At 43.9% G+C, this 57,671-nt stretch carries 54 protein-coding genes (2 of these 54 running past the window's edge); 14 read left to right on the top strand and 40 right to left on the bottom strand.

Annotated features, from left to right (window positions below; translation table 11 throughout):
• From ACEN82_RS24325 to ACEN82_RS24310, 4 genes are all read left to right on the top strand, one after another.
• Window positions 1-532: the 3' end of an RtcB family protein gene (locus tag ACEN82_RS24325; RefSeq protein ID WP_413321542.1), read on the top strand. Its footprint begins 869 nt before the window's first position; only the last 532 of its 1,401 coding nucleotides appear in the window; the start codon falls outside the window, past its left edge; its stop codon occupies window positions 530-532.
• A gap of 2 nt (window positions 533-534) precedes the next feature.
• A complete protein-coding gene (gene prfH / locus ACEN82_RS24320; protein WP_413321543.1) occupies window positions 535-1,149 on the top strand; it encodes a peptide chain release factor H in 615 nt (204 codons plus the stop codon).
• 292 nt (window positions 1,150-1,441) lie between these two features.
• Window positions 1,442-2,377 (top strand): DUF6268 family outer membrane beta-barrel protein, encoded by a 936-nt coding sequence (locus ACEN82_RS24315; protein ID WP_188833666.1) that lies wholly within the window; start codon window positions 1,442-1,444, stop codon window positions 2,375-2,377.
• 55 nt (window positions 2,378-2,432) lie between these two features.
• The gene (locus tag ACEN82_RS24310; protein WP_229701671.1) at window positions 2,433-2,663 is read left to right on the top strand and encodes a hypothetical protein; all 231 of its coding nucleotides are present in this window, start codon (window positions 2,433-2,435) and stop codon (window positions 2,661-2,663) included.
• Window positions 2,664-3,108: 445 nt separating this feature from the next.
• Here ACEN82_RS24310 and ACEN82_RS24305 read toward each other — a convergent pair whose 3' ends face one another.
• From ACEN82_RS24305 to ACEN82_RS24290, 4 genes are all read right to left on the bottom strand, one after another.
• A complete protein-coding gene (locus ACEN82_RS24305) occupies window positions 3,109-4,617 on the bottom strand; it encodes a carboxylesterase/lipase family protein (protein ID WP_188833665.1) in 1,509 nt (502 codons plus the stop codon).
• A 13-nt stretch (window positions 4,618-4,630) separates the two neighbouring features.
• Window positions 4,631-6,229 carry a S8 family peptidase gene (locus ACEN82_RS24300; RefSeq protein ID WP_188833664.1) on the bottom strand — a complete coding sequence of 533 codons (1,599 nt, stop codon included), beginning with the start codon at window positions 6,227-6,229 and terminating at the stop codon, window positions 4,631-4,633.
• Between the two features lie 116 nt (window positions 6,230-6,345).
• Window positions 6,346-8,019 (bottom strand): tetratricopeptide repeat protein, encoded by a 1,674-nt coding sequence (locus tag ACEN82_RS24295; RefSeq protein ID WP_188833663.1) that lies wholly within the window; start codon window positions 8,017-8,019, stop codon window positions 6,346-6,348.
• Between the two features lie 60 nt (window positions 8,020-8,079).
• Window positions 8,080-9,831: a PQQ-dependent sugar dehydrogenase gene (locus ACEN82_RS24290; RefSeq protein WP_413321544.1), complete on the bottom strand. Its 1,752-nt coding sequence runs from the start codon at window positions 9,829-9,831 to the stop codon at window positions 8,080-8,082.
• A gap of 194 nt (window positions 9,832-10,025) precedes the next feature.
• Between ACEN82_RS24290 and ACEN82_RS24285 the strand changes: the two genes are divergently transcribed.
• Complete coding sequence (locus ACEN82_RS24285; RefSeq protein WP_090532403.1) at window positions 10,026-11,342, top strand: amino acid permease; 1,317 nt, start codon at window positions 10,026-10,028, stop codon at window positions 11,340-11,342.
• Between the two features lie 13 nt (window positions 11,343-11,355).
• On the opposite strand, the gene acs is transcribed toward ACEN82_RS24285, so the two are convergent.
• On the bottom strand, window positions 11,356-13,257 hold the full coding sequence (gene acs, locus ACEN82_RS24280; protein ID WP_090532845.1) for an acetate--CoA ligase: 1,902 nt from the start codon (window positions 13,255-13,257) through the stop codon (window positions 11,356-11,358).
• Window positions 13,258-13,754: 497 nt separating this feature from the next.
• Between acs and ACEN82_RS24275 the strand changes: the two genes are divergently transcribed.
• Window positions 13,755-15,413, top strand: coding sequence for a glutamine--tRNA ligase/YqeY domain fusion protein (locus tag ACEN82_RS24275; protein ID WP_413321545.1), 1,659 nt, complete (start codon window positions 13,755-13,757; stop codon window positions 15,411-15,413).
• A gap of 320 nt (window positions 15,414-15,733) precedes the next feature.
• On the opposite strand, the gene ACEN82_RS24270 is transcribed toward ACEN82_RS24275, so the two are convergent.
• From ACEN82_RS24270 to ACEN82_RS24255, 4 genes are all read right to left on the bottom strand, one after another.
• Window positions 15,734-16,516 carry an enoyl-CoA hydratase/isomerase family protein gene (locus tag ACEN82_RS24270; RefSeq protein ID WP_413321546.1) on the bottom strand — a complete coding sequence of 261 codons (783 nt, stop codon included), beginning with the start codon at window positions 16,514-16,516 and terminating at the stop codon, window positions 15,734-15,736.
• 5 nt (window positions 16,517-16,521) lie between these two features.
• Window positions 16,522-16,941, bottom strand: coding sequence for a cobalamin B12-binding domain-containing protein (locus ACEN82_RS24265; RefSeq protein ID WP_091166978.1), 420 nt, complete (start codon window positions 16,939-16,941; stop codon window positions 16,522-16,524).
• A gap of 486 nt (window positions 16,942-17,427) precedes the next feature.
• Window positions 17,428-17,730 (bottom strand): winged helix-turn-helix domain-containing protein, encoded by a 303-nt coding sequence (locus ACEN82_RS24260; RefSeq protein WP_091166986.1) that lies wholly within the window; start codon window positions 17,728-17,730, stop codon window positions 17,428-17,430.
• Entirely contained in the window at window positions 17,727-18,344 is a 618-nt protein-coding gene (locus ACEN82_RS24255; RefSeq protein WP_413321547.1) for a hypothetical protein, read from the bottom strand. Before ACEN82_RS24255 ends, ACEN82_RS24260 begins: the two co-directional genes overlap by 4 nt.
• Before the next feature lie 308 nt (window positions 18,345-18,652).
• On the opposite strand from ACEN82_RS24255, the gene ACEN82_RS24250 reads away from it, so the two are divergent.
• Window positions 18,653-19,471: a DCC1-like thiol-disulfide oxidoreductase family protein gene (locus tag ACEN82_RS24250; RefSeq protein ID WP_413321548.1), complete on the top strand. Its 819-nt coding sequence runs from the start codon at window positions 18,653-18,655 to the stop codon at window positions 19,469-19,471.
• A 2-nt stretch (window positions 19,472-19,473) separates the two neighbouring features.
• Window positions 19,474-20,403 (top strand): TIGR01777 family oxidoreductase, encoded by a 930-nt coding sequence (locus ACEN82_RS24245; RefSeq protein ID WP_413321549.1) that lies wholly within the window; start codon window positions 19,474-19,476, stop codon window positions 20,401-20,403.
• A gap of 237 nt (window positions 20,404-20,640) precedes the next feature.
• Here the strand turns inward: ACEN82_RS24245 and feoB are convergent, their stop codons facing one another.
• The 6 genes from feoB to ACEN82_RS24215 all read right to left on the bottom strand — a co-directional run bounded on the left by feoB (window position 20,641) and on the right by ACEN82_RS24215 (window position 25,436).
• Window positions 20,641-22,755: a ferrous iron transport protein B gene (gene feoB, locus ACEN82_RS24240; protein ID WP_413321550.1), complete on the bottom strand. Its 2,115-nt coding sequence runs from the start codon at window positions 22,753-22,755 to the stop codon at window positions 20,641-20,643.
• A gap of 10 nt (window positions 22,756-22,765) precedes the next feature.
• Entirely contained in the window at window positions 22,766-22,981 is a 216-nt protein-coding gene (locus tag ACEN82_RS24235; protein WP_090532383.1) for a FeoA family protein, read from the bottom strand.
• 433 nt (window positions 22,982-23,414) lie between these two features.
• Window positions 23,415-23,567, bottom strand: coding sequence for a hypothetical protein (locus tag ACEN82_RS24230; RefSeq protein WP_413321551.1), 153 nt, complete (start codon window positions 23,565-23,567; stop codon window positions 23,415-23,417).
• Complete coding sequence (locus ACEN82_RS24225; RefSeq protein ID WP_413321552.1) at window positions 23,564-23,953, bottom strand: VanZ family protein; 390 nt, start codon at window positions 23,951-23,953, stop codon at window positions 23,564-23,566. The genes ACEN82_RS24230 and ACEN82_RS24225 overlap by 4 nt, the downstream gene beginning before the upstream one ends.
• A gap of 1 nt (window position 23,954) precedes the next feature.
• Window positions 23,955-24,335 (bottom strand): glycine cleavage system protein GcvH, encoded by a 381-nt coding sequence (gene gcvH / locus ACEN82_RS24220; RefSeq protein ID WP_090532379.1) that lies wholly within the window; start codon window positions 24,333-24,335, stop codon window positions 23,955-23,957.
• Window positions 24,336-24,458: 123 nt separating this feature from the next.
• Complete coding sequence (locus tag ACEN82_RS24215) at window positions 24,459-25,436, bottom strand: tetratricopeptide repeat protein (protein WP_413321553.1); 978 nt, start codon at window positions 25,434-25,436, stop codon at window positions 24,459-24,461.
• A gap of 109 nt (window positions 25,437-25,545) precedes the next feature.
• On the opposite strand from ACEN82_RS24215, the gene ACEN82_RS24210 reads away from it, so the two are divergent.
• The 3 genes from ACEN82_RS24210 to ACEN82_RS24200 all read left to right on the top strand — a co-directional run bounded on the left by ACEN82_RS24210 (window position 25,546) and on the right by ACEN82_RS24200 (window position 28,168).
• A complete protein-coding gene (locus ACEN82_RS24210; RefSeq protein ID WP_129568956.1) occupies window positions 25,546-26,757 on the top strand; it encodes a serine hydrolase domain-containing protein in 1,212 nt (403 codons plus the stop codon).
• 125 nt (window positions 26,758-26,882) lie between these two features.
• Window positions 26,883-27,197, top strand: a complete 315-nt coding sequence (locus ACEN82_RS24205) for a YbaB/EbfC family nucleoid-associated protein (protein ID WP_413321554.1) — start codon at window positions 26,883-26,885, stop codon at window positions 27,195-27,197.
• A gap of 293 nt (window positions 27,198-27,490) precedes the next feature.
• Window positions 27,491-28,168 carry a metal-dependent hydrolase gene (locus ACEN82_RS24200; protein ID WP_413321555.1) on the top strand — a complete coding sequence of 226 codons (678 nt, stop codon included), beginning with the start codon at window positions 27,491-27,493 and terminating at the stop codon, window positions 28,166-28,168.
• A 264-nt stretch (window positions 28,169-28,432) separates the two neighbouring features.
• On the opposite strand, the gene ACEN82_RS24195 is transcribed toward ACEN82_RS24200, so the two are convergent.
• From ACEN82_RS24195 to ACEN82_RS24165, 7 genes are all read right to left on the bottom strand, one after another.
• The gene (locus tag ACEN82_RS24195; protein WP_413323213.1) at window positions 28,433-29,653 is read right to left on the bottom strand and encodes an IS4 family transposase; all 1,221 of its coding nucleotides are present in this window, start codon (window positions 29,651-29,653) and stop codon (window positions 28,433-28,435) included.
• Between the two features lie 270 nt (window positions 29,654-29,923).
• Entirely contained in the window at window positions 29,924-30,109 is a 186-nt protein-coding gene (locus ACEN82_RS24190) for a hypothetical protein (protein ID WP_090532369.1), read from the bottom strand.
• Window positions 30,110-30,182: 73 nt separating this feature from the next.
• Window positions 30,183-31,445 carry a glucose-1-phosphate adenylyltransferase gene (locus ACEN82_RS24185; protein ID WP_413322088.1) on the bottom strand — a complete coding sequence of 421 codons (1,263 nt, stop codon included), beginning with the start codon at window positions 31,443-31,445 and terminating at the stop codon, window positions 30,183-30,185.
• Window positions 31,442-32,866, bottom strand: coding sequence for a glycogen synthase (locus ACEN82_RS24180; protein WP_413322089.1), 1,425 nt, complete (start codon window positions 32,864-32,866; stop codon window positions 31,442-31,444). The genes ACEN82_RS24185 and ACEN82_RS24180 overlap by 4 nt, the downstream gene beginning before the upstream one ends.
• A gap of 571 nt (window positions 32,867-33,437) precedes the next feature.
• Entirely contained in the window at window positions 33,438-36,245 is a 2,808-nt protein-coding gene (gene polA / locus ACEN82_RS24175) for a DNA polymerase I (RefSeq protein WP_413322090.1), read from the bottom strand.
• Window positions 36,246-36,531: 286 nt separating this feature from the next.
• Window positions 36,532-37,101, bottom strand: coding sequence for a DNA-3-methyladenine glycosylase I (locus ACEN82_RS24170; protein WP_413322091.1), 570 nt, complete (start codon window positions 37,099-37,101; stop codon window positions 36,532-36,534).
• A gap of 126 nt (window positions 37,102-37,227) precedes the next feature.
• Window positions 37,228-37,572: a carboxymuconolactone decarboxylase family protein gene (locus ACEN82_RS24165; RefSeq protein WP_091167037.1), complete on the bottom strand. Its 345-nt coding sequence runs from the start codon at window positions 37,570-37,572 to the stop codon at window positions 37,228-37,230.
• Between the two features lie 112 nt (window positions 37,573-37,684).
• Between ACEN82_RS24165 and ACEN82_RS24160 the strand changes: the two genes are divergently transcribed.
• Entirely contained in the window at window positions 37,685-38,062 is a 378-nt protein-coding gene (locus ACEN82_RS24160) for a VOC family protein (protein ID WP_413322092.1), read from the top strand.
• Between the two features lie 68 nt (window positions 38,063-38,130).
• On the top strand, window positions 38,131-38,490 hold the full coding sequence (locus ACEN82_RS24155) for a VOC family protein (RefSeq protein ID WP_413322093.1): 360 nt from the start codon (window positions 38,131-38,133) through the stop codon (window positions 38,488-38,490).
• Window positions 38,491-38,713: 223 nt separating this feature from the next.
• Here ACEN82_RS24155 and ACEN82_RS24150 read toward each other — a convergent pair whose 3' ends face one another.
• The 18 genes from ACEN82_RS24150 to ACEN82_RS24065 all read right to left on the bottom strand — a co-directional run bounded on the left by ACEN82_RS24150 (window position 38,714) and on the right by ACEN82_RS24065 (window position 57,233).
• Window positions 38,714-39,046, bottom strand: a complete 333-nt coding sequence (locus ACEN82_RS24150) for an MGMT family protein (protein WP_373615466.1) — start codon at window positions 39,044-39,046, stop codon at window positions 38,714-38,716.
• Window positions 39,046-39,705, bottom strand: coding sequence for a tRNA (guanosine(46)-N7)-methyltransferase TrmB (gene trmB / locus ACEN82_RS24145; protein ID WP_413322094.1), 660 nt, complete (start codon window positions 39,703-39,705; stop codon window positions 39,046-39,048). Before trmB ends, ACEN82_RS24150 begins: the two co-directional genes overlap by 1 nt.
• Before the next feature lie 278 nt (window positions 39,706-39,983).
• Entirely contained in the window at window positions 39,984-40,430 is a 447-nt protein-coding gene (locus ACEN82_RS24140) for a hypothetical protein (RefSeq protein WP_413322095.1), read from the bottom strand.
• 3 nt (window positions 40,431-40,433) lie between these two features.
• Window positions 40,434-40,784, bottom strand: a complete 351-nt coding sequence (locus ACEN82_RS24135) for a phage holin family protein (RefSeq protein ID WP_167516304.1) — start codon at window positions 40,782-40,784, stop codon at window positions 40,434-40,436.
• A 58-nt stretch (window positions 40,785-40,842) separates the two neighbouring features.
• Window positions 40,843-41,109 (bottom strand): YtxH domain-containing protein, encoded by a 267-nt coding sequence (locus ACEN82_RS24130; RefSeq protein ID WP_090532345.1) that lies wholly within the window; start codon window positions 41,107-41,109, stop codon window positions 40,843-40,845.
• 163 nt (window positions 41,110-41,272) lie between these two features.
• Entirely contained in the window at window positions 41,273-42,307 is a 1,035-nt protein-coding gene (locus ACEN82_RS24125) for an AI-2E family transporter (protein ID WP_112653388.1), read from the bottom strand.
• Between the two features lie 78 nt (window positions 42,308-42,385).
• Entirely contained in the window at window positions 42,386-42,589 is a 204-nt protein-coding gene (locus tag ACEN82_RS24120) for a hypothetical protein (RefSeq protein ID WP_090532342.1), read from the bottom strand.
• Window position 42,590: 1 nt separating this feature from the next.
• Window positions 42,591-44,039: a sigma-54-dependent transcriptional regulator gene (locus tag ACEN82_RS24115; RefSeq protein WP_413322096.1), complete on the bottom strand. Its 1,449-nt coding sequence runs from the start codon at window positions 44,037-44,039 to the stop codon at window positions 42,591-42,593.
• Between the two features lie 172 nt (window positions 44,040-44,211).
• Window positions 44,212-44,817 (bottom strand): outer membrane beta-barrel protein, encoded by a 606-nt coding sequence (locus ACEN82_RS24110; RefSeq protein WP_188833642.1) that lies wholly within the window; start codon window positions 44,815-44,817, stop codon window positions 44,212-44,214.
• A gap of 391 nt (window positions 44,818-45,208) precedes the next feature.
• Window positions 45,209-45,940: a 6-phosphogluconolactonase gene (gene pgl, locus ACEN82_RS24105; protein WP_413322097.1), complete on the bottom strand. Its 732-nt coding sequence runs from the start codon at window positions 45,938-45,940 to the stop codon at window positions 45,209-45,211.
• Between the two features lie 7 nt (window positions 45,941-45,947).
• Window positions 45,948-47,462 (bottom strand): glucose-6-phosphate dehydrogenase, encoded by a 1,515-nt coding sequence (zwf, locus tag ACEN82_RS24100; protein ID WP_090532336.1) that lies wholly within the window; start codon window positions 47,460-47,462, stop codon window positions 45,948-45,950.
• Window positions 47,463-47,488: 26 nt separating this feature from the next.
• Window positions 47,489-48,913, bottom strand: coding sequence for an NADP-dependent phosphogluconate dehydrogenase (gene gnd, locus ACEN82_RS24095; RefSeq protein WP_188833641.1), 1,425 nt, complete (start codon window positions 48,911-48,913; stop codon window positions 47,489-47,491).
• On the bottom strand, window positions 48,910-49,536 hold the full coding sequence (locus ACEN82_RS24090; protein ID WP_274986012.1) for an HAD family hydrolase: 627 nt from the start codon (window positions 49,534-49,536) through the stop codon (window positions 48,910-48,912). The genes gnd and ACEN82_RS24090 overlap by 4 nt, the downstream gene beginning before the upstream one ends.
• 105 nt (window positions 49,537-49,641) lie before the next feature.
• Window positions 49,642-50,730 (bottom strand): transaldolase, encoded by a 1,089-nt coding sequence (tal, locus tag ACEN82_RS24085; protein ID WP_354484763.1) that lies wholly within the window; start codon window positions 50,728-50,730, stop codon window positions 49,642-49,644.
• A 269-nt stretch (window positions 50,731-50,999) separates the two neighbouring features.
• Window positions 51,000-51,707, bottom strand: a complete 708-nt coding sequence (gene rpiA, locus ACEN82_RS24080; protein WP_091167076.1) for a ribose 5-phosphate isomerase A — start codon at window positions 51,705-51,707, stop codon at window positions 51,000-51,002.
• Between the two features lie 101 nt (window positions 51,708-51,808).
• Window positions 51,809-53,812 (bottom strand): transketolase, encoded by a 2,004-nt coding sequence (gene tkt / locus ACEN82_RS24075; protein WP_413322098.1) that lies wholly within the window; start codon window positions 53,810-53,812, stop codon window positions 51,809-51,811.
• A 38-nt stretch (window positions 53,813-53,850) separates the two neighbouring features.
• Window positions 53,851-54,606: an ROK family protein gene (locus ACEN82_RS24070; protein WP_112653382.1), complete on the bottom strand. Its 756-nt coding sequence runs from the start codon at window positions 54,604-54,606 to the stop codon at window positions 53,851-53,853.
• Between the two features lie 242 nt (window positions 54,607-54,848).
• Window positions 54,849-57,233 (bottom strand): alpha-L-rhamnosidase-related protein, encoded by a 2,385-nt coding sequence (locus ACEN82_RS24065; RefSeq protein ID WP_413322099.1) that lies wholly within the window; start codon window positions 57,231-57,233, stop codon window positions 54,849-54,851.
• 349 nt (window positions 57,234-57,582) lie between these two features.
• Between ACEN82_RS24065 and ACEN82_RS24060 the strand changes: the two genes are divergently transcribed.
• Window positions 57,583-57,671: the 5' end (the start) of a DUF2339 domain-containing protein gene (locus tag ACEN82_RS24060; protein ID WP_413322100.1), read on the top strand. Its footprint extends 2,314 nt past the window's final position; 89 of the gene's 2,403 nt are visible here — the first part of the coding sequence; it begins with the start codon at window positions 57,583-57,585; its stop codon lies off the right edge, out of view.

The raw sequence follows: 57,671 nt of genomic DNA, 5'->3' as shown, positions 1-57,671 counted from the left end.
GAACAGTGAGGCGGGCCAGGAATACTGGTTAACCATGACCCTGGCCGGAGATTATGCCAAAGCTTGTCACGAGCGCATACACGCCAACCTGTTAAAGGCTTTAGGCTTGAAAGCTTTACATGTAGTAGAGAACCACCACAACTTTGCCTGGAAAGATCAATTGGCCTACGGCCGGGATGTTATTATTCATCGCAAAGGAGCGACACCAGCGCATCAAGGTGAGCTGGGTATTATCCCCGGCAGCATGACCACGCCGGCTTACCTGGTATCGGGCAAAGGTGCAAATGATGCTTTATATTCTGCATCGCACGGTGCCGGCCGGGCCATGAGCAGGCAAAAGGCTAAGGACAGCATGACGGTTTCGGCCATGAAAAAGTTGCTGACCAATGCAGGTGTAACCTTAATTGGCGGTACCGTTGAAGAGAACCCCTTAGCTTATAAGGATATCGAGGCCGTAATGGCGAGGCAAAGCGACCTGGTTGATATCCAGGGCAAGTTTTATCCACGTATCGTTCGGATGAATAAGGAGTAGTGATGAAAAAGATGATGATACAAATCACTTCAGGCAAAGGCCCGGCAGAATGCTGCCGGGTTGTAGCCCGCGTACAAAACCTGATGTTGAAGCAAGCCAAACAGCAAGGCATTCAGCTTGAAGTACTGGAAAACAAAGCCGGCGGGTTAAACGGCACTTTACTATCCGCTATGATGATGGCTACAGGTAATAACCTGGATGCCTTTGTAAAAGAATGGACCGGCACTGTACAATGGATAGCGCAAAGTCCGTATCGAAAATACCATAAACGTAAAAACTGGTTTGTGGGCGTATCTGTTTTTGACGTAAAAGAACTGATGCAATGGAACCCTAAAGATGTAAAGCTAGAAACCTGTCGTTCGTCGGGGCCAGGCGGTCAAAATGTAAACAAAGTGGAAACCGCGGTTCGGGGAACCCATTTACCATCTGGGCTGCAAGTTATGGCAATGGATACCCGGTCGCAGCTCGAAAACAAAAAGCTTTGTTTAGCCCGGCTGGAAGCCAAAATACTGATCTGGCAAACAGAACAATTGATAGAGCAACAGCAAAGCCAATGGCAGGAGCATAACGCCCTGGAGCGTGGTAATCCGGTTAAAACCATCAGGGCAGTAATTTAAAACAGGCGACAAAAGTAACCGGGTTTTTTCGTAAAAGCCTCAAAACGGCGTTTGGCTGTTGTTTTAGAGGTTTTGAATATCCTGATATTCTCCATCTGATAAAAAAGCGGTCTTCAACCTGAAGGCCGCTTTTTTACTTTAGCCTCGATTTTGAATCAATTTTATTTTTACATAACCCACCCCACCCATCCAAATCCACTTTAAAAAAATATCATCAACAGCAATGAGGGTAAAACGCTTCAGGCGTGTTTAAGAGACAAATTTTAATAATCGTCTTAACAACACAAATGCTATGAAAGCAACATCTCTGATCTATCTTGTTATCTTTTTGATTTCGTTTAAATTTACTGCAGGTGCCCAGCAAAAAACGGCAACCAATGCCGATTCTGTATTTAAGCCCAAAATCGGATCATTTGATGCCGGTTACTCCTACTCGCCGTTTACCGTTAAAAATAAAAACATGAACATCAGGCAAGTGAATGCTTCGCTCAACGTACCGCTGATAAATAATTTCAGGGACGGAAAGCTTGATTTTTTACTTGCCGGCGTTAGTTACAGCGGGCTTTCCTTATCCGGAACAGGAAAATCATTCGGCGGTACTGATTTTTATTCTATTTCGGTGCCCATCACTTTTCAAAAATCGTTTTCTGCAAAGTACGCGCTGCTGGTATCAGCAATCCCTACCTTATCATCCGACCTGAAAGATGTTTCGGGCGAAGACATGCTATATTCAGGCTTTGCCATGCTCAAGATCCGTAAGTCTAAAACCTTTTCCTACGCCGTAGGTGTGGGTTATTCAAGGCAGTTTTTTGGTACGATACTGCTACCGGTTATCGGGATAGAATGGCAGATCAGCGAAAAACTGAGCCTTAGCGGCACCCTGCCCGTTTCCGAAAAATTAAAGTACCAGCTCAACGATAAAAGTATCATTGGTTTCAGCAGCGACTTTGGCATTGGCGGGGGCTCGTATCGCCTATCAAAAAAAACCGGGTCAAATTATTTACAGGTACAGCAGTATAAAAACACGCTTTTTTATAATTACCAGCTGGCTAAAAACTTTTCGGTACAAATAAGCGGTGGTTACAATTTTGTGCAGCAGCTTGACTTGTACAACAAAGATCAAAAAGTTAACTGGGCTCCATTTAACGACCTGAACAAACGTGTTCCCCTGGCCGAATTAAAAAAGACCGGCTTCACCGTCGAATCGGGGATCAGCTACCGGTTTTAACCCGAAGCAGGCGCAAGTATTCCTTATCAACGTATAACATCAATCAACCGCAGCAATGGAAACAACTATTAATTTAATGGTCGAGGTTTTTAAAACAAATGTTGAGGATCCGGCGCAGGCAGCAAAATTGGTAGGCCTGCTCCAAAACCGCATTACCAATAGCAGTGTAAATTTTGACCTGGAAGATTGTGATAAAGTATTGAGGATAGAGGGCCCGGATGTTTCACCGCAATCGGTCGTGGGCATCCTTAAAGATTATGGCTACAAATGCCAGCCGCTCGAATAAACATACCCGGATTATAATGCTTGTATTCCTGTTCGCTTGTCAAATAAACCCGAAGAGCTGTTAAAAAACAGATGAAACGCGTCATTGAGAAAGCATCAAGGTAACCTGAAAAAAGCCGTTATGGCATGTAAAATATATTTTAGGGATATTATGTGTGGGGCCGCGTTAAGGATTGCAGTGTAAAGCCCACAGCGTGGATTGGGATTGCGGGCGGGAAAAGCGAGGACTTGTAACGTAAAGCCCGGGCCGCAGGCAACGCCCAAATCTATAAAATCAATCGAAAAATATACTTAATAATCAATAGCTTACAATCATGCCATTATAAGAAACGAAGCAATCCCGAACTATACGGAGCAACTCTGCTAACCGGGGATTGCTTCGTTACAGCAATGACGGCTTTTTCAATAAGATTTTATCAAACCATTTTAAACTGCATCCAGGGCAATTATTTCAGCACAAAGCAGGAAGAAGGATGGGTCCTGTCGTTGTAAATATCGTTAAGCTGCGTTGGTCCCGAAACGGTATCAAAAACCATGATATTATTTTCGCCTGCTACAAAATGAGGCCATTGCTTATCATTAACCTGGCCCGGAGCTTTGCCTTTTATAAAGTTTACCCAGGTTTGGTGTATTTGGTTAGCCAGTTTTAGTTCTGTATCGTTAAAATTGTTTTGTTTGGGTAAAAACCAAACATAGCCTAATTCATCGGCATGGGTTGCACCGGTACCATCGCGCTTGTAATCAAAACGGTACATCCAAACGTGGCTGCCTGCCTGTGCTAATGTGTTAGCCAGCCGGTAGCTGTGCATCTGGTACATGTATTGGGTGAGTACTTTTATGGCAGCGCTATCTGCATTGCCATTTTTAGCCTCACTTTCAAAGGTTGATAAAATATAACGGTAATTATCACCAAACCAACCATATAGCACGGTGCTATCGGGGTGGTTGAGGCGTTTATCAAAATTCATAAACATTTTACTTTCAAACTTATTGGTACCGATCAGGAAGCGTACTTTATCATTCCTGTTTTTGAGGATATATTGATATGGATCCTGCGAAATCACCGCGCCATCTATCACCGGGCCAAAATAGTTGGTACCCTGTGCCCCATTTCTGATGTTTGCCTGTGCTGCTATAAGTTTTTCGGCGGAGATTTTGAGGAGATCGGCAGGTTTGCTAACACCCAGCTCGGTCATTAGCCGCTGCCTGATGCCCTTAGCCGTAACAGAATCCCGGATGCATTGCACGGCGCCACTTTCTAAAATCTGCTGGTTGAAATAGCCTTTGGATTGCGGTGTTGCCAACAGGGCACTGGTGAGTTTAGCCCCCGCCGATTCGCCCATGACGGTAACCTTCGAAGCATCGCCGCCCATAGCTGCAATATTTTGCCTGATCCATTTCAGCGCCATGATCAGATCGAGCAATCCATTATTGCCGGATGATTGGTAGGATTTGTTTACATCGCCCAAATACATAAAGCCGAAAACGCCAAGGCGATAATTAATGGTAACGGTAACAACGCTGTCATCGTCGGCAAAGGCGTGCCCGTTCATCCCCATACCCGAGCCGCCTGTAAGCGAGCCGCCATGTACCCATACCAGCACCGGAAGCCTGGCATCCCTTGCTGTTGTTGGTGTATAAACGTTCAATGTCAGGCAATCTTCGCTGCCTTTTAGTCCGCCTGTGCCGCCACCCTGCGATGCCGGGCTTCCAAATTTTTCGCATGAAAGCGTGTCCTTCCATGCCGTCATGGGCTGAGGGGGCATAAAACGCAAAGGGCCAACCGGTGGTTTAGCATACGGGATGCCTTTAAACACCAGGGTTGACCCTTCTTCGATGCCTTTTATCCATCCACCTGATACTTTTGTTACAACTGTTTGGGCAGAGGTGGTAAAACCTAAAAATATGCCCAGTAAAAACGTGTATACCGGAATCAAGCGGATGATATTTTTCATAAAATGGTTGATCTTAATAAGTGGCAGCCAGCTGTAGCGCGTTATAAGCATTAACAACGCCGCCGGTTACACAAAGATCGGTAAACGGAACTTCTTTTTTAGTCTCTCCATCTTTAATCTCCACATTATGTGATATTTTCACTACCGATTTCATGATGATCTCCTTAACCTGTACAGCCGTTAATTTTGGATAATATGAACGGATGAGCGCCGCCAGCCCGGTTACAACCGGTGCCGCCATACTGGTACCATCATGCTCGGCATAGGCTGATTTTGGTGTGGTTGAATTGATGGCTACTCCCGGTGCAAACACATCAACACTGGTTTTGCCATAATTGGAGAAGGACGCTTTCAGCGTTTCATCGTCTTTAGGGCCCGATGCGCCAACTTCTATCCAGGCACCGGCTACGCCGCTTTTGTCCTCATAAATACGGTTAGGGACGTTCAGTTCAACTTCGGTGTTATTGTTGTCATTACCTGCGGCATGTACAAGCAACACATCCTTGCTTAACGCAAATTTTACTGCATCATCAACTGCTTTTTTATTGTACGAGTAACTTTTGCCGAAGCTCATGTTGATGACCTTAGCGCCGTTAGCCGCAGCATAACGAATGGCGTTTGCTACATCCTTATCGCGTTCATCGCCGGTAGGCACTGTACGTACCGACATGATAGCTACATCGTTGGCCACACCCATAACACCAAGATTGTTATCCCGTATCGCGCCAATGATCCCGGCAACGTGGGTGCCATGATCAGCATCCGGGCCGGTTACGTCATTATTGCCATAAAAACGCTCATTAGCATTGTTATAGTTATCGCCCACGGTATCTCTTGAATTGAAATTAAGGTTGAGGTGATAATCCAACTGCTCTTTAAAGTGAGTTAAGCCGCCGTTTACCTCTTTCTCCCTGAACTCGGCTACATTTTTAAACGAAGGCAGGGCGCTTACCAATACACGTTTAACATAGGCCTCGCCATTATCTTTAGGCTCAAATTTGGTGATATCATCAAGGCTTGGGTTTTGATTGCCCAGCTTCGTCAATACCCCATCAAGCAGGGTGTTGAATTTATTGATCACCGTATAGGTTTGCTGTGCTTTGGCAACCTGCTTATCCATATCAGCTTTCATAGCGCTGTATGCTTTAAAATCGGCAAGGTCTTTACCAGTAAGTTTCGTACTGTCGGCATTGGCAAAGCGGGCGTTGTTGATCCGTACAAGGCGGGTTAGCTCCAGGTTATCATAATGTACATCTCCCTTGGCCGAGCCAATAAAATCCCAGCCGTGCATGTCATCAGCATAACCGTTTTTATCATCATCCTTTTTATTCGCGGCGGTTTCTTGCGGGTTGTTCCAGATCACCTTTTTAAGGTCCTCATGGTCCACATCAATGCCCCCATCAATTACGGCTACCAGCACGGTAACGTGTTTTTTGCCTTTTAACAGTTCGTTGTATGCTTTTTCGGTACTGATCCCAAATACAGAATCGGTTTTAAGATCAAGGTTTTGCCAGTTAGGTTTTGTTTTTGGAGCTTCCTGTGCATAAGTGAATACAGGTAAGCAAAGCCCGGCTACCAGCACAAGCTTTTTAAGCGGAAAATTGTTTATCATTAATACTTTCAGTAATAGTTTATAAGTACAAAAACTCTAAAGTAGGTTTTTAATTGTTTAAAAAATGTGCGGGTTTGGTGATTTTAACACGTTTTCAGGAAAAAATATCTTTCTGATCACTCTACTTTTTGCTCAAAAATATGTTCAATTATAAATTTTGATTCTTCTACGTAAACCTTTTTCCTGATCAGTTCCCGTAAATCGTCGGTGGCACCATCCCTTATCTCATAGTTCTTTTCTTTACAGATTTTTATAAAACCTGTATACAATTGTTTCGCTTTGCCTGTTTCGCCTTTTGCAAGTGTGGCAAGCGCTATATTAAACATGGCGTAAGTGGCGTCATCCTGATATTTCAGCGCCTTGTAAGAATATTTTATACAGTCATCAAATTTACCAGCACAATAACATGACCACCCCAGGTTACCCAAGGCATTGGCATAAGTGCTGTCAATAGCTATTGCTTTTTTGGCGGCATCAATAGCTGCCAGGTAGTTACCCGATTGCGTATAACTTAAATTGAGCCCTACGTAGGCGTATTTATAGGTTGGGTCGGCCTTTACTGCTTTCTGATGATAAGTTATGGCTGTTTCATATTGCTTTTTCTGATAGTAGCAATCACCTATCCTGTCGTATGGAAAAGGATATGATTTATCAATGCTGATAGCTTTTTGGAGATCTTTTATGGCATCATCCAATTTATCTGCGTAATAATAAGCGTCGCCGCGATCAACATAAAAAGTCCGTCGGTCGGGTTCCAGGTTGATGGCCTGTGTGTAAAGACTGATAGCTGTTTCGTATTCGTTTCTGTCGCAGTAAATATCACCTTTCAGGTTATAACCATCACCGTCGTCGGCATTTTGGTTAATATGCTGATTGATAAAATAAAGGGCGCTATCCGGCATATCCATATTTTTGTAGCACCTGGTAAGGTTGTAGTAAGTCCAACTATAATTGGGCTTTAACCGTAATGTCAATCGCAGATCAGTTGCTGCTTCCTTATATTTTTCAAGGTCGATCAGGCAGTCGGCCCGGTCATAATAAAGTACAAAATAGCCCGGGAAAAACTTAATGGCCTGGTCGTAATCAGCTACCGCCTTGTCAAGCTCATCAAGATTATAATAGCACTTAGCCCGCATCTGGTATGCATGGGCATACTGTGGCCATACCGCCAATATTTGATCACAATACGTTATACATTCCCGGTATTTATGTTCATCAAACAACATTTCTGCTTTCATTGTGTTGGCCGAAATCAATCCCGGGCTGTCCTTTAGCAGCCGGTTCAATTCAGTACCTGCAGCCGATTTTCCTTTAAATGACGCGGTAAGTAATTTTAATCGTTTAGCAAAAACGGTGTTAGGGGCATTTTTAAAAAAGCCGTCTAAAATTTTATCGGCATTTTTATCGCCGGGCTGTGATGTGAATACCAGTTTAAAAAAATCTTTCCCCAGTTGTTTTTCCGCAGGCGAAAGATTGCTATTGTCGGCAATATCCTTAACAAGGCTAAAAACTTCATAGCCCTGATAGGGCATGATCCGCGTTACATCTTTTTGTAAGGTGATGTTTTTAATGCTTTTGGATAGTAACATCATTCCTTTATCAATGCTGTCTTGCCTGAAACAGGTGATAGCCTCTTTTAAATAGGATGCATAGTCGCTGATCTGGTAACCAGGTGCAGTTATTGGTACGGAATTTTTTTTACTGGAAGTATCCGCCGGTACTAAAGCCCAGGTGGTTAAGGGGGCTAAAATTAACAGCCAAAAAGCTATTGGTTTGAATGATAAGGTCATGCTATAAAAATAGCATATCCGGTTAATATTAAAAAATGGAAATGGGTTCCCGGCTTAATCCTATTTGCCCAGCTCGGCCCTAACCTTTTTTACCTCAGCCGCGGTAACCAGGCTGCTGTTATTACCAAAATTATTGCGGATATAGGTAAGTACCGCAGCGATATCAGCATCGCTTAAAAAATTATGCTTGGGCATGGCGCTGTTGTAAGGCCTGTTTTTCACTTTGATAGGGCCATCCAGGCCGTTAAGCAGTACCCTTATAGCGAGGTCTTTTTCCATAAACTTACCACCGGTTACCCATTCCGATCCGCTAAGCGGCGGGATCATATTACCATCGCCCCGGCCGTTTTTTTGGTGACAGTTGGCACAATAGGTATTGTAAATTTTAGCGCCACCTTTGAGCATGCCGGTTTGCAAATCGCTCTTTAAAACATCGGGCAACCTGAAACCCGGAAGTTTTTTACGGAGCTCCATTTTGGCAAGTTCGGCCTTGCCAAACCCGGCTTTGTTACCCGTGTAGGAAATTTTCCAGATCTTTCCTTCCTCTGTTTCGCTGATGTATAAGGAGCCATCCGGCCCCATGGCCAGCCCCATTGGCCGGTAAGCCGCGTCACTTACGCTTACTACCGTGTTTTTTCCGGTAAAGCCATCGGCAAAAATTTCCCATTGCCCAAAAGGTTTGCCGTTTTTAAAGGGTACAAAGCATACAAAAAAGCCAGCCTGTGGGTAAGGCGATCTGTTGGTTGAACCATGAAAAGCAATAAAAGCCCCGTTTTTATATCTTGCCGGGAACTGATCACCGGTATAAAAAAACAGGTCGTTGGGGGCCCAGTGCGCGGGGAAAGCCATGATAGGCTGGGTGTATTTAGCGCCGTTGCCGGCTTTTATGCCATCGCCGCCATATTCGGGGTTCAGAAGTTTTTTCTTTTTAATGGGATCATAATAGTAGTAGGGCCAGCCTACATCAGTGCCCTTTTTTACTTTTATAAACTCTTCAGCAGGCAGCACCGCGCTTTGCCAGGCGCTGAATATTTTAGGAAACTGCAGACGCAGGTCGTCGCGGCCATGGGCCACCACGTACAGGCAATTGTCGGCAGTATTCCAGTCCATAGCAACAACGCTGCGCATACCTGTGGCATAGCGGATCCCATCAGCCTGTACTTGATTAGGTTTAGCCTCATCAAATTGCCAGATGCCCCCATATTGCTGCAGCAAGGGGCAACTCTTGATCCCTTTTGAACCGGGCACCCTGTTTTGCTCCTGGCAGGCGTTTGAGGGTGCGCCAAATGCCACGTACATGTGCCCGGCATTATCAAAGGCCAATGGCTTAGCGTCATGCTCATGCGGGGCGGTAGCATCATGTAAAATCAATTCGAGCGGGGCATCGGGTACCAATGTTTGCGGATTTAATTTGGTTCGATAAACATTTACCTCCGAGCTGAAGTACAGGTATCCTTTATGTACGCGCATGCCTGTACCATAGGGGCCTTTATCTTCGTAATTGGCAAACTTTTTAATGATGTCTGCCCGGCCATCGCCGTTAGTATCACGCAGGGCAACGTTGCCGCCGATAGAATCGGGGAAGCGGAGTTTTACATAAACATCGCCATTGGTGTTCACCGCGATATGACGTGCGCGGCCTTCCAAACTATCTACCACCACAACCGCTTTAAATTTGCCGGGCAGGAATAAGCCGCCATTGGTGGTGTCAGCAGCAGGCGGTACAGTGTTATGGCCTATATTTTTAAAACTGATAATCAACAGTGCACACAGCACCAGCATCACGCCGGTCAGAGTTTTTTTGCTTTTCATTTGAGACGAACAGGTTATCTAAATGCAGGATTGGTATTAAACGGCAATGTCCTGCTATAAAAGCGATTTTGCAGGTAAATGTTTAGGAAGATTCATTTTTATTGCCTGAGAGACTAAATATTATAACATGGGCCGGATGTAAGGATATCATATTATCCCAAAAAGTCCTATCTTTTCAACAAAACAAAAGATCCATGCCCGAAACACATCCCGAAAAAAACAAATTAGGCCTGTGGACCAGTACTTCGCTGGTGATTGGCAATATGATTGGCGCAGGTATTTTCCTGATGCCGGCGGCTATGGCTTCGTTCGGGAGTATTGGTTTGCTGGGCTGGGTGTTCTCGGCAATAGGCTCGTTCTTTTTAGCCCGGGTTTTCAGTAACCTGAGCAAGCTGTTGCCCCATGCTACCGGCGGGCCGTATGCCTACACCCGTGACGGGCTGGGCGATTTTATTGGATTTTTAGTGGCCTGGGGATATTACCTTGCTGTGGCCTGCGCCAACGCGGCCATTACTATTTCGTTTGTGAGCGCCTTAAGTACCTTTTTTCCAATATTGGGAAGCAGCAGTGTTATTGCTGTGATTACCGGTTTATGTTCTATCTGGTTATTAGCTTATATCAATACATTGGGCGTCGTTACCGGCGGCAAGCTGCAATTGGTTACCACCATTTTAAAGGTGTTACCACTGTTGCTGGTAGCTATCGGCGGTTTGTTTTTCATTAAGGCGGCCAACTTTAAACCTTTTAACGCCAGCGGGACAGGCATAGTCAGCGCCCTGCAGGCAACCGCTACCATGACTATGTTTGCGTTTATTGGTATTGAAAGCGCCACCGTACCGTCGGGCAGCGTGGCCAATCCCGAAAAAACAGTGGCCAGGGCAACCATGCTGGGGCTGCTCATCACCACCTTTATCTATATACTGGGGAGTGTAAGCGTTATCGGTATTATCCCGGCGGCGCAGCTGCAAAAATCACTTACGCCCTATGCCGATACCGCGGTGATCATCTACGGCAGCAGCGCCCGCTACTGGGTAAGCGCAGGTATTGCCATCGCCGCTTTCGGCTCGCTGAACGGCTGGACGTTATTGCAGGGGCAAGTGCCTTATGCCATTTCAAAAGATCAACTTTTCCCGCCGATATTCAGCCGCACTAATAAAAAGGGTGTACCTTATATGGGTATTATCATCAGCAGTATCATGGTATCACTGTTCATGACCATGAATTATACCAAAGGCCTGGTAACACAATTTAAATTCCTGCTGCTGCTTTCGCTGTTGAGCGTTTTGATCCCCTATTTGTTATCGGCAGCGGCTTACCTGGTTATCCGGGTACGAAAAAGCCCAAAGGCAGGGGGCTGGGCCGGAGCTATAGCACTGGCTATGCTGGCTTTTGCCTATGCGCTTTGGGCTATTGCGGGAGCCGGGCAGGAAGCTGTATATTACGGCTTTTTACTGCTGATGGCCGGGATCCCGTTTTATGTTTGGGCCGCATTCACAAAAAATGCGAATTAGTTTTTCTTAAATATTATAAGGCCCCTGCCTTGATCTCGTCAACTACTGCCGGATCAAGCAAGGTACTGGTATCGCCCAGGTTTGAGGTATCACCTTCGGCTATCTTGCGCAAAATGCGGCGCATGATCTTGCCCGAACGGGTTTTTGGCAAGCCGGTTACAAACTGGATCTTATCCGGTTTGGCTATCGGGCCAATGATACGTGATACCGTCATGATGATATCCTTGCGGGTAATGTCCTCATCGCCATGCTTATCGGGGCTCACCACATAGGCATAAACACCCTGGCCTTTAATATCGTGCGGATAGCCAACCACCGCCGATTCAACTACGCTACTATGCATGTTGATGGCATTCTCCACTTCTGCAGTGCCTATACGGTGACCGGATACGTTCAGTACGTCATCCACGCGACCGGTAATGCGGTAATAGCCATCCTCATCGCGCAGACAGCCATCGCCGGTGAAATACATGTTTTCGTAAGTGGCGAAGTAAGTGGTGCGGCAGCGCTCATGATCGCCATACGTAGTGCGCAGCATGCCCGGCCACGGAAATTTGATACACAGGTTGCCGCTTACACCGTTGCCTTCAATCACTTTGCCGTTTTCGTCAACCAACACGGGTTGCACACCTGGTAACGGTAAGGTAGCATACCCCGGTTTGGTTGGGGTAATGCCGGCGATAGGAGAAATCATGATACCGCCATTTTCGGTTTGCCACCAGGTGTCAACAATCGGGCAGCGGTTTTTGCCGATATTGTCATCAAACCAATGCCATGCTTCTTCATTGATAGGCTCACCTACGGAGCCCAATTTTTTAAGCGAGCTCAGGTCTTTATTATTTACGTTATCCAGCCCGAAACTCATCAGTGAGCGGATAGCTGTTGGCGCGGTATATAATATGTTTACTTTGAATTTATCCACAATCTCCCAGAAACGACCGCAATCAGGATAAGTTGGGATCCCTTCGAACATCAGCGTGGTAGCCCCCTGCGAAAGCGGGCCATATACGATATAAGAGTGACCGGTGATCCAGCCGATATCGGCAGTACAGAAATATACCTCGCCCTGGTTGTACTGGAATACGTTGGCAAAAGTATAACCTGTATAAACCATATAGCCGCCGCAGGTATGTACCACCCCTTTGGGTTTACCCGTTGAGCCAGATGTGTACAGGATGAAGAGCATATCTTCAGCATCCATTACTTCGGCAGGGCAGCTTGGGTTACCTTGTGTTTCCACTTTTTTGATCTCGTCTTCCCACCAAACATCGCGGCCTTTGATCATGGATACCGGCGTGCGGCTGCGGGTAAGCACAATAACTTTTTTAACCGAGCGGCATTGTACCAAAGCATCATCAATCACAGTTTTGAGCGGCACTTCCTTGTTGCCGCGTTTACCGCCATCGCAGGTGATCACGATGTTGCATTCGGCATCATTGATCCTATCGGCAATGGACTGTGCAGAAAAACCACCAAACACTACTGAGTGGATAGCACCGATACGCGCACAAGCCAAAACAGCAATAGCCAGCTCGGGGATCATGGGCATATAAATACAAACACGATCACCTTTTTTTGCACCGTTGTTTTTAAGTACGTTGGCAAACTGGCAAACCTTATCATGCAACTGGCGGTATGTTAAAATGCGGTGATCCTCTTCCGGGTCGTTAGGTTCCCAGATGATGGCCGGTTTATCGCCAAGAGTTTCGAGGTGACGGTCGAGGCAGTTTTCGGTTATATTGAGTTTTGCACCCTGGAACCATTTGATCTTAGGCTCCTTAAAGTTCCAGTCCAGTACGGTGTCCCACTTTTTTTGCCATAAAAAATTATCGGCAATGCCGGCCCAAAACTGCTCGGGCTGCTCAACACTTTGCTGGTAAACTTTTTTGTACTCTTCAAATGATGTAATTTTCATCGGTTGGTTGTTTGGTTGATGAAGCTGTTCCGGGTTTAAATTGTTTGTTTTTTTGTTGCCCCGCACCAGTTTCATGCTGGTTTAAATGGTGGGCGTAATTTAATAATTTATGTGTGATGTATATATTAAAATTCTTACTTTTTAAAATATTTTAAAAAGTAAGAATTGGACGATTGCAGGCTTTAGATTTTGGTATTGTTATTGGTTTGTGCAGGAGGCGCGTTAGGGATAGAAGTGGAAAGCCCGCAGCGAACGAGGGGGAGCGTAGGGGCCAAGCGAGGACTTGCAACGGATAGCCCGGGCCGCAGGCAACGCCCATGTTATAAACCCGATTGGGAGGCCATCTCCTTGCATTGGATACCCGAGGTGTGGGGCGCCGATATATCCGGCATGGCTTCCTGTTTTGATTGGCTAATAATACACAACCGAATATGCTATGATAATGCGCGCAGCCGCCTAAAATTTTGTTACTTTTGCTCATATTGCTATACTAATTTATGAGCGAAGAAAGATCACTGAACTTTATAGAGGAAATTGTTGAAGAAGATTTGGCTGCCGGTAAAAACGACAACCGTGTACTTACCCGTTTCCCGCCCGAACCTAATGGTTACCTGCATATTGGTCATGCCAAATCAATTTGTCTTAACTTTGGTTTGGCAAAAAAATATAATGGCCTTACCAACCTCCGTTTTGACGATACCAACCCCGTTAAGGAGGATATTGAATATGTTGACAGCATTAAGGAAGATGTAAAATGGCTTGGCTTTGATTGGGCTAATGAGCTTTATGCTTCTGATTATTTCGATCAGCTGTATGCCTTTGCCGTTGAACTGATCAAAAATAACCTGGCCTATGTTGATGACAGCACAGCCGAAGAAATAGCCGCCCAGAAAGGTACACCTACCGAACCAGGCACGCCAAACCAATACCGCAGTCGCTCAGTAGAAGAAAACCTGCAGCTGTTTGCCGATATGAAAGATGGCAAATACCCCGACGGCGCGAAAGTACTGCGTGCAAAGGTTGACCTGGCATCGCCCAACATGCACCTGCGCGACCCATTGATGTACCGTATTAAACACGCTCATCACCATCGTACAGGCGATAAATGGTGTATTTACCCCATGTATGATTTTGCTCACGGGCAATCGGATGCTATTGAAGAGATCACACACTCTATCTGTACGCTGGAGTTTGTACCTCACCGTCCATTGTACGATTGGTTTATTGAAAAACTGAATATTTTCCCGTCAAAACAATACGAGTTTGCCCGCTTAAACCTTAACTATACGGTAATGAGCAAACGCAAATTGCTGCAACTGGTTAACGAAAACTATGTTGATGGCTGGGACGATCCACGTATGCCTACCATCAGTGGTTTACGCCGCCGTGGTTATACCCCTGCTTCTATCCGTGAATTTTGCGAGCGTATTGGCGTTGCCAAACGCGAAAACATGATAGATGTCGGCTTGCTGGAATTTTGTATCCGCGAAGACCTGAACAAAACCGCATGGCGCCGTATGGCTGTGCTTGATCCGGTTAAGCTGATCCTGGATAATTATCCCGAAGGCGGAACCGAAGTGATGCATGGCGAAAATAACCCCGAAGTTGAAGGCGGTGACGGCGGCAGGGATATCCCTTTCGGCCGTGAGTTGTGGATAGAGCGTGAGGACTTTATGGAGGTTGCGCCTAAAAAATTCTTCCGCCTGGGTATCGGGCTGATGGTTCGCCTAAAAAATGCTTATATCATTAAAGGCGAAAGCATTGTTAAAGATGCTGATGGTAACATCACCGAGATCCATTGCAGCTACCTGCCCGAATCAAAATCAGGCCATGATACCAGCGGCATTAATGTAAAAGGCACCATCCACTGGGTGAGTGTTGAACACGCCAAAACTGCCGAGGTGAGGTTATACGACCGTTTATTCCAGGTTGAAGACCCTTCAAATGAGGACGGCGACTTTAAAGATTATATCAACCCTAACAGCCTGCATGTATTGCCAACAGTATATATTGAACCAGACCTGGTTAACGCCGAATTGGGCAAGCCGGTTCAGTTTATGCGTAAAGGCTATTTTACTTTAGATAAAAACTCGACTGATGATAAACTGGTGTTTAACCGCACCGTTACATTGAAGGACGGTTGGGGTAAAAAGTAAGCTCTCGCCCCCCGGCCCCTAAAGGGGGAGTTTGAAAATTTTAAAGCGGGTTGAGCCAAAGGCTCAACCCGCTTTTTTTAATTCCTGATCTTCGTTAGCATTATGAAGTTTTAATTCCCTCCCTCGGGAGGGGTGCGGCGGCGGTGCGTAGTGGCAGGGAGGGGTTAGGCACCTTGCAAAATCAACACTTATCGATGAAACCCCTCCCTACACCCTCCCAGGGGAGGGAATCGCACAATCCCCCGCTTTTATTCTTACAAACGCTTGTCGTTACACCACGACGGCATAGCTTTAAGCTTTCTGCATTCCGCTTTTAGCTTCTATTCTCCTTTAAATTCAGCCTTCCGTTTTTCCATAAAGGCTGCTACGCCTTCTTTAAAATCTTTTGTGCCGAAGCATTTGCCAAACTCGGCTATTTCGGTTTCATAGCCGTTAACGCCATCGGTATAAGCGGCATTGATACTGCGGATGGCTGCCGCGAGGGCTAAAGGGGCACGGGATAATATTTTATTCAGGATTTCTTCGGCTTTAGTTAATAGTTCTTCGGGGTTAACTACGTGGGTAACCAGGCCATATTGCAGGGCATCACCCGCGGTGATCATATCTGCGGTCAGGATCATTTCCATCGCTTTGCCTTTACCAACCAGTTGGGTAAGGCGCTGTGTACCCCCATAACCGGGGATCAGCCCTAAAGTTACTTCAGGCAGGCCCATTTTAGCATTGTCAGATGCTATGCGGATGTGGCAGGCCATGGCCAGTTCGAGCCCACCGCCCAAAGCAAACCCATTTACCGCTGCTATTACAGGCTTGCTGCCGTTAGCTATTAAATCAAAAACTGCGGTGTGGCCAGTACGCGAAAGCTGCATGCCGCCACTGGTATCTAAGGCTGCAAACTCACTGATATCAGCCCCGGCAACAAATGCTTTTGGTCCGGCTCCGGTAATGATGATCCCACCTACCTCCGGATTTTGGAAAGCTTCGGTAAAAGCGCTGTGCAGTTCGGCCAGCGTATCTTTATTAAGAGCGTTCAGTTTGCTTTCGCGATTAATAGTGATTTGTTGAACGCGGCCCTTGTTTGTTATCAGTAAATTTTGAAATTCCATAGGTATTAGAAATTGCGGTGTTCATGTACCCAACCGGTTATATATTTTACAATATCCTGCGTACTGGTGCCGGGCGGAAAAAGCTCGCCAACGCCCAGTTTTTGCAACTCGAGCATATCTTCATGCGGAATAATACCACCGCCGGTAACCAAAACATCATCCATTTTTTTCTCTTTAATAAGATTAATGATGCGCGGAAATACCGTCATGTGCGCGCCCGAAAGTATAGAAATGCCAATGGCGTCCACATCCTCCTGCAGGGCAGTGTTCACCACCATTTCGGGGGTTTGGCGTAGCCCGGTATAAATAACTTCCATACCTGCATCGCGCAGCGAAGTGGCAATAATGCGCGCACCGCGGTCATGGCCATCGAGCCCTACTTTGGCAACTAAAACACGGATTGGTCGGTTAAAGGTATTACTCATGAATAACCTATTGGTTTTTGTAAAAGTAATAAGAAAATTATGGAAGTTTATTTATGTTTCATGCAATGTAGGGAAACCTCATAATTCGATCCGTTTTACCAATTTTATATTAAAAAATTTCTACACAAATGCTTTACAAGCTCTCCACAATTAATCGAATTACACGAATATAAAATTGATTCAATTCGTGTAATTCGATTAATACGTAAAAATTAGTGTAAAATTTTTCATTTATTATTTTTCAATCCGCATGTGGTTAAAAGCGATTGCCCTGTCTCACAAAGGCGCTAAGAAGCAATTTATTATTGTTTAATAGCTGGTGACTTCAAAAAGGCCGGACCCCTCCATAAAGAAGAGCCCGGCAGATATAGTGATTAGGATTAGGCCAAGTTTAACGGTGCTATCTTTAAATAAATTTGCTTTAAGGTTTTTCATATTTTATAAATTAAAAGCACTTTGTATTTCAAAGTTTGTAGATAAAAAAAATTACAGTTTTTGTTGTTTGATCAAATTTTCGAGGGCAAGGAGGTGCAATTTGAAGGCGGCCCGGCCTTTTTCGGATGCCAGGTAACGTGTATTGGGTTTGCGGCCGATGAAAGTTTTCTCCACCTGGATGTATTCTTCCTTCTCCAGCGCTTTCAGGTGCGATGCCAGGTTACCGTCGGTAAGGTTAAGCAATTCTTTAAGCGAGTTAAAGTCGTAGCTTTCATTAGCAACCAATACGCTCATGATTTGCAGGCGGATGCGGTTTTCAAAGGCTTTATCAAACTGATCTAATGATATCTTCACTTATCGTATCTAAAATGCATTACTGTACCATAAATAATGTGGAGCAGACCGAAACCCACACTCCAGAAAATTAAGCCGTAACCCGGCATTACAGCACACAGCAAACCTAATAAAATCTCCAATATCCCCAAGCTTCTAATCCCCGAATATGTATAATGGCTGCCTGCAACTAACGACATGCCATAAAATATCAATGTAGCAGGCGCTACAACACCATAATAACCGCGATAAACAAGTATAATAGTAAATAAACCGCCGCTTACCAATGGGATTGCCATATTAATGAGCAAGCGTTTGCTGCCGGCGCTCCAAAATGGCTGACCGTTTTTTTTAGCTTTGCGTACCGATAACCAGATCCCCGTGCCAATGGACAGTACAAGCACCGCAATTGCCACGATAAATAATTTTATGATCAGCAATTCTTCATTGTAAGTATGGCGCTCCCTGAGGGTAGTATACTCGCCCTGCAGCAAACTGTATCCTATGCCGGCGCCGGCGAAGGCATAGATACCCGCCATCACACCCGAAAGGCCGCTAAGCGAAATAAACTTGGCCGAACGTTCCATCAGGTCGCGGATGGAACTTAACTCTGCATGAATATCTTGTTCTTTCATCAAAAGTACTTTGTTGTTCAAAGTTAAATATAAGATTTGATTTTGCAAGAGAGGGATTGAGTTTTCTCAAATTATTTGCATCGCGCATAGTTAACTCACCCGGTCTACGCTTCGCTGGAACACCCTCTCTTCGCCTTTGGCGGAAAGAGGGCAGGGAAAAAAAACCTCTTTACGCTTGCGTAGAGAGGGGTGACAAGCGCAGCGATGTCGGGGTGAGTTAATACAATGAGTTGTTTTAACTTTAATTTTCAGTATTTATTGAAAGTTTAAAATATATTGTATATTTGTTTCAGAAAACACTGAAAATTATGAAAACGCTCAAGAACCACATGATCCTGTTTGATGCAGAATGCCCCATGTGCCGTGCTTATACCGGTGCCTTTGTAAAAGCAGGGATGCTTGATGCTGATGGCCGCGCTGCGTACCAGGAAGCACATGCGGGTACCTGCCCTGTTTATGACAGGCAACGGGCTGTTAACGAAATAGCCTTAATTAACCTGAAAAGCGGCGAGGTTACCTACGGCGTTAAAAGCCTTTTCAAAATAATTGCCAATACCTGGCCTGTATTTACTCCCTTATTTGCTTTTAAACCATTCATCTGGCTCATGAGCAAGGTTTATGCTTTTATATCATACAACAGGAGGGTAATTATCCCTGCTGCCGAAACCGGCTTCGAATACCAGCCTACGTTTAAGCTGCATTATCGTTTATTGTATTTGCTTTTCACCTGGTTTTGTACCGGTTTTATCTTAACAGCTTACGCACATCTGCTTACTGGGATTGTTCCTTTAGGCAGCCCATACCGTGAGTACCTGATCTGCGGCGGACAGATCCTTTTTCAGGGAGCAGCTATATGCAGTTTTGACCGCCGTAACCTGTGGACCTACCTCGGCAACATGATGACCATCTCTTTTGCCGGCAGCTTATTACTGCTGATGGGGTTGGTTGTAAATCATTTTTTTCAATTCGGTCCGCTGATTTACACCCTGTATTTTATGGCAGTAGCGGGATTGATGTTCCTTGAACATATCCGCCGTACCAAATTGCTTGGGCTTGGCTGGGTACTTACCGTTACCTGGGTAACTTATCGTATCGTTTTATTATTACTTATTTTAAACCTTAACTGATCATGAAAGCTTATAAAAAAATCGTACTGGCCGGCGGCAACGGTTATCTCGGTACCGTGCTGGCCAAATACTACCGCGATTTGGCAGACGAGGTGATCATCCTGGCCCGCAAACAAAAACCTGTTGATGGCAATGTACATACCGCTGTTTGGGATGGTGAAACCGAAGGGGGGTGGACGGTTCACCTTGCCGGTGCCGATATGCTGATTAACCTGTGCGGCAAAAATGTAAACTGCCGCTATACCGAAAAGAACAAGCGGGAGATCATCCGTTCAAGGGTGGTACCTACCGAACTATTAGGCAGGGTGATCCATAAGATGGAAAACCCACCAAAAGTTTGGATCAATGTAACTTCTGCCACCATTTACCGCCATGCCGAAGACCGTCCGCAGGATGAGGATACCGGTGAGATTGGTTATGGCTTTTCTATTGATGTTTGCAACATCTGGGAAAACACTTTCTTTAAAACAGATACGCCCCATACCCGTAAAATTGCCCTGCGCATGGGCATTGTGTTAGGCCGAAGCGACAGTGTTTTTCCGCGGTTGCTTAACCTGGTTAGGTTTGGCCTCGGCGGCAAACAAGGCGATGGGCAGCAATACATAGCCTGGGTGCATGAGCATGATGTAGCCCGGAGCACCCAATGGCTGTTAGACCACCCCGAATTAAATGGCATATTTAACTGCACTGCTCCCGAAAGCATAAGAAACACCGATATGATGCATATCATCCGGCGGGCCTATGGCGCACCATTCGGCTTGCCCGCACCGCAGTGGCTGCTGGAAGTCGGCGCCATGGTAATCGGCACCGAAACCGAACTGATATTAAAAAGCCGCTGGGTAATGCCCAAACGCTTATTGGATAGCGGGTTTATATTTCAATACCCAAAAGCGGAGCATGCGGTACATGATATTTTGAGCATCACAGGGTAGGTTAATCAACTATTAGCTTGCCGTGTTGCACTTCTTCAACACTGATGCTGTAGGGAGTTTGGACTTTAAATAGCGAAACTTAATAAGCAGGTATTGGTAAGAATAGTTTTTACTATGAACTAAAACTACTTCAGCCCCTGATATACTTCGCTATCCAAAGTCGGAGACTTCAGCAGCGCTACCATTGCTGAAACATTTAGGGCTATGAACCATCAACTATGATCCATGAACTAAACATTACTTGAGCCAGTGATACACAATAAAGCTCGCCGTATAAGCCAGCGCGGTCATATAGGCAAACTGGGCAGCGGGCCAGCGCCAGTCTTTGGTTTCGCGGTAAACAACGGCCACTGTACTGGCACATTGCATGGCGAAGGCATAAAACATCATGAGGGAGAAAGCCACCGCTAAGGTAAACACCGGCTCTCCGGTTTGCGGATTTTTAGCCTCGTGCATTTTTTGCTGAACCGATTGCATCTTATCGGCATCACCCTCCACGCTGTAAATGGTGGCCATGGTGCCCACAAATACCTCGCGGGCAGCAAAGGAGCTGATGAGTGCTATCCCTATCTTCCAATCGAAGCCAAGGGGTTTAATAACGGGTTCAATAACATGGCCAAATACGCCGGCGTATGAGTTTTCCAGTTTTTCGGATGCGATAACTTTGCTGAGGCTATCCGGTGTCATGGTTTTGGTATATTGAGGCTGGGCGTATTGTTTATCTATCTGGGCAAACCTGTCGCCGGGGCCGTATGATTTCATTACCCACAGGATCACCGAAACCGCAATGATTACTTTACCGGCCTGCAGTACGAACGTTTTTGAACGGTCATACATCGTAAAGATCACGTTTTTCCACCTTGGCATCCGGTAAACGGGCAATTCCATAATAAAGTAACCGCGTTCGCGGGCTTTGAGGATAAACTTCATCACAAACGCCACAATAACCGCCGAAAAGATGCTGAGCACATACATGGCAGTAAGCGCCAGCCCTTGCAGGTTAAAGATCCACCACACGTTGCGGTTGGGTACAACCAATGCAATCAGTAGGGTATAAACAGGCAGGCGGGCTGAGCAGGCTACCAGGGGGGTAACCATAATGGTGATCATCCTGTCCTTCCAGTTTTCGATAGTCCGGGTGCTCATGATAGAAGGCACCGCGCAGGCGAAACCGCCGATAAGGGGTACTACTGATTTGCCGTTAAGCCCTACCTTGCGCATCACCTTGTCCATCATAAAAGTAACGCGCGACATATAGCCTGTATCTTCCAAAATGGAGATGAGCGCGAACAGGATGGCGATCTGCGGGATAAATACCAATACCCCACTCAGGCCGGCGAGCACACCATCAATGATCAAACTACTCAGCGGACCGGCAGGCAGTATTTTAGCAGCACCGGCCTGCAGCCAGATGAACAGGTCTTCGATGAGCGACATCGGGTATTCCGACCATGAGAAAATAGCCTGGAAAATAAAAAGTAAAATGGCGAAGAAGATCACAAAGCCAAATACTTTATGGGTAAGGATCTTATCTATCTTGTTGCTTATGGTTTCGTCGTGCGCTGTTTCAGCTTTTTTAACCGTATCGTAAAGGAGGTCGTTGATGAAGTTGTAACGGGCGATGGTTTCTGTAGCCTGCGCCTTTTGCGAGTGGAAAGAATGCTCCTGCTCCAGTTGTTCAATCCGGTCGCTCTCGGCTGCTGAAAGGTAGCTCAGCGTTTCGTGCTGGTGGGCAAGCTGCAAGGCAATATATGGATTTTCAACTTGCATCTCCCCTTTTATTTGCGCTATGATGCCCGGGGCAATGCTTTCGATATCAATGGTATCCTGTTGCAATGGTACGCTGTTGGCAAAAGCTATGGCGCTTTTTAGTTTGTCAATGCCTGTATTTTTCCTGGCGGAGATAGGGACTACCGGAACGCCCAGTTTTTGGGCAAAAAGATCAATATTGATTTTGATGCCCGCCTTGTCCGACACATCTACCATGTTGAGCGCTACCACTACGGGGATCTTGAGGTCCGCGACCTGGGTATAAAGCAGCAGGTTGCGTTTTAAATTGGATGCGTCGAGGATCACCACAACCAGATCGGGCACCATGCCTTTTGATTTATCGGCCAGTACCGAAAATACGATGGATTCGTCTTTACTTTTGGGATAGATGCTGTAAGTACCCGGAAGGTCAATTATTTCGGCCGTGCGGCCGTCAGGCAGTTGGCAAAAGCCTGTTTTTTTATCAACAGTAACCCCCGGAAAGTTCCCGATTTTTTGATTTAACCCGGTTAATATATTAAAGAGAGTTGATTTACCGGTATTTGGATTTCCTACAAGTGCAACTCTTATATTGGTTTTCAACGCTTACAAACTACTGCAAAATGATGGTGGATGCTTCAAACCTGCGTAAGCTAAGCTGGTAGCCTGATACGCTGATGGCAATAGGATCGCCAAGAGGGGCGATGCGCGAAATGCGAACCTCTTCGCCGGGTAAACAGCCCATCTCCATCAGTTTTACTGACATTTCAAGATCGGTAAATTCCTTTACAATACCAGTTTCGCCTATTTCCAGTTGTGACAGCTTCATCATTTATAATATAAAACGTAGCAAATGTAAGCTTATTTATATTAAATCCAAATAAGATTTGCTATGATGTGCAGATTTTAAATGTGCAGGTGATTTTTGATTTGTAAATGACAATTCGAGATGCAGTTGTGAGGATTTAGATCTGCAGATTCCGGATCGGCAAAGCATATATTGGGTGCCTTCACTGACACAATTATGTCAGTGTTCAATTTTTAAAAAGGGGGTGTTCAACGTTTAATTTCTAAAAAATGCAAGTAGCTGATTATCAATGATGATGTGTTCATGTTGGGTACTTTGCTAATAGTTAGCAAAATTAAGTAGCTGATTATCAGTGGTGTTTTTTTTGAAAATAATGGCAAGTGTTTACACTTTAAAAAATTGAACACCCGCAAATTGAATAGTAAATGTGCTTTGCTAATATAGATTTACCTGGCTAAGCCATCATTTGCACATCTGCACATCTGGAGTCGGCTGATTTAATTTTCCCGAAATGCGGACAGCCGCAATCCTTATGAAAAATACCGCATGATGAACCGGCTGTTAACAGCAGCGCTCCCAATAAAATGACCAGTTTATTTTTTTTCATTTTTTTCCAATTGCCTCAACAGTTAGCATTACACTAAAAATCCCCATACAAGCTCCAAGCACATCGCAAAAAAGATCGTTCCAGTCGCCGCTGCGCCAGGTAAAAACAGATGCCTGCAGCACTTCAATAAGCCCCCCGAAAAATACGCTGGTTGCCCATATCACGAATGCCCCTGTATACGTAATCTGCCGTGGTTTTTGTTGCCTTATAACGCCAAAGCAAACCAATACAATAAGGGTGAAAAATAAACCGCAGTGCGTGAGTTTATCAAAGCCCCTAAAAAACAGCGGGGATTTATCAACAGAATCAAGATGTACCGAGCAAATAATTAAAACAAATAAGGCCCACAAAATAGCGGGCCCATGATATTTTAAAAACAGCTTCATCTTATACGCCGATAACCGTTTTATAATCGCCGGCAGATAAAAGTGAGTCAGCATCGGCAGCATCAGCTACGGTGATCTTTACCATCCAGCCTTCGCCATATGGGTCGGTGTTAACCAGTTCGGGTTGGTTATTTAATGCCGGGTTAACTTCGGTTACGGTGCCGGCAACAGGCATAAACAGGTCTGATACCGTTTTTACTGCTTCAACGGTGCCAAAAACTTCGTCTTTAGCAACCTCTTTACCTAATGAAGTAATATCAACATACACAATGTCGCCCAGTTCACTTTGAGCAAATTCGGTGATGCCTACGGTAGCTACATTGCCTTCAACCTTAATCCACTCGTGGTCTTTGGTGTATTTTAATTCAGCCGGAAAATTCATGTCGTTAAATTTTGTGTGCTCAAAAATAGTAAAACTTTGGCTTTCGCAATTATTGATATGTAAATTATAAAATCATCATTTTCTATATGGCATAGTGATGATTTATCGGCGATAAATTTGCAATTAAAACTTTCTTTCAGCAGATGCCATCCAATCCTCCAGGGCCTTCCGTTGGTCTGCGTTGTTTTGCAGCCACTTTGCTCCCGCTGTTTTATCGGCGCTTAAGCCAATTAATTTAACCGCCGTTGAAAAGCTTTGAGATTGGGACAGTTTATAGAAAAAAGCTGCATAGTAATTCCAAAAGAAGGTTTGTCTGCCCGGCTTTTCACCAAGTTTGCCAACGGCCGTAAAAATGTTTTTCAACTGGGTTTCCAGCTGACCGCCAGAAACCGAAACGGCGGTGCTTAGGGTTTTATTGAGTAACAGGGTTTCCGGATCAGCTTTAGCTGCTTTCAGGTCGCCGCCTTTTAGTAAACTTTGCAGGTTGGTATAGGCTTCATCTGCACGGGGCCCTTCCGGGTCAAGTAAAAGGAAACTACACAAACCCATTAATGCCGGTACCCTTTTGTTTTGGTGGAAAGTAACCAGTCCGTATAAGCGTTGGCTATTAGCATGTTTAGGATCGAGTTTAATGGCTTCAATGGCAGCCAGCTCGGCATCGGCATATTTTTGCGCGCGGAAATAGGCTATCCCCAGGTTAAAATACAGCGGCTGATACCCCGGCTTCAATTTAATCCCCTCTTTATAGGCGTCGATGGCCTGTTGGGGTTGACGTGCAGTATCATAAATGCTGCCCATTAATTCATAAGCAGGCCCAGTTAGGTCGCCACCTGTTTTTATCACTTTGTTGAGATAAGGCACCGCTTCCGTACCCTTGCCTGATGCAGCAAGGCTGAAGGCCAGCTGATAGTTGGCCTGCGCGTTATCTGGCTCGGCGGCAAGTGCCTCTTTATATTTTTCAATAGCCGCCGAATAATTTTTATCGCTGTTAAGCCTGATGCCTTCCTTAATAATACTATTGACATCTGTATTTTGAGCATGCGCCAACCCTGTGCTAAGCACGAGAGCTATAATAAACAAGCCTTTTTTCAACAAAATCATACTTAAACATACTAATTGTGCTAACTAACAGAAAATTTTAAAACTTTAATCAATACCTGCTGTATAATTTCTAATTTTCGCATTCGTTTAGTGTGAGATAAATTGATTTATGAGATTAGTGTACAAAAGCCTGGTAGTGTTTGCTGCCCCCCTGTTACTGTTAGCCTGTTCATCCAAAAATAAAAACAAAGACCAATCGCAATCGCAGGTTGCCGCCAGGCCGCTTGATACCACGGCATTGCTGGCCTACAATCCTAAAAATGCTGATAAAAAGATAGACGCCGTAATGCAGGAGCTGCATCGTACCCGCGGTTTTAACGGTAATGTGCTGGTGGCAAAAAAAGGAAAAATAGTTTATGAAAAAGCCATTGGCTGGGCCGACTACCTGCATCGCGACAGCCTGAAAATCGGTTCGCAATTTGAGCTGGCTTCGGTAACTAAAACTATGACATCAACCGCCATCCTCCTGCTGATGGAACGCGGCAAATTGAAGCTTGACGATGACGTTAAAAAGTTTTTCCCTGATTTTCCATACGATGGTGTAACTATTCGCTTGTTACTTACGCACCGCTCGGGTATGATGAATTATGTATATTTTATCGACGATATTTACCGGAAAAATCACCTAAACCAACGCAAAGGGCTTACCAATGCTGAGGCTATGAAAATGATTGCCGATTATAAGCCAACGCGCTTCAACGAGCCCAATAAGCGTTTCCTGTATAACAACTCCAACTTTATGGTGCTTGGTTCCATCATTGAAAAAGTGAGCGGAATGAGCTATGCCCAATTTATGCAGGAAAATGTGTTTAAACCAGCCAGTATGGCACATACCCATGTTTACTCAAAAGCGGTTTATGATAAAATCCCGGTTGATGTAGTTGGGCACGACCGCGGCCAGTGGCGTTATTCGGTAGTGCAGAACTTTTTGGACGGCCCGGTGGGTGATAAAGGCATTTACAGCACGGTTGGTGACCTGTTCCTGTTTGATCGTGCCCTGCGTGCGGGGTTGTTATTAAAACCGGCTACGCTTGATTCGGCCTACGTGCCGCGCAACCCGATGGTGCACGGGCATTTCAACTACGGCTACGGCTGGCGTACATTTACAGCACCCGGCGAGGAGGTAATTTATCATACCGGCTGGTGGCATGGGTTCAGGCATATTTACCTGCGGGATATGAAACACGACATTACCATAGTATTGCTTACCAACCTGGCCAACGGCAGTTTATTAAAGCTCGATGACTTGTTTAAAGCTGCTGGCATGCCTATTGTACGTAAAAGTGCATACAATGGTAATGGAGATACCAGTGATGATTAATTTTTTTGGTGAATGGTTTATTGAGTTGATTTGGTGAGTGGTTTTAATAAACCGATTGATCACCTTTCCTCAATCCGTATTCCAACCATTCACCTAATCAACCACTCACTAAAAACTAAAAAATCATGTTTGATAAATTAATGGAAGCCCAGCAAAAAGCTGGCGAAATGAAAAAACGCCTGGATGCCATCAGTGTATCAGGCACAGCCGAGGGCGGCAAAATAGTTGTGAACGCTAATGCCAATAAAGTGATCCAATCGGTACAGATAGATCCTGATTTTTTAGCTGATGCCGACAAAGAAGAACTGGAAGAGTTGCTGGTTGTTGCGATCAACAAAGCGCTTGAACAGGCTGAAAACATCAGCCAAAGCGAAATGGCTGCCATTACCCAAAGCATGTTTGGCGGCTTAGGAGGCTTGGGTAATATGTTTGGTAAATAAAATTATACCATCCCATCTTAAAAATGTCATTTCGATGAGCGAGGGCGGGCAACAGCGGCAGCGCTAAGAGAAATCGTATACGCCATTCATAACAAACTATTCATGGCGGGTTCACAGGCTTAGGAGATTCCCCCTCGCACAATGCACAAGTCAACATGGCTCGCTCTAAATGACATTTCTTTGAACTTGCAATTCTCTCTGTCTGTTTGAACACCTATGTGTAACTTTTCTGCCACTAAATCAAATCGTTGACATAACTGTTTACTTTTGATCAGATCATAAAATAACATTCTATGAAAACTACTTATTATGGGCAGTCGGCCCTTGAGATTGCAGCTGGTGGAAAGAAACTGCTTTTCGACCCATTTATAAGCCCTAACCCACTGGCAAAGGATATTGACATTCACAGCTTAAAACCCGATTATATCCTGGTATCGCATGGGCATGGCGACCATGTGGCGGATCTGCTGGAAATTGCTAAAAGTAGCGGTGCAAAGGTAATTTGCATTGCCGAAATTGCCGGATGGCTTGGTACTAAAGGCATTGAAAATGTACATGGCATGAACATAGGCGGCGGTTTTAACTTTGATTTTGGCAGGGTTAAAATGGTAAACGCGGTACATTCAAGTACCTTGCCTGATGGCTCGCCGGGCGGTAATCCTGCCGGATTTTTAATTTATGCAGAAGGAAAAGTGATCTATTTTGCAGGCGATACTGCGCTTACCTATGATATGAAACTCCTGGCCGATGAAAATCTCGACTGGGCATTTCTGCCTATCGGCGATAATTACACTATGGGAGCAGATGATGCCATTAAAGCGTCGGCGTTTATCAATTGTAAAAACATCATCGGCATTCATTATGATTCATTCCCGGTTATTAAAATTGATAAGGATGAAGTAACAGAGAAGTTTATCAAAGCAGGCTTGAATTTGAAGTTGCCGGCTATTGGCGAAACTATAGAGTTGTAAGGGAAAATCGCATTAAAATAATGGCCTGTCGGTCTGAGCCTGTCGAAGACTCGTGCGGAGATGCCTCACACCATGCTTCGACAAGCTACCCATGACATAATAAAATTAAGGTCATGCTGAACTTGTTTCAGTACCCCACTCGCTAAGCAACCATGCTAATCAAATTTGCCACTTTTCTTGTGAGGTGCTGAAACAAGTTCACTGTTGTCCGGTAAAGTTTGTTATTGTTATAAAAAGACTGCATTATGATATAAAAAGAAGGGTTTAGGTTTTAAAGCGGATGTCCAAGGCCCCCAATTTTAGTTGCCGTGAGTGATTTGTTGACATGACGGACAGTTTCTCCGGATCGTTCAGAAAGTTAAATAGGTGGATATAACTCATCAGATGGAGTCTTATAATTGAACTCAGATTAGAGAAAGACCATTGTCTTTTGAGTTGTACCTGGACAATTTTGATTAGAAGATCGGCAATAAAAGCGCACCATATCTGTATTTTGATTGCATTCTCATTATCCCCCAGGAAGTATTTAAGCGGGAAATTTTGCTTTACCCGCTTAAATAGTATTTCAATAAGCCATCGTTTCTTATAAAGATCGGCAATAGCTTCAGGAAGTAACGAGAAATTATTGGTTAAAAACTCAAATGTCCTTTCGGTTTCTTTGTCAAAGAAAGTAACCAGGCGAATCTCCAACTGGATACCCTCTTTTTGAGTACGTGTGCCCTGGAGGAGTAGTTTATCTTCGATGACACCGTGTGCCTTGCTTTGTTCGCTAAGCTCATTCAGCCACATTGTTGAGTATTTGGCATCTTTTTTCTGCCTGGTGACAAAGAATACGCCTTCATTTGTCATTCTTTGATATTCAGAATAGTCTACGTAACCTTTATCGAAAACGATAAAGGACCCTGGTTCGAGTTTGATTTCTTTAAGGAAAGGCATATCGTTAGCACTGGCTGCCGTGAAGCTGATTTTCAGCGGTACATCATCTGCTGCCTTAATGAGCGTATGAACTTTGATCCCGCCTTTTCTCTTACCGTTGGCCTTTCCCGGGCTTGGGGCTTTCAATATTTGCTGAAATAAGGTAATTGTTGAAGAATCGGCAATGAATAGCTTAGGATCGATCTTTAATCGGCTGTCCGGTAAAAGTTGCTTATGCCGCCTATACAGGTTATCATAAATACGGGCGAATACTTCAAAGCTACGCTGGGCATTAGCATCACATAAGGTGCTTCTGGCCGGGCATTTACTTATACCGATATGATAAAGCTTATGCAAGCTTGCTTTCATGCCGCTGATTACTTCTCTGCTGCTGGTGCATCTGTTAAAAACGCAGTAAAGCATCGTTACAAGATGTGTATAGGTATCAAAGTAACGGTAGTAGAGATCGTGATCCCCACGTCTTGCTAATGATCGAACATTATTACGATCTATTAAACCTAATAACTGATTCAGGACCGGCTGTCCGGTAAAAAAAGTACTTTTGCTCATGTTGCGTATTTAAGTGTGGTAACTCAAATATCAACACAAAGGGGTAGTCTTTCGGCTATCCCTTCCTTTTTCCCTAAAAAATCTTTTACCGGACAACAGTGAAACAAGTTCGGCATGACTAAGGAGAGATGTCATACTACCTTCAGAGGCCGCCGGATTTAAACACTCAGCATGACACCCTTTTTAAAACAGAAACAGCCCCGGCAAAATGCCGGGGCTGTTTCTGTTTGATACCACCGGACTTAAAACTTCCGGCTTCAGACTAAAGACTTATTTCCTTTTCATCTTCATGGTGTCTTTTTTCATGATGGTATCTTTTTTCATTTTCTTCGTTTTCTTCTTCTTGGTAGTATCAGTTTGCATAATGCCTTTTGAGGGGCGAACTACTGTACCGTAAGCGAAAACGCTGCTGAACGAGATCGCTGCTAAAGCGATCATACATAGTGCCTTTTTCATAGTTGATTATGTTTTAGATGGTTAGTTCTATCTATAACAAATTAACTATGGTTTGTTTTTTTTATTTTTTTAATTAAATAACTGTGCCGCTCGGTATTATAGCCCGTTTTTTTACTACAACAATACCGTCTTGTACAGTATGGGTGCCGTAATCACCATCTTCAAGCTTCTCGCCGCAGTTAATGGTTACATTATTACCGATGTAAGTATTTTTATCAATAATGGCGTTTTGGATATGGCAATTATCGCCGATGCCCATAATTGGCGAACCGCTTTCTTTACATTCGGCAATTTCCTCAAGGGTTTGATAATTGTCGCTGCCCATTACGTAACAGTTTTCGATAATGGTATTAACTCCAATGCGGGTACGAATCCCTATTATAGAATGGATGATCTGTTTGGCATTGATAATACAGCCGTCGGCAACAATAGATTTTTCCATCAGCGTGCCTGATATTTTTGACGGCGGCAACATGCGCGCACGGGTGTAGATCGGGTTTTTATCAAACAGGTTAAACTTGGGGATGTTATCGGTTAAACCCAGGTTGGCCTCGAAAAATGAAGGGATAGTACCAATATCTGTCCAGTAGCCTTCGTATTGATAGCTGGCTACGCGATGGCCTTCAATTGATTGTGGGATGATCTCTTTACCAAAGTCGGTACGCTCGTTGCCTTCAAGCAATTCATATAGCAATTTTCGATTAAAGATGTAGATACCCATTGACGCCAGGTATACACGGCCTTCAGCTTCCATCTCCGGACTAACCTCTGACGCCCAACTTTCAAAATTGCTTTTAGGTTTTTCGATAAATGAGGTGATCATGTTGTTTTCGTCAGTTTTCAGGATCCCGAAACCCGGAACGTCAGCCGCATCAACAGGGATGGTAGCTATCGAAATTTCGGCATTGGTTTCGATATGATGGTTGATCATATCTTCAAAATCCATTTGGTACAACTGATCGCCCGACAGGATCAGCACATAATCAAACTCATGCACCGCCAAATGGTGTAAGCTTTGCCTCACAGCATCGGCCGTACCCTGAAACCAGGCTACGCTTGACGGTGTTTGTTCTGCCGCAAGAATATCAACAAAAGCATCACTAAAACTGCTGAAGTGGTAGGTGTTTTTGATGTGCTTGTTTAACGAGGCCGAGTTAAATTGCGTTAACACATAAATACGCGTAATACCCGAGTGCAAACAGTTTGAAATGGGAATATCCACCAAACGATATTTACCCGCGATTGGAACTGCCGGCTTTGACCGCGTTGCGGTAAGCGGTGATAAACGGCTGCCCTGGCCGCCACCGAGCACAATGGAGATTACTTTGGATGTCATAAAGTTAGTTTTAAGCTTTCGTATAGTTCAGTGTATTTTTGTGTTGAGCGTGCCCATGAAAAATCAAGGGCCATCATTTGCTTGCGGAGCTGCTGCATTTTTGCGCTATCCTGGTAAAGTTGTTTTGCCCTGAAAACCGAGTGGCAAATATCTTGTACGCTGGCCTGTACAAAGCGGATCCCGTAGCCTCCCTCATCGCCAAAATCAATGACAGAATCTTTCAATCCACCAGTAGTACGTACAATTGGCATGGTGCCGTAACGCAGTGCATAAAGCTGATTAAGGCCGCAGGGCTCTACCCGCGATGGCATCAGCAGAAAATCGGCCCCGGCATAAATCAGGTGTGCCAATGACTCGTCATAGCCAATAAAAGCATTACAATGCTCAGGATATTTATTTTTAAGCTGAAGCAGCGCCAGTTCATTTTCCTTATCGCCAGCCCCTAATATGATAAAGTTTACTTCGCCTTCGTTTTCGAGCAGGCTGCGTTCGATAGCGGCAGGCAACAGATCAGCTCCCTTTTCAACAACCAGGCGACCGATAAAAGTGAATAACGGTTTTTCGGGATCGAGCTCAAAGCGTTTGCAAATAGCTTCTTTATTAGCCCTTTTACCTTTAGCCAATGTTTTAGCCGAAAATTTGGCTGGGATCATCGGGTCGGTTTGCGGGTTCCAAACCTCGGTGTCGATGCCGTTCATGATACCGTAGCCCTTTGCCCGTTCAATGTAAAACAGGTACTCCAAACCATTGGAGTTATAAGTGAGCTCCTCCAAATAAGTTGGAGACACCGTTGTATAACGCCAGCTGCATTTAACCGCAGCTGCCAGTGGATTGATCCCGCCGGCCCAGTCAAGCAAGCCTGTTTTGGTCAGGTCAATTTCAGGTAATAAGGATAGCCTGTCCCAGCCGAAAGCGCCGTGGTACTGGCCGTTGTGTATGGTAAATATGGTTGGGGTATTGGCCAGCCTTGTATATAGTTTGGAATGATAAAGTAAAAACGGGACTAACCCGGCGTGGTGGTCATGACAATGGATCAAATCTGGCGTTTGCTGTGAATAACTGATCCAATCTAAAAATGCCAATTGAAAAGCCATGAACTGGTCGCGCTCATCAGGGTAACTGTAGATATTTTCCCTGTCGAGCAAGCCAGGAATTTTTACTAAATAAAGTTCAAAACCGAGTTTGTTTGTTTTCTCTTTCAATATCTCGAAGAAAAGTCGGCGATTACCGAGTAAGGTTGCAGCAGCAAACACAATTTCAAAGTCGTTTTCCTGGGTAAACTTACGATCGTAAAAAGGCATAACAACCGCAGCCTGCAAACCTGCAAGGTTCTGGTACTTAGGCAATGCGCCAACAACATCGGCAAGCCCGCCAACTTTAGCAACGGGATAGCACTCGGCACTCAAATGGTATATTTTCATTCAGGTTTTATTGGCTCAATTTAAGCAAAGATTACCAAAAGAGAAACCCGCGGCAATTAATATAGTTTTGTAAAATTTAGATTAAAAGCGCTGAAATTTTATTACCGTTAAGATGTTATAGTTGTAAAAATGATAGGGAAAAAGGAAAGGGATAAGTATAGGTTAGTGTAATATGAAGGGGGAAAAATAGTCTTATATTGCAAAATGCATCATAAATTATAGATATGTCATTGCGGTGTCCGCCAGGATAGCCCGAAAAATCGTGATGGCGTGTAAAATATATTTAGCGATATTGTGTGTGGGCCGCGTTAGGGATTGCAGTGAAAAGCCCGGAGCGTGCGCCGGACTTGTATGCGGGTAAAGCGAGGACTTGTAGCGGAAAGCCCGGGCCGCAGGCAACGCCCATGTTATACAATCGTTCAAAAGTACAATTAATAATCAGTAGCTTACAGTCATGTAATTATAAGCGAAGCGTGGCAATCACATACTATATAGGTTCGCTCTGTACAGCATGCGATTGCTTCGTCGTTTCTCCTCGCAATGACATTTTAGTCACTTTAACAACGGGCGCTTAATGCGCTTCCAGCCAGTTTAAGCCAGTTCCAATCTCAACCATGATCGGCACTTCGGTTTTAATGGCGGTTTTCATGTTATGCATAATGATCGGTTTCACGATCTCTACTTCATGATTCGGAACGTCAAACACCAACTCATCATGTACCTGCATAGTCATGCGGGTATCCAGTTTTTGTGCCTTAAGTTCTTTGTGGATATTGATCATGGCTATTTTGATCATATCGGCGGCTGAACCCTGTATTGGGGCGTTAATAGCATTTCGCTCGGCAAAACCACGAACGGTTGCATTGGCCGAATTGATATCGCGCAAATAGCGGCGGCGGCCCATCAGCGTGCACACGTAGCCATTTTCGCGGGCGAAGTTCATGGTATCGCTCATGTATTGTTTAATGCCGGCAAATTGGATAAAGTATTGCTCAATGATTTCGGCAGCTTCTTTACGCGGAATACCCAGGCTTTGCGATAAACCAAAGGCCGATTGCCCGTAAATAATACCAAAGTTTACGGCCTTAGCATTACGGCGCTGATCGCTGGTTACTTCATCAAGCCCGATGCCGTAAACATTAGCAGCTGTTGCCGTGTGGATATCGTGGTTATTGATAAAGGCCTGCATCATGTTAGGATCTTTGCTGATCTCGGCAATGATGCGCAGTTCTATCTGCGAATAATCCGCAGATACGATGGTATGATTGCTATCCCTTGGGATAAAAGCTTTCCTTACTTCGCGGCCGCGCTCGGTGCGGATAGGGATATTTTGCAGGTTGGGGTTAACGCTGCTTAATCGGCCTGTTGCGGCAACAGCCTGGTTGTATGATGTATGTACTCTGCCTGTTTTAGGGTTCACCATCTGCGGCAGCGCGTCAACATAGGTCGACTTTAATTTTTGCAGCTGGCGGAAATCAAGGATATCACGCACAATATCGCTCTTGGCGGCTAATGAAAGCAATACGTCCTCTCCGGTTTGATACTGACCTGTTTTGGTTTTTTTGGCTTTAGGGTCAAGCATCAGTTTTTCAAACAAAACCTCGCCCAGTTGTTTTGGCGATGCAATGTTGAATTTTACGCCCGCTTTTTCATAAACCGTTTTCTCATATTGGGCAATGTCGGTTTCCAGTTGCTTGCTAAAATCGCGCAGTGTATCGTGGTCTATTTTTACGCCTTCGTACTCCATATCGGCCAGTACGTAAATAAGCGGGTGCTCTATTTCATTCACCAGTTTTTCGCCTTCAACCTCTTTTAGTTTAGGCTCAAAAACATCTTTTAGCTGCAGGGTGATGTCGGCGTCTTCGGCTGCGTATTCTTTAATTTTTTCAAAATCAACATCGCGCATATTGCCCTGATTTTTGCCTTTTGGCCCGATAAGTTCTGTTATGGAAACCGGTTTGTAGCCAAGGTAATTTTCCGACAGGATATCCATATTGTGGCGGGTATCCGGATCAAGGATGTAATGGGCCAGCATGGTATCAAACAGAGTTCCTTTCACTTCGATGTTGTACCACTTCAGCATCAGGATATCAAACTTAATGTTTTGCCCTATTTTGCCGATATTTTCATTTTCAAGCACCGCTTTAAATTCGGTAACAATGCTTTGCGCCCCTGCCTGGTCAGCGGGAACGGGTACATACCAGCCCTGGCCAGGTTTAACAGAAAACGACAGGCCTACCAGTTCGCAATGATTAGGATCGGTACCGGTGGTTTCGGTATCAAAGCAAATGGTTGGCTGCTGCGCTAATATTTTGATCAGTTCGGCCCGTTTTTCAAGGGTGTCGGCCAAATGATACTCATGCGGCGTATTGTTGATGTTTTTGGCAGCGATGATAAGGTCCTCACGGATATCTTCCACATCAACCGCAATGGTGGTACGACCGGTTGCCGTTGGATTGCCAAAAAGATCGATCTGGGTTCCGGCAGGCTTTAACTCGGTTATGCTGAAATCATCGCCAAAAACGCGCTTGCCTAAGGTACGGAACTCCAATTCGGCAAAAAGCGGCTCTAATAGTTCCTTACTTGGAGCGCATACTTCGAGGCCTTCTTCATCCAGTTCAACAGGTACATTTAGCAATATGGTAGCCAGTTTTTTCGACATCAGGCCCTGCTCTTTAAACTGTTCAACGTTTTCGCGCTGTTTGCCTTTAAGCTCATGGCTATGCTCAAAGATGTTTTCCATCGAGCCATATTGTTTAATAAGCGCCTTGGCCGTTTTTTCGCCGATGCCCGGAATACCCGGAATGCCATCAACCGCATCACCCCATAGGCCTAAAATATCTATCACCTGGTCAACACGCTCAATTTCCCATTTGGCCAGTATCTCTTTAACGCCTTGTATTTCCATCTCGTTGCCCATGCGGGCCGGTTTGTAAATGAAAATATTATCTGATACCAATTGGCCAAAATCCTTATCGGGAGTCATACAATAAACAGTGTAGCCCTTTTGCTCGGCTTTTTTTGCAAGGGTACCGATGATATCGTCGGCCTCGTAGCCATCTGAAGTAATAACGGGGATGTTAAAGCCCAGGATAATTTTTATTACATAAGGTAAAGCTTTTGCCAAATCTTCGGGCATGGCTTCGCGGTGAGCTTTGTAGCCTTCAAAATCGGTATGTCGTTCGGTTGGTGCTTCGGTATCAAAAACCACGGCCATGTGGGTGGGGGCCTCCTTTTTCAAAACATCCAGCAGGGTATTGGTAAACCCCATCATTGCCGAGGTGTTTAGCCCGTTTGAGGTAAACCGCGGTGTTTTACTTAAAGCAAAATGCGCCCGGTAAATAAGGGCCATGCCATCCAAAAGAAATAGTTTTTTCATAGTCTATGATTACACCGATTGATTAGGCGATTACACTGATTTTATTTTTTGGGATTACACCGATTGATTTATGATTACACTGATTAAAAAAGGGTGATTATAAGCCAATTATCCAATATTAAGCTAATGAAATCAAGTAATCGATGCGATTTCCTCGTTTCAAAAATACAATTAATGTTGACGAATAGTTGTTATTCCTATCTCTAAAATCAACCCCAATCAATATTCAGCTATCAAAAAAATCGGTGTAATCATTTTATAATCTGTGTAATCCCGGAAAATAAAATTATTTGAAGCTGCAATCAGGAATATGATCATTTACCATACCGGTGGCCTGCATGTGGGCATAACAAATAGTACTGCCGAAAAATTTAAAACCCCGCTTTTTCATGTCCTTACTGATGGCGTCAGATTCGGGGCTGGTAGCCGGTATTTTGTGCGAATGATTTACGATTGGCTTTCCATCGGGCATAAAGCTATACAGGTATTTATCAAACGAACCAAATTCTTTTTGTAAATCGATGAACAGTTTAGCATTGTTGATAGCGGCTAATATTTTGAGCCTGTTGCGGATGATACCCTCGTCATGCATTAAGCGCTCAACATCTTCATCGATAAAAGCTGCTACTTTTTGCACATCAAAATTGGCAAATGCCTTACGGTAGCCTTCGCGGCGGCGCAATATAGTGATCCAGCTAAGCCCGGCCTGCGCGGATTCTAATATCAGAAATTCAAATAAGGTATGATCATCATGAACTTCTTTGCCCCATTCTTCATCGTGATATTTGATGTACAGTTCGTCGGTGCCTGCCCAGGAGCAGCGGATTAGGTCTTTTGGATTTGTTTGATCGGTCATGTTTTACAAGGTTTATGTTGATTATAAATCACGTCATTGCGAGGAACGAAGCAATCCTCGATTAGCGGAGCCGCTCTGTATAGTTCGCGATTGCTTCGTGCCTCGCAATGACGTGGTGAGGTTATTTTATTGTTCGTTCAGCTCATCCCAATATTCAACAGCCCTGCGGTAATGCGGGATAACTATTGAGCCGCCTACCAAATTGGCTATCATAAAAATCTCGTTCATTTCATCGTGATTAACGCCCGCTTCGTGGCATTTGCCAAGGTGGTATTTAATACAATCGTCGCAGCGTAAAACCATGCTGGCTACCAGGCCAAGCATCTCTTTGGTTTTTACATCAAGTGCACCTTCGGCATAACTGGTTGTATCGAGCGCAAAAAAGCGTTTAATGTTGGTATTGGCGGTTTCCATGATCCTGTCGTTCATTTTAGAGCGATAGGCGTCAAATTCTTCTACAAGTTTTCCCACGTGGTGTTGTGTTTGTTAATAAAAATTTAAGCTAATTAAGCTAAAATATTTAGCATTTAAAAGATTGGATCGTTATTTTTATGGCATTAACCAAATTCTTTACACACTAATTATGGAAAGTTTATCACCTAACATTTTTGTAAACGATATTAATGCAGCCATCAGCTTTTATGAACTGCTTGGTTTTAAACTGGCAATGAGTGTTCCCGAAACCGGGCCTGATCTTGTTTGGGCCATGATGACTAACGGAAGCGTTACCATGATGTTCCAAACCTTTAGCAGCCTGGCCGATGATCTGCCGGAGATAAACCGCACCGACGGCGGCTCATTACTGTTGTACATCAACCTAAAAAATATCCGTACTTTTTTTGAAGAGATAAAGGATAAGGTAACCGTACTAAAAGGCCTCGAAACTACTTTTTATGGTGCTACCGAATTCTCCATAAAAGATAATAACGGTTATGTGCTTACTTTTGCCGAGCATGAATAACCGAGGTTATCATAGAAATTAATAATTTAATTAAAATCGCCTTCTTTAGGGGGGATTTAGAGGGGCTTATGATCAACTTTAAACGTGCCGACCATATCCAGGTTTGCGTTCCGTTAGAACGGCTGGAAGAAGCAAGAATTTTTTATACCGACGTTGTGGGGTTACAGCGGATAGAACGACCGGCCTTTAATTCAAAAGGCTATTGGTTTCAGATATCAGATATCCAGCTTCATTTAAGTACTGAAGATGCTTTGCCGCGCACATCGCGGCATACGGCCTTTGAGGTTACCGATATTGCAGAAGCCCGCCGGCACCTGGAAAGCCATGGCGTTGAGTTTTGGGAAGAACCTGTTCTTCCGGATCGCACGCGGTTTTCATTTATTGATCCATTTGGGAACAGGATGGAGTTGTTGCAGTTTACGGAGTAAACTAATAACTGCTGCTGGAGCCAACAAGTATTGGGAAGATGAAATTATCTATATCTTGAAATAAAAAAAATGTCATTGCGAGCGTAGCGCGGCAATCTCGTCGCGTATAGGTCGGTCTATACTTGACTTTTATGCATTGGCTACGAGATTGCCACGTCGCGCTCACGCACTATCCAGCTCGCTCCTTACAGCAATGACATGGTTAAATGAGTTTAGCGGGAGATTACAACGCCAGCTCTACCGTAGGGTCCCAAAAAACTGTTTTAAAATCCTGCACTTGATCGTCAACTACTTTTACGCCTTCACTTTCCAGCATTTCGGCCATGCGGTTACCGCCGAAATGGGCTTTTGCAGTTAACAAACCCTGACGGTTTACTACCCTGTGTGCAGGTACCGGAGGTTTTACATTCCCGGCCGCCTGCATGGCCCAGCCTACCATGCGCGATGAGCCTTTGGTGCCAAGATAGGCTGCAATAGCGCCATATGAGGTCACCCGTCCCGGCGGGATGAGCCGGGCTACCTGGTAAACTTTTTCAAAAAAATTAATATCCTCCATCAGGCGTTTTCGGTAAATGAAAACTTAAGGTAGTTAATGTTCTTGTTATCCTTTAAATATTTTTTCTCGTAGTAGGTTTTAATAGAAAGTACCTCGTCCGCATATGCTGAATTGTAGAGGTCTTCAGTTTTAACGTGCAGATTCAGCTTCAACTCGTCAATTTTTTCGGCGGTATAAGCATGCAATCCATCGTTATCTGTTTTAAGGTTAACACAGCCACCTGGTTTTAAGACGATGATATATTTATCTAAGAACCGTGGTGAAGTCAACCGCTTTTTCTCTCGGCTTAATTGCGGCTGCGGGTCGGGAAAAGTGATCCAGATCTCGTCTATTTCGCCGGGAGCAAAATAATCAAGCAGGTTTTCGATCTGGATGCGTAAAAAAGCAACATTAGGCACTCCGTCTTCGATAGCAGTTTTGGCGCCGCGCCAAATGCGGTTGCCCTTGTAGTCGATACCAATGAAGTTTTTATTGGGGAATATCCGCGCGAGGTTCACGGTATATTCGCCTTTGCCGCAGGCCAGCTCAAGCACAACTGGGTGCTCATTCTTAAAAAACTCAGCGGCCCACCGGCCTTTAAACGGTTTGCCGGCATCTAGTTGCAATACATTACTAAAGGTTTCAACCTCGGCAAAACGCCTTAACTTATCTTTTCCCACTTTACGTTTTTAAAATAAAGCGCAAAAATATTGAAATTATTTTAACACGAATGATTTGCTTGTTGCAGAACAATTAAATCGAATTGCACGAATTGGTTTAATGGATCTGTATAGCAGGTTTGAGAAATTCGAATAATTAGCAAAATTCGTGTGGGAATTTTTAACACGAATTGATTTGCAGATTGAGTAGCAACAATCGAATTACACGAAGTTCAAAGATTAAACTTAATTCTAATTCGTGAAATTCGTCTCAATTCGAAAAATTCGTGTAAAAATTATTATACAACAGCCCCGCCCACAGGCTTAACATATGGCGTAGGTTTATATGCAGCGTCATCTTTCTTTTTGGTGAACTTGGCGAAAAGCGCTTTTGCTTTGTCCCAAATGCTGCTCACGGTATCCTCATTAACATAATTTGAAGCTTTTTGTGATACCAGGCCAACCAGTGTTTTTACCAAAAAGTTGGAGTGTTTAAAAAGCGTTTTATTCAAGGTAAGCGGAATCACGAACCTGGAGATGAGGTTGAGAATATCGGGATGAAAAAAACTGGTATTTTTTACACCATCAGTATCATTTGAACGCGGGAACAGCGTAAGCACAGTTGAAAATAAAGCAGAAGGGCTGTTAACGCGCGCCTTCAAAGCCACCGATTGCTGTTTTTCAAGCGTTTTTAACCTGAATATTTCGGCTTGCAGATCGCTGATGTTGGTGATATGAAGATCCATGGTTTATCTTTTAAATATTTTTTGAATAAAGATGTTGATAAGCGGCCTTTCAAGGTGTCGTTTAAATATCTTGATAAACATGGCTATCAAAAAGTAAAGCACGGCAATACATCCAAAACCCATCCAGTAAGAGTGTAAAATATCGGCAAGAAAAAAGCCTAAAGTAACACTTGCAAAAAGAAAAGCCAGTACCATGCTTATTACAGTCACCAGATCGGCAATGATGCTTGCTAATATGGAGGTACCACCTTCAATAGCTTCGTATTTTAAAAGCTTAAACCGGGTTTCGGCATATTCCTTTAACTGATCAACTATTGGGGGTACTGGTGGTTGAGTCTCTTTTTTATCTTCCATGAGTAAGGTTATATATCCCGGATGTTTTATCCGCATCCGGGATTGGTGTTATACATGCTTAGGCGTGCTCCAGGTCGTCCTGGTATTCTTCTTCGGCACCTTTAATTTTCGACTTGATGTTTTCAACAACTTTGTCTTTTAAGCCAACCAGATTGTCAATTTCGGCAGCGGCAGTATCTTTTATCGACTCTCCAAGGTTTTTTAATGATTCGGTAAGCTTGTCGCGGGTTTCATTGCCTTTATCAGGTGCAAACAAAATACCTAACGCTGCCCCTGCTGCTAAACCGGCAAGCAATGCAACAACTACTTTTGAGTTATCATTCATTGTAATATAATTAAAAGTTGAACATTTTATTAGTTACGTGTAAATATCCTGCCAAATATGTGCATTTGGCACAATTATTTTTATTTAAGTATAAATTAACTTTTATCAGTCAAATAAATTTTACCCTGTGTTCACAAAACTATTCAGGGCTGTACGATATATTTTATACGCTGTTAATCCGTTCAAGCCTGTCGGCCGCCATGCGGTTTGTTTCATAAATTTCCATCAGCAGCAGGAAATAGGATAGCAGTACCGGGCCAAATACCAGGCCCAGGATCCCGAAAAGGGGCAGGCCTATAAAAACGCCTATTATCGAAATAATAGGGTGTGTGTTGGCAACGCGTTTATTAATGATCATGCGCAAAAAATTATCAATATTGCCAATGAACAATAAACCGTAAGCCAGTAATGCTACTCCCTGCCAGTTGTGCCCCTGTGCAAACAATACAATGCTTGCCGGGATACATAGCGTTGGTGCTCCTACAACGGGTAAAAACGAAATAAAGATAGCGATAACCCCCCAAAAAATCGGGTCGGGAATGCCAAATATCCAAAATCCGTTGGCGAGTAGTATTCCCTGTGTAAGTGCTATAATTCCCTGGCCTAAAACGTTTGAATAGGTAGAATCGCGCAGGGCATTGGCAAATTTCAATGCGTGCTGCTCCCTGAATGGCGCATATTTCAACAACCCGGCCTCAAATTCACGTATTTGGGTAAACATGAAATACAGTATAATATACAATACCAGCAGGGTCAATATGGTGTTGGCCGCGCTGCCCAGTATAGACGGGAAAAGACCGGTGGCAAAAGTGCCTAATTTTTGTAATGTCTCTTCGGCAAAATGAGGTTGATTAAGGTTTGCGCCGGCAAATGCGTCAATTTTTGAAATCCATTGGTCAATCGGGAGATCTTTAAGGTTGATGCTTGAAATTTTGCCCACAACCATTATGCTTAGTGTTAAGAAAGGGATCACGATAACAATAAGCGATATAAAAATAATAAGCAGGGCCACCAGCGAGCGGTTCCACCCTTTGTTTTCGGCAAGATTAATGTAAAGGGGACGAAAAATGGTGAACAGCACTACTGCGCCAAGAATTGAGCTAAACAAGCTGCTGAGCGCATATAATAAGAAACAGCCAAGTATAATGATACTCGCCAGGATAATATTGTTGCGCTGCTTATAATTGAAGACTGACATGTAGGCTGTTGATTGATACTTGCTTAAACAAAAAAACGCCAAAAAGTTTTAGCGTTTCAAGCATTAATTGCAACGCCTTTAATTAGTATCGTTAAGCAGGGTATTGATCCGGATTGAACTTATTTCTATGGTATCCATGTAAAACAAACAATCTGATGTTGGATTGGGTATTTCATACCGTAATTGCTCAAGCGCCAGGTGAATGTTTGATAATTGATTTTTTATATCGTGCCTTAATTTGCGCATGGCCTCAGCATCGTCCTTTTCTTCATGAGCGCCCATTTTACTTAAGGTTAATGGCCTTCATTTTATTATAGAGGGTTTTGCGGTCGATATTCAGGATCTCGGCAGCTTTGGTTTTGTTGAAATTAACTTCCCTTAATACCCTTATAATTGTTTCATATTCGGCCTCGAGCGCGGCATTTTTAAGGTCATGACGGGGTTCTTTTGCCTCGGGGGCTTCTGCCACGTGCGCTGTGGTATGATGCTGCTGCGTATAATGATTAGCCGTTTCGTACGATAATTTATAGGTCGACATTTCAAGCGGCAATGCTTTAAGCGTGATCTCATTGCCCTCGGCCAAAAGTGCTGCACGGCGGATCACGTTTTTAAGCTCGCGGATATTGCCCTGCCAACGGTAATTCATAAAGCAATCCACAACCTCCTGCGAAAACGATTCAACATTGCGCCCGAGCTCCTGGTTGGCTATTTTTAAAAAATGTTCGGCCAGTAATATAATATCATGGCCGCGCTCACGTAATGGCGGCATGTAAATGCTAAACTCGTTAAAGCGATGATAAAGATCTTCGCGGAAACGGCCCTTCTGAATCCCTTCCTGCAGGTTCTCGTTGGTGGCTATGATAATGCGTACATCAAGATCTATCTCTTTGGTGCTGCCTATTCTTTTGACTTTACGTTCCTGTACGGTACGAAGTAAAGCTGCCTGGATCTCGTACGAAAGGTTGCCCACTTCATCTAAAAATAAAGTGCCTCCGTTAGCCATTTCAAAGTGACCTATTTTAGTATATAAAGCGCCGGTAAATGAACCCTTTTCGTGACCAAAAAATTCACTTGCCGCGAGCTCCTTGGTTAAAGAGCCGCAATCCATTGCTATAAAAGGCTGGTTATGCCGCGGACTGTTGAGGTGAATGCTTTTCGCTACGGATTCTTTTCCGGTACCGCTTTCGCCTAAAATAATAACACTGTAGTTTGTTGGTGCCACCAGTTCTATCTGCCGGGCAAGCTCTTTTGACGCGCGGCTGGTGCCGGTTACAAATTCGGCTGCAAAAACGGTTTTTTTTACAGTGTTAACTTTAGTTTTCTCAGGTAAAATAGTCGCCTGGGGCTCCTCGTCAATTTCAACCAGGGCATGGTGTGTTTCAAGGGCCTTATTAATAGTATTTAATATTTCATCGGGATACAGCGGCTTGGTGATATAATCATAGGCCCCCATTTTAATAAGCTCAACCGCCATTTTAATATCTGAATAGCCGGTGATGATAATAACCCCTGTTTTAGGATATTGAATTTTAATATTGCGGAGCATTTCGCGGCCGTCGGTATCTTCGAGCCTGAAATCACATAGTACAAGTTGATATTCACCATTTTTCAACGCTTCCATCCCCCCGGTACCGCTTGATGCCGTACTAACGTCAAACCCATTCCGCGTCAAAAACTTCGATAGCAATAACGCCACATTAACTTCATCATCAATGATGAGGATCCTTTTCATATTCAGCAATTATTGTGCGGTAAATGTAATATTACGTGTCAAAATACAAACAATGTGCTAATTTATACGATTTATTTAATTATAAAGGTTCATATCAACTAAAAAAACATAATAAAAAAGGGGAGCCCAAATGAGCTCCCCTTTTTTATCAAGGTATGTGTAGGGCCATATATTAAAAGCCGTACGCTACACGTAAACCTATAAAGTTAACCTTGCTTGCGTCAACGCCGGTAGCATATTTGGTAGTTGCTTCGTAGCGGATACCAGCATCAATAAAGCTGCTTGCACTTACCGGGAACTGAACACCAATTTGCGGAGCGTAAACAAATGCAGTTGATTTATTGGCGCCAACGTCAGATTTGTTTAACAGGAATGCAGCACCGGCTTCACCTTGTACGTAGAAGTTGCTGATCGGGAAGTATTTCAAACCTGCTTTAACCGGGATCAAATGAAAATCGGTAGGGCTAACAGTTGTATTACCTACAACCACATCATTTTTACCAAAAATATTGTTGTAACCTGCGTTAACAGTAACAAATAACTGGTTTGAAACCACCGGGATATCAGCTTGTACCGAACCGCCTAAATTCCACTTGTAGTTATCTTTGAAATCGCCAAGAGGAATGCCTGCGTCAACACCGATGCTGTAACGGATGCCGCTTTTAGTTGTAGTTGATGTTGTAGTAGTGGTGGTAGGTGTAGATGTTTGTGCTTTTGCACCAAATGCTAAGCCTGCAAATGCAAGGGCTAATGCTGAAACTTTGAATAAATTTTTCATAACTATTGTTGTGTTTTTGATATATGTTGTTTTAAACACACAGCAAATTAACAACACAAATCAGATGCGATTTTTCATCCAAAAGTCATGAATATTTAATCGATTGATTAATAGTTATTTATTTTTTGACTCTATTGGTATGTTAGTCAGGGCAGTGTAAAATGCCGTTGTAATTGCTGTTTTTCTGTCAAAATTAACATTGGCTTAACATGTGTTTTTGACCCGAAAAATGATGAATTCTGCGTGAAATTGGGCGAAACGACTAAAATACCAAAAAAAATCCTGTGAATTTAATGTACAATGTGCATCCGGTAATTATTATAGAACTGCCAAAACAAAAAGGGCTTAAGCAAATGCCCAAGCCCTTTAGTTGCTAAAATAATAACGGGTATTATTCTTTATTTTCCAATTCGGCAGCAGCCGGTTCGTCGAGGAACCATTCTACTTCGCCGGATATGGAATCAATAAGCTGCGCCGGATAAAGCTCAATATCCTCATCATCTTCCAGGATGTGTTTTACAGCTTCGGCCTTACCTGCACCATAAACTAAGAATGCTATTTGAGCAGCATCATTAATAAGCGGTGCGTTGAGGGTAATGCGCCATACCTGCTGATCTTCAAGCCATACTTCTTTTACACCGGGCACACGGTCATGCAACACCGGCGTATAAGGGAATAATGATGCGGTGTGCGAGTTATCGCCCAAGCCTAACAGCACGAGGTCAAAGCTTGCTTCGCTATCATCAAAAAACGCCGAGATCACTTCCCAGTATTTGGCAGCGGCTTCGGCAGGGCCAAACGATGTCTCAACCGGGAAAATCTGCGCCGGACTGATCATCAATGGCTCAAACAACGCCTTTTTTGCCATCAGGTAATTGCTATCCTTATGGTCATGAGGTACGTTGCGCTCATCGCCAAAAAAGAAGAAAACTTTTTCCCAGTTCACCTGGTCGGCGTATGTTGTTGAAGCTAATAGTTCGTATAGCTTTTTAGGTGAGCTGCCGCCCGAAAGCGCCACACTGAACTTTCCGTTTTTGTTAATGGCTTCGGTAGCCAAGGTAACAAAGTGATCGGCCAGCCCGGTTAAAACTTCACCTTCCGTGTTATAGATATTCAGTTTCATCAGCTTTTTATTTTTTACCGTTTACAGGTAAAGTAAACCAATTATAACCGTCGCGGGCAATTAAAGCTTCTGCTGCTTCAGGGCCCCATGAATCGGCCGAATAATTAGGGAAGTTAAGGCTCTTTTTATTTTGCCATGTGTTTAGTATCGGCATTACCAGTTCCCATGCTGCCTCAACCTGGTCACCACGCATAAACAGGGTTTGATCGCCCATCATGGTATCCAGGATCAGTGTTTCATAAGCTTCAGGCGCCTGGTTGGTATAAGTACCTTTATAGTCAAACACCATATCAACGGCGTTTAATACCATATCGATACCCGGGCGTTTAGCCTGAACCTGTAAACGGATGCTCATCTCTGGCTGAATGCTGATGATCAACCTGTTTTGCTGCCAGCTTTCAGTAGCTTCGGCCGGGAAAATCTGGTGAGGGACATCTTTAAACTGGATAGTGATAACTGATGATGACTGGTGCATTCTTTTACCTGTACGCAAGTAGAATGGTACACCCTGCCAGCGCCAGTTGTCGATGAAGAACTTAATTGCTGCAAAAGTTTCGGTATTTGATTCCGGATTAACTTTTGGTTCTTCGCGGTATCCCGGTACTTCTTTACCTTTCATCCATCCGCTGCCGTATTGGCCCCTAACTGTTGAGTTACGTACGTCTTCAGCGGTAAACTTGCGCATTGCTTTCAATACGTCAACTTTGCGGTCGCGTACTTCGTCGGCGCTAAAACTGATAGGAGGTTCCATAGCCACGTGGCAAAGCAATTGCAGCAGGTGGTTCTGGATCATATCCCTCATCGCACCTGAGCCATCATAATAGTCGCCGCGTTCTTCAACGCCCAATTGCTCGGTAACTGAAATTTGTACGTGCTCAATATGGTTACGGTTCCATAACGGCTCCATAATGGAGTTGGCAAAACGGAAAGCCATGATATTTTGAACAGTTTCTTTACCCAGGTAATGATCGATACGATAGATCTGGCATTCATCAAAAATGCTTTTCAATAACTGGTTCAGATCTTTTGCAGTTTCCAGGTCGTGCCCAAATGGTTTCTCAATGATGATCCTTACACGTTTTTTATCATCGGCCAATTTAGCTTTTGATATGTTTGAGGCAATGATCGGGAAGAAATTAGGCGCTACCGCAAGGTAAAACAACACGTTTGCCTTAGTTTTCCACTCGGCGTTGTGTTTTTCAATGCGTTTGCCAAATTCTTTGTATGTTTCAAAATCAGTGGCGTCAGATACCTGGTAATAAACGTTTTTTACAAATTCGGCCCATTGTTTATCATCCGTTTTACCGCTGCGCGAAAACTGGTTGATATCTTTATATAGGTTTTCTCTGAACTGCTCGTCGGTTAGCTTGGTACGACCGGTACCAATAATGGAAAATTGTTTGGGCATCCATCCATCTAAAAATAGATTATATAGGGCCGGCGCAATTTTCCGGGAGTTCAAATCTCCCGTTCCACCAAAAATGATAAATATGGTAGGGTCTGATTTAGCTGTTGTGCTCATTGTTTTGTTTTAATTAATAGCGTCAATTAGTCGTTTGCCGGAGCCCATTGTGTATGGAAGGTGCCTTCTTTACCAATCAGCTCATAAGTGTGCGCGCCAAAATAATCACGTTGGGCCTGGGTAAGGTTGGAAGGCATTCTTTCGCTGCGGAAAGCATCAAAATAGCTCAATGCTGAAGCATAACCAGGAGCAGCAACACCGGCAGCAATAGTAGCCGATAATACTTTCCTGATGCCTGGTAAGGTACCGGCAACCAATGCCTGGATATCACTGTCAAGCAACAGGTGAGGCAGTGCCTGATCTTTATTGTAAGCATTGTAAATGTCATTCAAAAATTCTGAACGGATGATACAGCCGCCTCTCCAGATCTTGGCAATTTCGCCCAAATGAAGGTCATATTTATACTCTTCAGATGCTTTGGTAAGCAGGTGCATACCCTGTGCGTAAGTAACGATGCTGGTGAAGTAGAAAGCCTGCTCTAAAGCAACCAATAACTCTTCTTTATCGCCTTTAAGCTCGATAGGATCATTATAAAGTGTTGAAGCTTTTTCACGCAGTGATTTGTATTTAGACAAGTCGCGCATTGATACAGATGTATCGATAGTTGGGATTGGGGTTACCAAATCCATAGCCACCTGCGACGTCCATTTACCTGTGCCTTTAGCTTTCGCTTCGTCTTTAATATCATCTAACAATAAATGATCGGTTCCAGGTGCTTTGTATTTGAAAATATCTTTGGTGATATCTAAAAGGAATGACTGTAAACGGCCTTCGTTCCATTTAGTGAACAGATCGCCAATTTCATCGTTACCTAACTTTAAGCCTTTTTTAAGGATCTCATAAGTTTCGGCAATTACCTGCATAATACCGTACTCGATGCCGTTGTGAACCATTTTAACAAAGTGACCTGATGCGCCAGGGCCAATGTAAGTAACACAAGGTTCGCCATTAACTTTAGCAGCGATGGCTTCAAAAATAGGTTTCATCACAGCATAAGCATCCTTATCGCCACCCGGCATCATGCTTGGGCCACGACGGGCACCTTCTTCACCGCCTGATACGCCCATACCGAAGAAATGCAGGCCTTTGGCCTCCAGTTCCTCAACACGACGGTTTGTATCAGTGAAGTGCGAGTTACCGCCATCAATCAGGATATCGCCTTTTTCCAATAACGGGGTTAATTCCTCAATTACAGCGTCAACAATTTTACCGGCAGGCACTAACATCATGATAGCCCTTGGTGTGGTAAGGCTCTGTATAAATTCTTTAACATCGGCAAAGCCCTTAGCGGCCCTGTCACCAGCTTCCTGGTTCAATGAATCTACTTTACCGGTATCTTTATCGTGCCCGGCCACCGCGAAGCCATGATCGGCCATATTTAGCAGCAGGCTGCGACCCATAACACCCAGGCCTATCATGCCAAAGGCGTATTTGTTTTCTGTTGCGCTCATTTTGTTTTGAGGTTTTCTTTTTTAAGAGTTTCTAAAATTTTCTTGGTGCTTTCGAGGCTGGTATGCTGAAAAGAACGGATCCCCAGTTTTTGGGCGGTATCAACAAACATCTTTCTGTCGTCAAAATACACGCATTGTTGAGGCGATACCTGGGCTATACCCATAGCTAACTGCCAGATACCCGGATCAGGTTTACGCATTTTCACTTCGCATGATGATACAAAGGCATCAAAACACTCATGCAGCTTAAATTTACGTACCCTATAATCGTTCAGCTCCTTGCCTTCGTTGTTCACTGAAATAATACGGAAGCCACAATCTTTTTTCCAGTCTTTAAGGAATTGCAGCATAGGCAATTCAACAGAGGTAGAATAGATAAAATCCTTAAAATCTTCGCGTACAAAATCCCGCGGGTGGTTAAATATCACCGTATCAAGGTATTCGTCGAGCGTGATACTGCCAATTTCATATACGTTAAAAATGAAATTATGCAGCGCGTTAACTTCGTCGTAATCAAGGTTAAAACGTTTGGCCGCTTCTTCGCGCGCCTCATGCCCCCATCCGTTCGACAGCAAAATGCCGCCCACGTCAAAAAAAAGGATCTTTAGATCAGCAACTTCCATAGATGTATTTGTATTGAAGTCCTTAGTCTAAAGTCGTAAGTTCAAAGTCAAAGAGATAATCCCGACTTCGAACTTAGGACTTTCGGCTTAAGACTTCGAACTTGATTACTTATTCTTCTGTGTTTCGATGGCGTTCAACAACTTTTCAAATGGCTTGTTGAATTTCTCGATACCTTCGTCTTCCAGTTGCTGGGTTACAGCAGCAAGGTCGATACCTAAAGAAGGTAGTTTGGCTAAGATCTCGGTAGCTTTATCTAAACCGGTTTCTAACGTGTTGGCAGCAACACCGTGATCACGGAAAGCGTCAACAGTTTCCAGAGGAACGGTATCAACCGTGTCCGGGCCAATTAATGCCTCAACATATTTAGTATCTTTAAATGCAGGGTTTTTGCTGCCTGTACTTGCCCATAATAAACGCTGTGGTTGTGCACCTTGCTCGGCAAGTTTTTTCCACCTTTCACTGCTGAATACCCTTTTATAAATTTCGTATGCTTTTTTAGCTGATGCGATTGCGACCTCACCATACAACTCTTTTTCGCCTTTTGCTTCAATGATCGGGTCCACAATGACATCAATACGGCTCAGGAAGAAACTGGCTACTGACGCAATGTGGGCAATTTTATGACCTGCAGCTAAATGCTCTTCCAGGCCTGCTATGTAAGCTTCAGTCACTTCCTCATAACGCTCTAAGCCAAACAGCAGGGTAACGTTAATGTTGATGCCTTTTGCAATAGATTGCTGAATAGCAGCCAAACCTGGTTTAGTACCAGGGATTTTGATCATTACGTTTTCACGGTTAACTTTTTTCCAAAGTTCTTCTGCTTGTTTAGCAGTACCTTCGGTATCTAAAGCCAGGAACGGAGAAACTTCAAGGCTTACGTAACCATCAACTTTGTTTGATTCTTCGTAAACACCTTTAAACAGGTCGGCAGCAGCCTGGATATCTTTAACAGCTATTTCAAAAAACAGCTTTTCGTTGTCGCTTTCAGATTTGAGCGCGGCAATATCAGCATCGTAATCAGAACTGCTGCTGATAGCCTTTTCAAAAATTGCAGGGTTTGAAGTAACGCCGCGTACGCCGTCAACGTCAATTAATTGTTTAAGTTTTCCTGATGAAATGATCTCACGGTCAATAAAATCAAGCCAGATACTCTGACCAAAACCATGTATCTGCGCTACGTTATTAGTTGCCATAATAGGGTTTGTTTTTGTGTTTGTTAATTATTTTGTTAAAAGCGCGATGAAGGTAGTAAAAATTGCTACCAAATCGGTCTATTATGTAAAGTTCTTAATAAGAATGTCAGTAATTGTAAGATTTATATCATACTTTGTTAACATTTCCGGGTTAAGTCTGCAGTTTTTAGCAGTAAATGCCGGTTTTTAGTCTTAAATTAGAATTAGCAAATCAAAAGTCTCATTTTCTTTAAGATTTCGGACTAAAGACGTCAAACTTAAGGCTAAATCTAACTGTTCGAGGCCATGATAATATTCACATCAAAGCCGATAAAAAGTCCGCTTTCAATTACCCCTGTTATCGATTTAATATCCCTTTCAAAACTTTTACCAATTTCATCGAATTTGCAATCCAATACAAGGTTGCCATTTTCTGAAATTATTGGCCCATCCTTACCTTTTGCCGGACGGATAGCTATTTCGGTGGCCCCTAAACTTTTCAGCTCCTTTTCCACATAAGGCAATGCCTGCGGAAAAACCTCGATAGGTACCGGAAATTTCGAGCCTAATTTATCAACCATTTTCGACTCATCAACTATAATATAACTTACTTCACTTGAGCTGATGAGCAACTTCTCTTTAAACATAGCCCCGCCGCGCCCTTTGATCAGGCTTTTGTCGGGGTCAACCTCATCAGCTCCGTCAAAAAGCCAATCGGGTTTATGTTCATACAGCGTTGTTATTGGCAGGCCCAGTTTACTGCAAAACATAGAAAGCTCTACCGAAGTGGGGATTGCTTTTACATTCAGTTTTTCATCTTTTACCCTTTGGGCAATCGCCACCAAAGCCAGGTATGATGTTGAACCCGAGCCAACACCTATAATATCGCCATCCTTAACTTTTGCTGCTATTTCGGCAGCTACCTTTTGTTTGCCTTCGATATTGATAATCTTATCGGCCCACTCCAGGTTATTTATCAGGTTGCTGTTCCAGTTCATTTTTATTTAGATGTGAGATCTGAGATTTGAGACGTGAGATTTGATTACCGGATAGGTTTTAAGCTATGCTTGTCTCAAATCTCACATCTAATATCTCAAATCTATAACAGAGCTTTTGCTTTTTTAACAACGTTATCAACAGTAAAGCCGAAGTGTTTGTACAGATCTTCGGCAGGGGCCGATTCACCAAAGGTGGTCATGCCCAGCATATCGCCTTCGTCAGTGATATATTTGTGCCAGCCCATTGGTGATGCCATTTCAACTGCCAAACGTTTTTTGCTTGCTTTAGGGAATACCGACTCTTTGTAAGCCTCATCCTGTTTTTCAAACAGCTCCCATGACGGCATACTTACCACGCGGGTTGAAATGCCTTCAGCTTCCAGTTTTTCCTGTGCCTGCATAATTAAAGCTACTTCAGATCCGGTAGCTATCAGGATCAGATCCGGGCCTTTGCTGCCTTCTGAAAGCACATAGGCACCTTTTTCCAGGTTTTCGGCTTTGCCGTATTTATCCTGGTCAAGGATAGGTAAGCCCTGGCGGGTGAAGATCAGCACAGTTGGGCCGCCTTTTTTCTCGATGGCAACACGCCATGCATGCGCGCTTTCGTTGGCATCAGCCGGACGGATCACGGTTAAGTTTGGTATCGAACGTAAAGAAGCCAATTGCTCAATAGGCTGGTGAGTAGTACCATCCTCGCCCAAACCAATACTATCATGCGTATAAACAAAAATCGGGTTTATTTTCATGATGGCCGCCAGGCGGATTGGCGGGCGCATATATTCAGAGAACATCAGGAACGTAGCGCCAAATGGCAGCAAGCCTTTGGTTAAAGCCATACCATTTAAAGCCGAACCCATGGCATGCTCACGGATGCCAAAGTGGAAGTTGCGGCCTGCACGGTTTTCTGATGTAAATGAATCAAACTCTTTCAGGTTTGTTTCTGTTGATGGAGCAAGGTCGGCCGCACCGCCAATAAGGTTTGGCAATGCCGGCGCAATAGCGTTTAATACTTTGCCTGAGGCCTGGCGGGTTGCCATTTTAGGGTCCGAACCTTTAAATACCGGCAATTTATCTTTCCAGCCTGCAGGTAGTTCGCCTTTCGCGGCAGCTTCGTATTCGGCGGCTAACTCAGGAAATTTTGCTTTATAATCTGCAAATAATTTGTTCCATTTTTCTTCAACTGCAGCGCCGCGTGCACCTTTTTTGTGATAGTAATCCAGCACCTCGTCAGGTACGTTGAATGATTTTTCAGGATCGAAACCGAAGAACTGTTTTACCAGTTTAATTTCGTCGGCGCCAAGCGGCGAACCATGTGAACCTGCAGTGCCCGATTTATTAGGGCTACCATAGGCAATCAGCGAGCGAACACGGATAAATGACGGTTTCTGAGTTTCGGCTTTGGCATTGATCAAAGCAAGCTCCAACGCGTGGGTATCGTTTACGTCAGTAAGGTCCTGCACGTGCCAGCCGTATGCGCGGAAACGGGCGCTTACATCTTCATTAAAAGCAATATCAGTGCTGCCTTCAATAGAGATGTGGTTGTCATCATATAAATAGATCAGGTTACCCAATTGCAGGTGACCAGCCAATGATGCCGCTTCGGAAGTTACACCTTCCATCAAGTCGCCATCGCTGCAGATGGTGTAAATATTGTAGTTGAACAGCTCAAAACCAGGTTTGTTGTAACGGGCAGCCAGGTGTTTTTGAGCAATGGCAAAGCCCACAGCATTGGCAAAGCCCTGTCCCAGCGGACCAGTAGTTACTTCAATGCCCGGAGCCAAACCATATTCGGGGTGACCGGCCGTTTTGCTGTTTAGCTGGCGAAACTGTTTGATGTCATCTAACGAAAGATCATAGCCCATTAAATACAAAAAGTTGTACTGTAAAATACAAGCGTGGCCCGCCGAAAGGATAAACCTGTCGCGGTTTGCCCAATCGGGGTTTTTAGGGTTATAATTTAAAAACTTTGTCCATAAAACGTGGCCCATTGGTGCCAGCGCCATCGCTGTACCAGGGTGGCCTGAATTTGCTTTTTGCACAGCATCGGCTGCCAATACCCTTACGGTATCAATCGCCAATTTTTCTATGTCTTGTTGGTTTTCCATTTTGTTATCAGGTATTGTAGTTAGTGTTAGTTTTTAATTTACTCGGTAGGTGTTGCAATTTTGCGCTTGGTTTTACTTTCGTCCTCACTGAGCCAAAGCCTCGCGCCACCCTTGATACCATCGGCATTGGTAACTATTTTCATGTTTTTATCAAGCTTAAAAGTAAGCTCATCTGAATTGCCGCCGCCAATGTATAAAGTATCGTAATTGAATACAGTTTTCAATATTTTGAAAACCTTCTTCATGCGTTTGTTCCATTTCTCTTTGCCTTCTTTCTCCAAAGCCTTCTCGCCTATATAGTTATCATAGGTAATACCTTCTTTTATCGGAAGGTGCGCCAGTTCAAAGTGGGGCAATAAATGGCCATCCATTAACAAAGCAGTACCAAAACCTGTGCCCAGGGTTATCACCATTTCAAGACCTTTCCCGGCAACAACGCCAAGGCCCTGCATATCGGCATCGTTTACCACCTGTGTTGGTTTGCCTAATGCTTTTTCCAGTTTTTTGCTTAAATCAACGTCGGTCCAGTATTCGGTACCAAGATTTGGCGCGGTTTTAACAACTCCGTTTTTTACATAACCCGGAAAACCAACCGATATTTTATCATATGCCGGAAAATCCTTCACAAGGGTGTTGATAGCTTTTATAACGTTTTCGGGATTTGCAGGAGCGGGAGTAGGTATCTTGTCGTACTCCATTTTTAAATCCCCTTTTTTATTCAGGATAGTGGCTTTAATGTGTGATCCACCGATATCGATTGAGAGAACCCTTAATTGGGATGGTGTTTTTTTCATTTAGCGTAATTTATTTAGCTGGTTAGCAATTTGGTGAAACCCTTAGTTCCCAGCGCATAAATATCACATTTTAATAATATCAAATTGTTAAATAATGGGATAAAATCAATTTATCCCATTAAAGCAACAAAGGTAAAGTTAGCGTTGCTTTTATTTAACAAGCCAATTTTTAAAAGTATTTTACTTATGCGTGGCAAAAACAATGCAATTAAGGTAAAATGTAAATACCCTCGTTAATTTTTTCAAATGCTTAAACTGTTATTACCTGTTTTAAGTGTAAAAGTTTTTCCTTTCCACACAAAAATGCCAGATGTGTTTTTGGGAAGGCTAATGTTGATACTCCATTTTCCTTTATCGAACACGTATTTGGCGTAAATTTTTCCGTTAGGGTGCGGCATTTCTCCGCTGATATTTCTGATCTGGCCCAAATGCGGCTCAATTTTTATTTTGCTGAAACCCGGCGCATACGTATCTACACCTAAAATGGTTCGATAGAACTCAATGTTAGGACTTCCTCCCCAGGCATGGCAATCGGAACGGTTATGGTCAAGGTCGGAGATTTCGGCCCAGGTGGTTAAGCCCATTTTGATATTATCGCGCCAGATGTTGAGCCAGTTTAAGTAATCATCGCCCAAACCACCCTTAACCATGGCTTGATGAAGATAATATTTAAAGTAGATGGTGCATTGGGTAAGCGTAGTATCATTCAATAGTTTTAAACTGATATCATGGGCAGTCGCGCTATTTACCATACCCGCTAATACAGCTATGGAGTTAGTATGCTGAGAAAATAGTTGTTTATCCTCGGTATCGGCAAACAGTTTTTTGCCAGCATCCCAGTATTTACTTTGGATAACGGTTTTTAATTGCGCTGCTTTGGCCTTGTACATTGCAGCAAACGCGGGCATTCCCATTTTTGCTTCCATTTCGGCGGCCTGCCGATAGGCCCACATCAACTGCAGGTCTAATATAGCCGAAGTGCCTTTGGCGCTTTTGGGGGCCTGTCCAAAATCCCAGCCTTTGTCGTCCACCCAATCAACAAATGTCCAGTACGGGGTATCTTTTAATGAGCCATCGGCCTGTTGATATTTGCTGAAAAAGTTGAGCACATCGCGCATCCCCGGCAGTTTATCTTTTATAAATAAACTATCGGGCCGGTACATCCAGTAATCATGCAGCATGCCGATATACCAAAGCGAAAAGGTGGAAATAATTTGGGGCGAGAACGAGGGGTGACGGCTTAGCGTGATCCCTTCGGCCAGGCGGGAATGATCCATCTGGTTGATGGCGTTGCGCACCAGGCGGTCATCGCCGCTATTATAAAAAGATACCAGCGCCTGGATGCGGGTATCGCCAACGTATTGCAGCTGTTCGTAGTATGGACAGTCGGTATAGGTTTCACCAGCGCAAAGGCGGGCGGTGCGCCAGCCAATATCCAGCATCTGCTGCATTTCGGGGTTGGAAGTTTCCAGTTTAGCATTCATTTTAAATGGATACCCGGTGAATGTTCCGTAGATATCGTCAATAACCAATGGCTCATCTTTGGTGCTTACTTTTACTTCGATGTACCTGAAAGTGCGCCATGTTAAGGTAGTAAATGAATTGCCGGAGGCTCCGTCAGCAACTATACTATCCCGCCTGCCCACAAAGATCTTTCCATCCACCTCATTACGGTTACCTTTAACCGGGCCTTCCGGGCCGCTTAAACTTTTAAAAAGCGATTCGGTATAAGTAATGCCAATACCGGCGTTTTTGCCCTTGCTGAAATTGAGGGTTAAAAACGCGTTGGTTAAATACGTTTGATCGAGCAGTAAAGTAGCCGAAGTATTAGCCGGGATAGTGACAGCTGTTTTGCTTGCCGGGAATGAGGGTGAAACAGCTACCCCATCCGCCTTCCGTAAAACCGGGATCCTTTGCAAGGTCATTTCCATGGCGGGTATTGACGATGGAACCAGCATCCAACCAAACGCATTGGTTACGCCTTTGGGGTTTCCTTTATCAATTTGGATCGCATCTTTCCAGTTGCTGTCGTCAAGCCCGGTCGTGTTCCACTCTTTTATAGAGAGGTTTAAATCTATCCGCTCGCCCGGCCCGGCAACATAATAGGGATGCCAGCCTATACCGGTGATAGGCTTAAATGATTTATCACGGATACATTTCCAGGTTTTATTGGTATTGATTATTTCTTCATTTGGCGTATCGCCCTGCATAATAAAACCTGTTTGTAAGGAGATCTGTGCTTCGGGACGGTAATCGCCATCGTTCCAAACTACAGCGGCAACAATATTTTTACCCGGCTGAAGATATGGCGCCAGATCAACCGTTTCATAATTCCAGTAATAAGTATCTCCGCGTGCAGGGCCTAATGAAACCAAGGTTTGGTTAACATAAAGCTTATACCGGTTATCGGCAGATACATGAACAATAAAGGATGAAGGTTTAGCGGCAAGGTCAATGTTTTTCCTGAAATAATAAACCCCGTATTCCTTTAAAGATTCCTGCGGAACGGTGATCCAGGAGGCTTTCCACTGATGTTTTAAAAGCGCCGGACTGATGGTTTGCGCATAAGCTGATGCTGTAATAAACAGAAAGACTGCAAAAAAGCTGCGTTTTAAGAAAAGCCTCATGAAGTAGCGTGGTTTATAGGTGATTGGCAATTGCCTGCACAGCTAAATTACAATTAAAGCGGGATTTTTGTACACCTGATCAATTTTCGGTTCTTGAAGAAACAGGTAGAAATTTTCACACAAATTTTTTCGAATTAATCGAATTACACGAATTTTTTATTGATGTCGATTTTAAATTCGTGTAATTCGATTAATTGTGGCCGATTTGAAAATCAATTCGTGTAAGAATTTTTCGCCCCAATTTATTCACAAGTCTGATCTTTTAAGGGCCATATCCCCTGCCGTTATCTATCCCGATAGTGGATTGTTTCATAATTCCGTTATCTTTATTTTTTACAAACCTAAAACTATGGATGTATTAGCCGTCTTTTTATTAGTGGTTGTCATTATCATGATGCTGAACCACAAGGGCAGTTTAAACAATAAGATCAAAGAGCT

It is taken from the genome of Mucilaginibacter sp. Mucisp73, from assembly GCF_059491465.1.
The sequence above is the reverse complement of the archived record's forward strand: the minus strand, read 5'-3'. Positions and strand labels throughout refer to the sequence as shown.

Excerpts from the sequence above, each read along its gene's own strand:
- ACEN82_RS24285 (WP_090532403.1), top strand. The coding sequence starts at position 10,026 with ATGCCCGAAACACATCCCGAAAAAAACAAATTAGGCCTGTGGACCAGT.
- ACEN82_RS24300 (WP_188833664.1), bottom strand. The coding sequence starts at position 6,229 with ATGATAAACAATTTTCCGCTTAAAAAGCTTGTGCTGGTAGCCGGGCTT.
- zwf (WP_090532336.1), bottom strand. The coding sequence starts at position 47,462 with ATGAGCACAACAGCTAAATCAGACCCTACCATATTTATCATTTTTGGT.
- ACEN82_RS24160 (WP_413322092.1), top strand. The coding sequence starts at position 37,685 with ATGGAAAGTTTATCACCTAACATTTTTGTAAACGATATTAATGCAGCC.
- ACEN82_RS24255 (WP_413321547.1), bottom strand. The coding sequence starts at position 18,344 with ATGAAAGAACAAGATATTCATGCAGAGTTAAGTTCCATCCGCGACCTG.
- ACEN82_RS24135 (WP_167516304.1), bottom strand. The coding sequence starts at position 40,784 with ATGGAAGATAAAAAAGAGACTCAACCACCAGTACCCCCAATAGTTGAT.
- ACEN82_RS24215 (WP_413321553.1), bottom strand. The coding sequence starts at position 25,436 with ATGATTTTGTTGAAAAAAGGCTTGTTTATTATAGCTCTCGTGCTTAGC.
- ACEN82_RS24115 (WP_413322096.1), bottom strand. The coding sequence starts at position 44,039 with ATGAAAAGGATCCTCATCATTGATGATGAAGTTAATGTGGCGTTATTG.
- gnd (WP_188833641.1), bottom strand. The coding sequence starts at position 48,913 with ATGAGCGCAACAGAAAACAAATACGCCTTTGGCATGATAGGCCTGGGT.
- ACEN82_RS24070 (WP_112653382.1), bottom strand. The coding sequence starts at position 54,606 with ATGAAAAAAACACCATCCCAATTAAGGGTTCTCTCAATCGATATCGGT.
- ACEN82_RS24200 (WP_413321555.1), top strand. The coding sequence starts at position 27,491 with ATGAAAACTACTTATTATGGGCAGTCGGCCCTTGAGATTGCAGCTGGT.
- ACEN82_RS24290 (WP_413321544.1), bottom strand. The coding sequence starts at position 9,831 with ATGAAAAGCAAAAAAACTCTGACCGGCGTGATGCTGGTGCTGTGTGCA.
- acs (WP_090532845.1), bottom strand. The coding sequence starts at position 13,257 with ATGAAAATTACATCATTTGAAGAGTACAAAAAAGTTTACCAGCAAAGT.
- ACEN82_RS24150 (WP_373615466.1), bottom strand. The coding sequence starts at position 39,046 with ATGGAGGATATTAATTTTTTTGAAAAAGTTTACCAGGTAGCCCGGCTC.
- gcvH (WP_090532379.1), bottom strand. The coding sequence starts at position 24,335 with ATGAATTTTCCGGCTGAATTAAAATACACCAAAGACCACGAGTGGATT.
- ACEN82_RS24295 (WP_188833663.1), bottom strand. The coding sequence starts at position 8,019 with ATGACCTTATCATTCAAACCAATAGCTTTTTGGCTGTTAATTTTAGCC.
- ACEN82_RS24170 (WP_413322091.1), bottom strand. The coding sequence starts at position 37,101 with ATGACCGATCAAACAAATCCAAAAGACCTAATCCGCTGCTCCTGGGCA.
- ACEN82_RS24125 (WP_112653388.1), bottom strand. The coding sequence starts at position 42,307 with ATGTCAGTCTTCAATTATAAGCAGCGCAACAATATTATCCTGGCGAGT.
- ACEN82_RS24065 (WP_413322099.1), bottom strand. The coding sequence starts at position 57,233 with ATGAGGCTTTTCTTAAAACGCAGCTTTTTTGCAGTCTTTCTGTTTATT.
- ACEN82_RS24265 (WP_091166978.1), bottom strand. The coding sequence starts at position 16,941 with ATGAGTAATACCTTTAACCGACCAATCCGTGTTTTAGTTGCCAAAGTA.
- ACEN82_RS24230 (WP_413321551.1), bottom strand. The coding sequence starts at position 23,567 with ATGAAAAAAAATAAACTGGTCATTTTATTGGGAGCGCTGCTGTTAACA.
- ACEN82_RS24185 (WP_413322088.1), bottom strand. The coding sequence starts at position 31,445 with ATGACATCCAAAGTAATCTCCATTGTGCTCGGTGGCGGCCAGGGCAGC.
- ACEN82_RS24110 (WP_188833642.1), bottom strand. The coding sequence starts at position 44,817 with ATGAAAAATTTATTCAAAGTTTCAGCATTAGCCCTTGCATTTGCAGGC.
- polA (WP_413322090.1), bottom strand. The coding sequence starts at position 36,245 with ATGAAAAAACTATTTCTTTTGGATGGCATGGCCCTTATTTACCGGGCG.
- ACEN82_RS24270 (WP_413321546.1), bottom strand. The coding sequence starts at position 16,516 with ATGGAATTTCAAAATTTACTGATAACAAACAAGGGCCGCGTTCAACAA.
- ACEN82_RS24275 (WP_413321545.1), top strand. The coding sequence starts at position 13,755 with ATGAGCGAAGAAAGATCACTGAACTTTATAGAGGAAATTGTTGAAGAA.
- ACEN82_RS24250 (WP_413321548.1), top strand. The coding sequence starts at position 18,653 with ATGAAAACGCTCAAGAACCACATGATCCTGTTTGATGCAGAATGCCCC.
- ACEN82_RS24315 (WP_188833666.1), top strand. The coding sequence starts at position 1,442 with ATGAAAGCAACATCTCTGATCTATCTTGTTATCTTTTTGATTTCGTTT.
- rpiA (WP_091167076.1), bottom strand. The coding sequence starts at position 51,707 with ATGAACTGGAACAGCAACCTGATAAATAACCTGGAGTGGGCCGATAAG.
- ACEN82_RS24210 (WP_129568956.1), top strand. The coding sequence starts at position 25,546 with ATGAGATTAGTGTACAAAAGCCTGGTAGTGTTTGCTGCCCCCCTGTTA.
- ACEN82_RS24190 (WP_090532369.1), bottom strand. The coding sequence starts at position 30,109 with ATGAAAAAGGCACTATGTATGATCGCTTTAGCAGCGATCTCGTTCAGC.
- ACEN82_RS24180 (WP_413322089.1), bottom strand. The coding sequence starts at position 32,866 with ATGAAAATATACCATTTGAGTGCCGAGTGCTATCCCGTTGCTAAAGTT.
- ACEN82_RS24205 (WP_413321554.1), top strand. The coding sequence starts at position 26,883 with ATGTTTGATAAATTAATGGAAGCCCAGCAAAAAGCTGGCGAAATGAAA.
- ACEN82_RS24090 (WP_274986012.1), bottom strand. The coding sequence starts at position 49,536 with ATGGAAGTTGCTGATCTAAAGATCCTTTTTTTTGACGTGGGCGGCATT.
- tal (WP_354484763.1), bottom strand. The coding sequence starts at position 50,730 with ATGGCAACTAATAACGTAGCGCAGATACATGGTTTTGGTCAGAGTATC.
- ACEN82_RS24155 (WP_413322093.1), top strand. The coding sequence starts at position 38,131 with ATGATCAACTTTAAACGTGCCGACCATATCCAGGTTTGCGTTCCGTTA.
- tkt (WP_413322098.1), bottom strand. The coding sequence starts at position 53,812 with ATGGAAAACCAACAAGACATAGAAAAATTGGCGATTGATACCGTAAGG.
- ACEN82_RS24225 (WP_413321552.1), bottom strand. The coding sequence starts at position 23,953 with ATGAAGCTGTTTTTAAAATATCATGGGCCCGCTATTTTGTGGGCCTTA.
- pgl (WP_413322097.1), bottom strand. The coding sequence starts at position 45,940 with ATGAAACTGAATATCTATAACACGGAAGGTGAAGTTTTAACCGGGCTG.
- ACEN82_RS24120 (WP_090532342.1), bottom strand. The coding sequence starts at position 42,589 with ATGGGCGCTCATGAAGAAAAGGACGATGCTGAGGCCATGCGCAAATTA.
- ACEN82_RS24140 (WP_413322095.1), bottom strand. The coding sequence starts at position 40,430 with ATGGATCTTCATATCACCAACATCAGCGATCTGCAAGCCGAAATATTC.
- ACEN82_RS24195 (WP_413323213.1), bottom strand. The coding sequence starts at position 29,653 with ATGAGCAAAAGTACTTTTTTTACCGGACAGCCGGTCCTGAATCAGTTA.
- prfH (WP_413321543.1), top strand. The coding sequence starts at position 535 with ATGAAAAAGATGATGATACAAATCACTTCAGGCAAAGGCCCGGCAGAA.
- ACEN82_RS24130 (WP_090532345.1), bottom strand. The coding sequence starts at position 41,109 with ATGAATGATAACTCAAAAGTAGTTGTTGCATTGCTTGCCGGTTTAGCA.
- ACEN82_RS24245 (WP_413321549.1), top strand. The coding sequence starts at position 19,474 with ATGAAAGCTTATAAAAAAATCGTACTGGCCGGCGGCAACGGTTATCTC.
- ACEN82_RS24305 (WP_188833665.1), bottom strand. The coding sequence starts at position 4,617 with ATGAAAAATATCATCCGCTTGATTCCGGTATACACGTTTTTACTGGGC.
- ACEN82_RS24310 (WP_229701671.1), top strand. The coding sequence starts at position 2,433 with ATGGAAACAACTATTAATTTAATGGTCGAGGTTTTTAAAACAAATGTT.
- ACEN82_RS24235 (WP_090532383.1), bottom strand. The coding sequence starts at position 22,981 with ATGAAGCTGTCACAACTGGAAATAGGCGAAACTGGTATTGTAAAGGAA.